Here is a 57,149-nt window from a genome sequence, read left to right as displayed (position 1 = left end):
GAGAAGTATAATTACCTGGAAGAGAAATTTACCTGTGCCTATAAGTGGCTGGCAGAAACAGATATCAATGCACTGCCTGCAGGAAGCTATCCTATTATGGGTGATACAGTAGTAGCCAACATTCAGGAATATACTACAATTCCGGCAGATACAGGTTTTTTTGAAACCCATGAAAAATACTTTGATATTCAGTATGTTGCAAAGGGAAAAGAGCAGTTCGGTATCTGCAAGAGAGATGGCCTTAAAGTAAAGGAACGCATTGAGGAAAATGATCTGATCTTCTATGAGGAGCCGGAGTTAAGCGGAACCGTTCTTTTGGAAGAGGGAGATATGATCATCGTTGCTCCTGAAGATGCTCATAAACCAAGGTGCCAGGCTGGCGGGCCATGCTTTGTTAAAAAGGTTGTCGTAAAAGTCGCACTTTAATAATGGAGGAGAAAAATGAAGGGAATTAAACTGGAAGAACCTAGAAATGTAGATTGTGTAGAGCTGGAAAAGCCTGTTCCGGGACCGGGCGAGGCGCTGATCCGTATTGTTACAGCTGGTATTTGCGGAAGTGATATAGGTGCTTTCCGCGGAACCAATACACTGGTATCCTACCCAAGGATCATTGGACATGAGCTGGCTGGTATCGTAGAGGAAATTCCGGCAGATAATCCTAAGGGATTAAAACCAGGCGATAAAGTTATTGTTGATCCATACATTTACTGCGGAGAGTGCTATCCATGCTCTATCGGACGTACAAACTGCTGTACAAGCCTTAAGGTTTTGGGTGTACATATTGACGGCGGCATGGCAGAGTATTTTTGCCATCCGGCAGATATGCTGGTAAAGATGCCGGAAGATATGGATTGGACAGATGCTGCAATGGCAGAACCTCTTACTATTTCTCTTCACGGAATCCACAGAGGCGGATTAAAGGCAGGGGAGTACTGCGCGATCATCGGAGCAGGACCTATTGGTCTGCTGGCAGGTATGATCGCACAGGCTTACGGTGCACATGCAATTCTTCTGGATCTTGTTCAGGAGCGTCTGGATTTTGCAAAGGAGCTGGGTATTGAGTATGTAATCAATTCCGGAGAAGAAGATGCGGCTGCAAGAGTCAGTGAAATTACAGGCGGAATGATGGCTCAGCAGGTTATGGAGTGCAGCGGATCCAATGCAGCAATTCGCTCCAGCCTTGATCTTGTCAGCAACGCAGGAAGAATTACTCTTACCGGCTGGCCTCCAAGAGAGACCTCAATTCCTACCGATATCATAACGCGTAAGGAAATTGATATTCGCGGAGCACGTACAAGTGCAGGAGAATTTGAAGAGGCGATCGAGCTGATTTACACAAAGAAGGTAGATGTGGCTAAGATTTTGACCAAGACTATTTCTCTGGATGAGGCACCGGAGACGATTCGGGATATTGAAAAGAATCCGGGTAACTACATGAAGGTAGTTGTAAAAGTAGATAAAACCGTATAAAACAGAAACGGGCGTGTGAGAAAACGTAAGTTTTTCACACGCCCGTTTTATTACAGCGTAAAGTAATCAGGATAACGTTTGGTCAGCTCTGCTTTTTCTACTTGAAACCGTGTCAAGTGGCGGGTGATAAGCATTTCCGCCAATTCAGAGTCTTTTTGACGGATGGCATACAGAATATTCTGATGGTCTTTTACTACCCGCGCATCCTGCCAGGATTTTAAAGACAGAATACGGAGACGGTCAAAATGGATCATCTGGGAATAGATAATGTCAAAGGTTCTGGATTTTCCTACAGATTCAAAAAGAAGCTGATGAAAATGATTGTCAAGCTCCAGCTGGACTGAGAAATCCTGTGTATTGGACAGAGAAGATTCCTGTCGGAGATTTTTCTCTAACAGCTCCATATAATAGGATGAGATTCCCTGTTCGCATGCAAGCTTCACAATTGCTGTCTCAAGTACGAGACGCATAAAACGAGATTCTTCAATCAATCCATAATCGATTTTGGAAATAAAACTGCCCCGTTTGGGAAGAATATCTACAAGATCCATGCGGGAAAGCTCGATAAGAGCTTCCCGCACAGGGGTTCGGGATATGTTCATGACAGAAGATACTTCGTTTTCGCTGACGGAACTTCCCGGAGGCAGTTCCAGGGCAGTGATGTTGTAGAGAAGTACGCGTATAGCGTAGGAACGAGCCTTTTCAGAAGGCTGCCGTTCTAAAATTTTCATGATGTATCCCTTCTTTAAATGTGATAATTAGAAATCAAAGGTAAGGGCAATCTTGCGGATGGAAGGATCATGGCTGTCATTAAAGTCAAAGGCTTCCTGAGCGCGGATCAGAGGGAAGGTATGTGACACAGTACCGTTCAGATCAAGCTTGCCTTCGTTGATCAGTTCAATTGCTTTGCCGAACATATGATTCTGAAGTCTGGAACCGCGGACATCCAGTTCCTTGGAGGTGATCAGGAACTGATTTACCTCGGTAGGAGCTACTGAAAAGCCCATGGTAATTACTCTTCCGGCATTTCCGGTTGCCTTTAAAAGAGTAATGAGGGAATCCTTGGTGCAGGCAGAGTCGATGGAAACGGTGCTTCCATGGCCTTCTGTATATTCTTTTATTTTTTCTGTAAGATCCTCTTTCAGCGGATTGATGGTGTATTTAGCACCGTTCTGTCTGGCAAGTTCCAGCTTGTCATCCATGATATCAGCTACGATGATATGGTCGCAGAGAAGACGGGCTACCTTTAAGATCGTGCTGCCCAGTGCTCCGGATCCATAGATCAGAAGCATATCATCTTTTTCCAGCTGAGCCCGTGTACAGGACTGGATCCCGATGGTAGTAGGCTCGATCATAATGGCGTCCGTATCAGAAAGGGAATCGGGTAAAACATAGCAGTCGCTTTCAGGAACAGCTATAAATTCGCGGTAGCCTCCGTCAATATGCACGCCACGGATAGCAAGATTATCGCATACATTTCCGCGTCCTTTGCGGCAGGGATAGCAGTGGCCGCAGCTGGTTACCTGATTGATGATTACACGGTCTCCTACTTTCAGATTTTTGACATTTGATCCAACCTGGTCAACACGGCCTACCATCTCGTGTCCGATGATACGTGGATAGGTTGCTGCAGCATTTGTACCATGGTAGATACCCATGTCAGAACCGCAGATGCCGGCAGCGGTCATTTTTACAAGAACATTGTTTTTTTCGTCAATAACAGGCTTTTCAATGTCGATTACTCTCAGGTCTTCAGGCTTTACGATTTGTACAGCTTTCATTAACACACACTCTCCTTTTGAAACATAGCAGGTTTTATTAAACAACTTACATACTACCTATACTAAAACCCTATGGGATAAAAGTCAATATAAGAGAGGTATAAAAAATAATATGTACAGAATTAATAAACTAAAAGGTTAATTTTTATAAAAAATTACATATTGAACAAATTGAAATTTTATACTACCATACAAGTAAGAGCGTTATCAGGCCCAAAATGATGAAGCAACAAAATTTAACATATGGAGGTAGAACATTATGAACATGACATTACGTTGGTATGGACCAGGCTATGACAGTGTAACTCTGGAGCAGATCCGCCAGATTCCGGGAGTAAAGGGAGTTATCACAACTCTTATGGGAAAGATGCCTGGAGAGGTATGGGAAGAGGCAGAGATCGCAGAGTTAAAGAAGACTGTTGAGGATGCAGGCCTGTCTATTATGGGTATCGAGTCCGTGAACGTTTCCGATGATATTAAGATCGGAACTGAAAAGCGTGACGAGCATATTAAGAACTATATTACAACCCTTGAGAACCTGGGAAAAGCAGGCATTCACATGGTATGCTACAACTTTATGCCTGTATTTGACTGGACCCGTTCTGATCTTGCAAGAAAGAGACCGGATGGCTCTACAGTTCTCGCATATAATCAGGACGTAATTGATCAGATCGATCCTGAGCATATGAGAGAGTCTATTGAAAAGATGTCCAATGGCTTTGTGATGCCAGGCTGGGAGCCAGAGCGTCTTGAAAAGCTGAAAGCATTATTTGATGCATATAAAGATGTAGATTCAGAGAAACTGTTCAACAATCTGGTATACTTCCTGGAGGCAATCGGCCCTGTATGTGAGAAATACGATATCCATATGGGTATTCATCAGGATGATCCCGCATGGCCTATTTTCGGACTTCCAAGAATCGTGAGAAATAAGGAAACCATTGAGCGTCTGTTAAAGGCAGTAGATAAGCCATACAACGGTTTAACTCTGTGTACAGGTTCCCTGGGTTCCAATCCTGAAAATGATATCTGTGAGATTATCCGTATGGCAAAGGGCAGAATCCCATTTGCCCATGTAAGAAATGTAAAGTATAACAGCGACAGAGATTTCGAGGAGGCTGCTCACCTGTCCTCTGACGGCTCTAAGGATATGTATGAGATCATGAAGACCTTATACGACACCGGATTTGACGGCTGCATCCGTCCTGACCACGGAAGAATGATCTGGGGCGAAGTTGCTATGCCGGGATATGGTCTGTATGACAGAGCGCTGGGAGCCTGCTATCTTCAGGGTCTTTGGGAAGCAATTGACAAGAACGCAAAGAGGGGTTAAGAATGAAATTAACATTAAACGGCTTAAAAGAAAAAGAACAGTGGGAGAAAGCGGGAGTCGCTCTTCCTGCATATGACATTGCAGCAGTTGCAGAAGAAACAAAGAAGTCTCCGGTCTGGGTTCATTTTGGAGCCGGAAATATCTTCCGTATCTTTATCGGTGGCATTGCAGATACTTTAATTGCAAATGGCGAAGCTTCAAAGGGAATTACCTGTGTTGAAACTTTCGATTTTGATGTTGTTGACAAGATTTATGCACCCTATGACAATCTGGTTCTGGCCGTTACCTTAAAGGCTGACGGTTCAACTGATAAGAGAGTGCTGGGCTCTCTGACAGAGGCAATCAAGGCACAGTCTAACGACGCATCCCAGTGGAACCGTCTGAAGGAAATTTTTGTAAATCCTGGTCTGCAGATGATTTCATTTACCATTACAGAGAAGGGATATGCTTTAAAGGGAGCAGATGGCTCTTATTTCCCGTTTATTCAGGCAGATATTGACAATGGACCAGACAAAGCCGGTTCTGCTATGGCAGTTGTATGTGCTCTGCTTTATGAGCGCTATAAGGCAGGAAAGTATCCTCTGGCAGTAGTTTCCATGGATAACTGCTCTCATAATGGCGAGAAGCTTCAGAGCTCTATCGTAACCATGGCAAAAGAGTGGAGCAAAAAGTGCTTTGTAGAGGATGATTTTGTAGCCTACATCACAGATGAGGCACAGGTTTCCTTCCCATGGTCTATGATTGATAAGATTACCCCAAGACCTGCTGATTCTGTATGCCAGGAGCTGGAAAAGGCCGGAATTGAGGATATGGCTCCGGTTATTACTTCCAAAAAGACCTACATTGCTCCTTTTGTCAATGCAGAGGGACCCCAGTATCTGGTTATCGAGGATAAATTCCCCAACGGAAGACCTGCTCTTGAGAAGGCCGGCGTATATATGACAGACCGTGATACGGTAAATAAGGTAGAGCGCATGAAGGTAACAACCTGTCTGAATCCGCTCCATACCGCTCTTGCCGTTTATGGCTGCGTACTGGGATATGACCTGATTGCAGATGAGATGAAGGATGAGCAGCTGAATAAGCTTGTACATCAGATCGGTCCTGTAGAGGGTATGCCGGTTGTTACAGATCCGGGCATTCTTTCTCCTGTAGATTTTGTAAATGAAGTAATTCAGGTAAGAATTCCGAATCCATTTATGCCTGATACACCTCAGCGTATCGCAACTGATACATCCCAGAAGGTAGGTATCCGCTATGGCGAGACAATCAAGTCTTATGTAGCGCAGTACGGCGATGCGAAGAAGCTGACTGCAATTCCTCTGGCAATCGCAGGCTGGTGCCGTTACCTTCTGGCAGTAGATGATGAAGGCAAGGCATTTGAGCTGTCTGCTGATCCTATGGTTCCTGAACTGACAAAGCAGCTGGAGGGAATTGTGGTAGGAAAGCCGGAGACCTATACCGGTCAGTTAAAGAGCATTTTATCAAACGCAAATATTTTCGGAATTGATCTTTATGAAGCAGGTATCGGAGAGCGGATCGAAGAGATGTTCTTAGAAGAAATTGCAGGCCCGGGAGCTGTCAGAAACGTTCTGAAGAAGTATCTGGCATAGTTTAAGGTTAATAAAAACAGTCGGAAAGCCGGTACAGGCCGCCAATAAGCGCGGCCTGTACCGGCTTTTGCCATATGAAAAGGCTATACATCAAAATTAACTTATGTTATACTGGTTAAAGCATAAAAAGCAACCAAAGGGGGTATGGCAGATGCTGGTTTTTAAGGATATTCTGGGACATGAGCAGATTAAGGAGCATTTTAAAAATGCAGTGGAAACAGGCAAGGTCTCTCATGCGTATATACTCAGCGGCGAAGCGGGAATGGGGCGAAAATCCCTTGCAAATGCCTTTGCACTGAGCCTTTTGTGTGAAAAGGGAAAGCCGGAGCCCTGTATGCAGTGTCATGCCTGCAGACAGGTGCTTTCGGGTAATCACCCGGATCTGATTTATGTGACTCATGAAAAGCCAGCTAGTATTGGCGTAGATGAGATCCGGGAGCAGATTAATAATACCATTATGATCCGGCCCTACAGCAGCTATTATAAGATCTACATCGTAGATGAAGCGGAAAAAATGACGGTTCAGGCTCAGAATGCCCTTCTTAAGACTATTGAAGAGCCGCCCTCTTATGCGGTAATTCTGCTTCTTACCACGAATCAGGACGCCTTTCTTCCCACTATTCTTTCCAGATGTGTGCAGTTGAAGTTAAAGCCCCTGCGTGATTCGGTGGTAAAAGAATATCTGATCCAGTCGCTGAAGGTGGAAGAAGCACAGGCTGAGATCTATGCTGCATTTGCCAGGGGAAATCTGGGAAAGGCGATTCATCTGGCAGATTCGGAGGATTTTAAGATTATGTATGAGGAAATTCTTCATCTCTTAAAGCATCTGAAGGATATGGATATCTCTGAGCTGTTAAATTATATCCGTAAATTAAAGGATGATAATCTGGATCTTCATGACTGCCTGGATTTTATGCAGATGTGGTACAGGGATATTCTGATGTATAAGACAACTAAGGACATTAACCTTTTGATCTTTAAGGATGAATTTTCTACTGTAAAGCAGGTTGCGGCTTTAAGCGGATATGAGGGTCTGGAACGGATACTGGCAGCCATTGACAAGGCCAGAGTACGTCTGGATGCCAATGTAAATATGGAGCTTGTGATGGAACTGATGCTCCTTACCATGAAAGAGAATTGAGAGTAAGCGTAAATACAGGAGGAATGATGTTGACAGTTATCGGCGTTCGTTTTCGGACTGCGGGCAAAATCTACTATTTTGACCCTGCGGGCCGTGATATAAAGACCGGCGATCATGTGATCGTTGAAACAGCCAGAGGGATTGAGTACGGCTATGTAGTGCTTGGAAACCGTGAGGTGGAGGAAGGAAAGGTTGTGCCTCCGTTAAAACCGGTGATCCGGATGGCTACCGATGAGGACCGGGCAGTGGAAACCCGGAACAAGGAAAAGGAAAAAGAGGCATTTAAGACCTGTCAGGAAAAGATCCGCAAGCACAAGCTGGATATGAAGCTGATTGATGCGGAATATACCTTTGATAATAATAAGGTGCTGTTTTACTTTACAGCAGACGGAAGGATTGATTTCAGAGAACTTGTAAAGGATCTTGCAAGCGTATTTAAGACAAGGATTGAGCTGCGCCAGGTAGGCGTGAGGGATGAAACAAAGATCATGGGCGGAATCGGAATCTGCGGAAGGCCCCTGTGCTGCCATTCTTATCTGTCCGAGTTTATTCCGGTGTCCATCAAGATGGCAAAGGAACAGAATCTTTCCTTAAATCCCACCAAGATTTCCGGCGTCTGCGGCCGCCTTATGTGCTGCCTGAAAAATGAGGAAGAGACATACGAGGTATTAAACAGCAGGCTCCCGGCCATTGGAGACTATGTGACAACGGCAGACGGCTTAAAGGGAGAGGTACACAGCGTCAATGTACTGCGTCAGCTTGTAAAGGTTGTGGTAGTGGTTGACCGGGACGAGAAGGAAATCCGCGAGTACAAGGTAGAGGAGCTGAAGTTTAAGCCCAGAAAGAAAAAGGGCAAAAACGGGGAGCGGCCGTCTAAAGACAGCGCAAATACGGATACAGAGCTGAAAAAACTGGAAGCACTGGAGAAAAAGGAAGGAAAGTCAAAGCTCAATGATAAATAAGGAGCATACCTGGACTGAAACAGGCGGGATCCGTCTGCGGGATGACGAGCGGATTGATGATCTGCAGAGGAATCATTATGGAATTATCCAGAGAAAAGGCGCATTCTGTTTTGGAATGGATGCGGTGCTTCTTTCTGGCTTTGCGGCGGTAAAGAAGGGGGAACGGGCTTTGGACCTGGGAACGGGAACAGGAATCATTCCTATTCTTTTAAGCGCCAAAACAGAGGGAGAACATTTCACAGGACTGGAAATCCAGGAGGAATCCGCTGATATGGCCCGCAGAAGCGTGTCATACAACCATCTGGAGGAACGGGTGGATATTGTAACAGGTGATATAAAGGAGGCCGGGACGCTCTTTGCCCGGGCTTCTTTTGATGTGGTGACCAGCAATCCGCCCTATATGAATGACGCTCACGGCATCAAGAACCCTGGAGATGCCAAGGCCATTGCCCGCCATGAGGTGCTGTGTACCCTGGAGGATGTGGTGCGGGAGGGAACCTGCCTGCTGCGTCCTGGGGGACGTTTTTACATGGTGCACAGGCCAAGACGGCTGATTGAGATCATTCAAACCATGAAAAAACACGGTCTGGAGCCCAAACGGATGAAGTTTGTCCACCCGTACAGGGACAGAGAGGCCAATATGGTGCTGATTGAGGCAGTCCGCGGAGGCGGCGCTCTCTTAAAGGCAGAAGCGCCGGTGATCGTGTTTGACGAAAACGGAGAATATTCCGAAGAAATACGGACTACCTACGGATACTGAAAGGAGCTGTGATCATGGAAGGAATTTTATATTTGTGTGCAACGCCTATTGGAAATCTGGAGGATATCACCTACCGGGTTGTGCGGACGCTGGAAGAGGCGGATCTGATCGCGGCAGAGGATACCCGCCACAGCATTAAGCTGTTAAACCATCTGGGGATAAAGACACCTATGACCAGCTATCACGAATACAATAAGGTAGACAAGGCAAAATATCTGGTGGAAAAGCTGAAAGAAGGGGTAAATATTGCCCTGATTACCGATGCGGGAACACCGGGTATTTCCGATCCGGGAGAAGAGCTGGTACGCCAGTGCTATGAGGCCGGGATTGCAGTGACCTCCCTTCCGGGACCTGCTGCCTGTATTACGGCTCTTACCATGTCGGGGCTTCCCACCCGCCGTTTCTGCTTTGAGGCTTTTCTGCCTGCGGAAAAGAGCGACAAAAAGGAGCGCCAGAGGATTTTGGAAGAACTGAAAAATGAAACCAGAACCATTATCCTGTATGAAGCGCCCCACCATTTAAAGAGTACCCTTAAGGATTTGTACGAGGCAATGGGAGACAGGGATATCACCATCTGCCGAGAGCTGACAAAGCGGTTTGAAAGTGCCTGGAGAACGTCATTTACGGAGGCTTTGGCCGTATATGAGGAGGAAGAACCTAAGGGTGAGTGCGTAATCGTTATCCGGGGGCGTTCTGTTCAGGAAATTCAGGAAGAAGTAAGGCAGTCCTGGGAAGCCCTGACGCTGGAAGAGCATATGGAGCATTATCTGGCTCAGGGGATGGATAAAAAAGAGGCCATGAAGGCGGTTGCAAAGGACCGGGGGATATCGAAAAGGGACGTGTATCAGGGGCTGCTGTAGCCGGAAGCCCAGCTGTCTGAGGATGATATAAAGATGAGCAGAGAAATGATTTTCAGTGAAAATGAGTATGACCGGATGAATTATCTTATGACAGCGATTATGGATGCAGGAGAACTGCTTGCCATGCACGGTGCAGAGGTAAGCCGGGTAGAGGATACGATTACCAGACTGTGCATGGCGTACGGCTTTGTTCGGGCAGATGTATTTACCATTACCTCCAGTATCATTGTCACAGCCATGCTTTCAGATGGAAGGACCATGACCCAGACAAGGCGCATCCGGACGAGAACCACAGATCTTGAAAAAGTGGCAAAGGTAAATGAGTTGTCCCGCAGAATCTGCGCCGATCCGGCAGGACTGAATGAACTGAAGGCAGGACTGGACGAGATAAAAAACGGAAAAAGGATTTCCGTAGGCCTGGAGCTGGCAATGCACATGATGATTGCTTCCTCCCTGTCTGTCTTTTTCGGAGGGACTCTGATGGACGGCATAGCGGCAGCTCTTTCAGGCGCCATTTTGTATGCTACCCTTCACGGAAGTGCAGTTTTAAGGCTGAATACCATTATTCAGAATATGTTCTGCAGTGCAGTAACAGCAATATCGGTACTTCTTTTGGTAAGGGCGGGAATCGGTGTGCAGCCGGATAAAATTATGATTGGCGATATTATGCTGGTAATCCCCGGACTTCAGCTGACCAACTCTCTGAGAGATATGATAAACGGAGATATGATCAGTGGGCTGCTGAATATGAGTGAGGCGCTTTTAAAAGCAGTTGCAGTAGCCATAGGCTTTGCCGGTGTTATCATTTTGGGAGGGGCAATATGAGCTTTTCGGTAATTCAGACCATTATGGGAATGATCGGTTCCGTTGGTTTTGCAGTCCTTTTTGGCGTCCGGGGCAGAAAGCTGGCTGTGATCGCCCTTGGAAGCGGCGCCGGCTGGGCGGTATACCTTGTATGCAGGGCGATGGGGTGCAGTATATTTACCGGTCTTCTGGCAGCCAGCCTTTTTGTGGCGGCCTTAAGTGAGGTTCTTGCCAGAATGCTGCGCACGCCGGTCATTCTTTTGCTTGTGCCCATGCTGATTCCGGAGGTTCCGGGAGAAGCCCTTTACTATACCATGTATTATCTGGTGCAGGGATATCAGGAAGAATTTGGAACTTACTCAGGGCTGGTGCTCACAGAGGCAGGAGCCATTGCTCTGGGGATCATACTTGCTTCCCATATGGCAAGATTTTTTATAAGCCTGAAGAGTCATTTGCGAAGCAGGGGAAATAAAAAAAGAGAATCGAACAGGAGGATTTAGAATTTATGAAATACGTATATGCGTCACGCAGTGGAAATGTAGAGGAACTGGTTCACGTTCTTGGATTAGAGGCGATGAAGATAAAGGATGGTACGGAAACCATGGATCAGGACTTCATTCTTTTTACCTATACGGATGGCAGAGGCGTTGTGCCGCCTGTTGTGACAGCGTTCTTAAAAGAGAATCATTCTTATTTAAAAGGCGTGATCGTATCCGGAAATATGCAGCGTCACGGTGATACCTTCTGCGGAGCGGGCCGGATCATTTCAGAAATGTATGGTGTTCCTGTGATCGCTCAGGTAGATGGAGTGGGAGACTCCTACGACCATAGGGCGATCCGGGGGAAGCTTTCCCTGTAATTAACAAAATATCCCCCTGCATATCGCATTCAGCGTGCACAGGGGGATATTTTTATATAGTTTTGAAAGACTGCAGCTTTCTGTCAGGCTTCTGATACATTCAGCCCGGCCAGCTTCGCCAGAGCTAAAATGGAGCTTCGGGAAACTTTCTTTCCCTCGTATTCCAGCAGATCTTCGGTGCTGCCGGTAAAGATATCTGCGCTTTCCGCTTTTTTAAGGATAATACAGTCATCCTGAACGGTTATCTCAAGTCCATCTTTGACATCCAGGTCAAGACTTCTCCTTAATTCAATAGGGAGCGTGATTCTGCCCAGCTCATCCAGCTTGCGGATTACTCCTGTGGTTTTCATCATATGACCTCCTCGCTTTACAGGTATAATTTATAGACTTCTGTGATTTTAAAGTAACAAAATACAGAAATAAAGTCAATAAATGGAAAAGTGTAAATTGGTAAATTGTGGTATAAAATAGTAAATTTTCGGAATATTCTTTTTGAAGAAATGGGGTAAAATGCGACGATTTAAGGTATGTCATTGGAGAAAATTGCTTGACAAAAAACACGCAATCCTGTAGTATTACTTTGAGATTCAAAGTATTTTGGAAAAGGAAGGTACAGCCCTTAGGCGGCGGAATCATTTGAACCGCTCATTCGGGGCCGGGTAAATAAAAATGACAACCAGAATAATAGGAACCGGCTCGTATGTGCCGGAGCAGATCGTGACAAACGATGATCTGTCAAAGATCGTTGACACAAATGATGAGTGGATCCGTAGCCGTACAGGCATAGGGGAAAGACGGATCGCCACAGAGGACAGTACATCTGATATGGCGGCAAAAGCGGCAGCCAGAGCCATTGAGCAGGCCGGAATTACTCCGGAGGAGATTGACCTGATTCTCTTAGCTACTTCATCACCGGATTCCTGCTTTCCCAATGGGGCCTGTGAGGTACAGGCAAAGATCGGAGCCATTCATGCGGCCTGCTACGATATCAGCGCAGCCTGCACCGGCTTTGTTTTTGCCCTCAGTACAGCCCACGCCTTTATTTCCTCCGGAATATACCGGACTGCCCTTGTGATCGGAGCAGATGTGCTCAGTAAGCTGGTTGACTGGACAGACCGCGGAACCTGCGTCTTGTTCGGAGACGGAGCAGGTGCAGCTGTGGTAAGCGCAGACGAGACAGGCGTTCTGGGATTAAATATGCATTCAAACGGTGCAAAGGGTGAAGTGCTTACCTGCGGCTCCCGTTCCAATGGAAATTTCCTTCTGGGAAGAAAACCGGAGCTTGGATATATGGCTATGGACGGACAGGAGGTCTTTAAGTTCGCGGTAAAGAAGGTTCCGGAGTGCATCAGCCAGGTACTGGAGGACACGGGATATATTACCGGCGATATTGACCATTTCATTATCCATCAGGCCAATTATAGGATTATCGAATCCATTGCAAAACGCCTGAAGGTTGATATCGAAAAGTTCCCTGTGAATATGGAACATTATGGAAATACGTCCGGAGCTTCTGTTCCTATCCTTTTAGACGAGCTGAACCGGGCAGGTAAGTTAAAGCGCGGAGAGCGGATTGTATTATCAGGATTTGGAGCAGGTCTTACTTGGGGAGCTCTGCTTTTGGAGTGGTAAGACGGTAAAAGATCACCAAAATGCTTAAAAAAAGATAAAAAATGTAAAGCCCTGTAAAAAGGGCATGGACATTTCGTGAATATAATGGTAAATATTTAAATTGTAATATAAAACTTATATGTCAGAAGGAGACAAAGATTATGTTAGAGAAGATGAAAGAAATTATTGCAGAGCAGTTAAGTGTAGACGCTGAGTCCGTAACAGAGGCTTCCTCTTTTAAGGAAGATCTGGGCGCTGATTCCCTGGATCTCTTTGAGCTGGTAATGGCTTTAGAGGATGAGTATTCTGTAGAGATCCCGGCAGAGGAGTTAGAGAAGATGTCTACAGTTGGCGATGTTATGGAGTACTTAAAGAACCACGGCGTAGAGGCATAAGATCCTCAAGGTCAGAGTGTAAAATTGCATAAGCAAATGAGAGGGACGGCGTGTGGATGGATTGAAGCACGCTGTTTCCTCTATTGGAAGGAAGACAATGAAAACAAGAATTACAGAAATGTTAGGAATTGAATACCCCATTATCCAGGGCGGTATGGCCTGGGTGGCAGAGCATAACCTGGCAGCAGGCGTGTCCGCAGCAGGCGGCCTGGGGCTGATCGGCGGGGCAAACGCACCGGGAGAGGTGGTTCGTGAGGAAATCCGCAAGGCAAGAGCGCTCACAGACCGCCCTATCGGCGTTAATGTAATGCTTTTAAGTCCTCATGCAGATGACGTGGCAAGAGTTGTAGTGGAGGAAGGCATTAAGGTAGTCACCACCGGAGCCGGAAATCCTGAGAAATATATGCAGATGTGGAAGGAAGCAGGCGTTAAGGTAATCCCAGTGGTAGCTTCTGTGGCACTGGCCCGCCGTATGGAAAAATATGGGGCTGATGCAGTAATTGCAGAGGGAACAGAGTCCGGCGGCCACATCGGTGAGGAGACTACCATGACCCTGGTTCCCCAGGTAGTGGATGCAGTTTCCATCCCTGTCATTGCGGCAGGCGGTATTGGAGACGGAAGAGGCATTGCCGCGGCATTTATGCTGGGAGCAGAGGCGGTTCAGATGGGAACCCGCTTTGTAGTGGCAAAGGAATCGACCGTACATGAAAACTACAAGCAGCGCATCATCAAGGCAAAGGATATTGACTCCGTAGTAACCGGAAGAACCCACGGCCATCCCGTAAGAGGTCTGAGAAATCAGATGACAAGAGAGTATACAAAGTTAGAGCAGGAAGGAAAGTCCTTTGAGGAGCTGGAGTACCTGACGTTAGGAGCTTTGCGCAAGGCCGTACAGGAAGGCGATGTAATGAACGGTACTGTAATGGCAGGCCAGATCGCCGGAATGATCTCCAAAGAGCAGACCTGTAAGGAAATGATCGACGAGATGATGGAGCAGGCAAAGAAACTTTTAAACAGGGAGTAAAAAATGAGCAGGATCGCATTTATTTTCCCAGGTCAGGGCGCACAGACCTGCGGTATGGGAAAGGATTTTTATGAGCAGACAGAGACTGGAAGGAAGGTATTTGACAGAGCCTCAGATCTTTTAGGCTTTTCTGTTCCCGAGCTGTGCTTTGAGCCTAATGACCGTCTGGATATTACCGAATATACCCAGGCAGCTATGGTGACAACCAGTATTGCCATGATGAAGGTGCTGGAGGAAAGAGGGATCCATCCGGATGTGGCGGCAGGCTTAAGCCTGGGAGAATACTGCGCTCTGGCAGCAGCAGGCGTGATGAGCGAGGATGACGCCATCCGCACAGTGCGCCAGAGAGGAATCCTGATGCAGGAGGAGGTTCCGGCAGGAGAAGGCGCTATGGCGGCTGTTCTGGCATTGGATGCCTCTGTGATCGAGGAAATCACTTCTTCTATGGAAGGCGTATGGATTGCCAACTACAACTGTCCGGGCCAGATCGTTATTTCTGGTAAGAAGGCTGCGGTAGAGGAGGCCTGCGAGCGCTTAAAGGCAGCAGGAGCCAAGAGAGCCATTTTACTGAATGTAAGCGGTCCCTTTCACTCCGGTATGCTCACAGGAGCCGGAGAAAAGCTGGGAGAGGTACTTTCAGGAGTAGAGGTAAATGCTCCCAGGATCCCGTATGTTGCCAACGTAACCGCAGAGTATGTGACAGAGGCAGCTCCGGTAAAGGAGCTTCTGACCCGTCAGGTATCTTCTTCTGTAAAATGGCAGCAGAGCGTAGAGGCTATGCTGGCAGATGGCGTGGATACCTTTATCGAGATTGGACCGGGACGTACGCTGACTGGCTTTATGCGTAAGATCAATCGCAGTGTAAAGAGCCTGAATGTAGAAAAATTAGAAGATATTGACAAAGTAATCGAAGCTTTAAAGGAGAACTAGATATGCTGGAAGGAAAGATCGCACTGGTAACGGGCGCAAGCCGCGGAATCGGCCGCCAGATTGCAAAGACACTGGCTGCAAAAGGCGCTACAGTAATCGTAAATTATAACGGCTCTGCTGCAAAGGCAGAGGAAACAGTACAGGAGATCCGGGAGGCCGGAGGCATCGCGGAAGCAGTGCAGTGCAATGTTTCCGATTTTAACAGCAGCAAGGAGATGCTGGACGGGATCGTGGCAAAGTACGGCCGTCTTGACATCCTTGTAAATAACGCGGGCATCACAAGGGACAATCTGGTGATGAAGATGTCCGAGGAGGACTTTGACGCAGTGATCCAGACCAACTTAAAAGGTGTATTTAACTGCATTCATCATATCTCCCGTCAGATGTTAAAGCAGAGATCCGGAAGGATCATCAATATCTCATCCGTATCCGGCGTTCTTGGAAATGCAGGACAGGCCAATTACTGTGCTGCAAAGGCAGGTGTGATCGGAATTACAAAAAGCGTGGCAAGAGAGATGGCAAGCCGCGGGATTACCGTAAATGCTATTGCTCCAGGCTTTATCCGCACAGAGATGACGGATGTGTTAAAGGATGACATTAAAAAAGCTCTGATGGAGCAGATTCCCATGAAGAACTTCGGGGAAGTAGAAGATATTGCCAATACAGTCGCATTCCTGGCATCTGAGGACGCCAGATATATCACAGGCCAGGTCATCAGCGTAGACGGCGGAATGGCTATGTAATTCAAACCGGAAAGAGAAGGAGCGGATCATATGAAGACAAGAGTAGTAGTAACAGGTATGGGAGCCATCACGCCCATCGGAAATGATGTGGAGAGCTTCTGGCAGGCCTTAAAGGATAAGACACTGGGCATTGGCCCCATTACCTATTTTGACACGGCAGATTTTAAATGCAAGCTGGCGGCTGAGGTAAAGGATTTTGACGCTAAGGCGTACATGGATCCAAAGACTGCCCGCCGTATGGAGCCATTTTCCCAGTTTGCGGTAGCTGCGGCAAAGCAGGCCTTAGACCAGTCCGGCATTGACATGGAAAAGGAGGATCCCTTCCGTGTGGGCGTCAGCGTAGGTTCCGGTATCGGTTCCCTCCAGGCCATGGAGCGCAGCGAGAAGAAGCTTCTGGAAAAAGGCCCCAGCCGTGTAGAACCTCTGTTAGTTCCTCTGATGATCTGCAATATGGCTGCCGGAAATGTAGCCATCCAGTTTGGGCTTAAGGGCAAATGCATCAATGTGGTAACTGCCTGTGCAACGGGTACCCACTCCATCGGAGAAGCCTTCCGCGCCATCCAGTACGGCGAGGCAGACGTGATGGTAGCAGGAGGAACCGAGGCCAGCATTACTCCCATCGGCATTGCAGGCTTTACCTCCCTGACTGCATTAAATACAACAGACGATCCAAAACGCGCTTCCATTCCTTTTGATAAGGACAGAAACGGCTTTGTAATGGGCGAAGGCGCCGGCGTTGTTGTATTAGAGTCTTTAGAGCATGCAAAAGCCAGAGGCGCAAATATCCTGGCAGAGGTAGTGGGCTACGGCGCAACCTGTGACGCATACCACATCACCTCCCCTGCTGAGGACGGAAGCGGCGCTGCAAAGGCCATGGAATTTGCCATGAAGGACGCAGAGATCATGCCGGAGCAGGTAGATTATATCAATGCTCACGGCACCAGCACTCATCATAATGACCTCTTTGAGACAAAGGCCATCCGTCTGGCACTGGGCGATCAGGCAGAGAAGGTGAAGATTAATTCTACCAAGTCTATGATCGGTCATCTTCTGGGAGCAGCAGGCGGCGTAGAGTTTATTACCTGTGTAAAATCCATTCAGGACGGTTATGTTCATGCTACTCTTGGTCTTGAGGAGCCGGGCGAGGGCTGCGATCTGGATTACACTCAGGGTGACGGCGTAGAAATGAATGTAAATTATGCTATCAGCAACTCACTGGGCTTTGGCGGACACAATGCCAGCCTGATCGTAAAGAAATTTACAGAGTAAGGAACAGGAGGACATGAACATGAATATCGACGAGATCCTTACACTGGTTCAGGCGGTGTCTGATTCCAGTTTAACCAGCTTTAAGCTGGAACAGGGAGATACGGTTATTTCCCTGAGAAAAGAAAAGGAAGAGGCAAAGATTGTGACCGTAGGCGCTCCCGCAGCCCCGGCTGTATTTGCAGCCTCCGCCCCGGCCCACGTTCTTCCGGCTCCCGAGACAGTGGCCGCTTCCGGCGTACAGGTTCCGGCAGGTGTGCTCGCAGGACAGACATCAGCTCCGGCAGAGGCGAAGGATGCAGGAACGGACATTGGTTCTGATAAAGTAATCACTTCTCCGTTAGTAGGTACTTTCTATAGCTCCTCTTCCCCGGATGCAGAGCCTTATGTTAAAGCAGGCGATACCGTGAAAAAGGGACAGATCCTCGGCATCATCGAAGCAATGAAGCTGATGAATGAAATTGAGAGCGAATATGACGGCGTAGTAGAGGCAGTTCTTGTAAACAACGAGGATGTGGTAGAGTACGGCCAGCCTCTGTTCCGCATTAAATAAAGCATACATCAGGAGGATTACGATATGTTAATGGGTATTAAAGAGATTCAGGAAATCATTCCCCACCGCCATCCATTCCTGCTGGTGGACTGCATTGAGGAGCTGGAGCCCGGCGTCAGAGCCGTAGGCTACAAGGCCATCACCTATGATGAGTCCTTCTTCAGAGGCCATTTCCCACAGGAGCCCGTTATGCCGGGAGTTTTGATGGTAGAGGCGCTGGCTCAGACTGGCGCAGTGGCTATCCTGTCTCAGGAAGGCTTTAAGGGAAAGACCGCTTATTTCGGCGGAATTGACAAGCTGAAATTCAAGCACAAGGTAGTTCCGGGAGACCGTCTGCGCTTAGAGTGCGAGATCATCCGCCAGAAGGGCCCGGTAGGCATCGGAAAGGCCACAGCTACGGTAGACGGAAAGGTAGCTGTTACCGGAGAGCTGACCTTTATGATCGGCTGATAGGGAGAAATAGAATGTTTAACAAGATTTTGATTGCAAACAGAGGTGAGATCGCAGTCCGCATCATCCGCGCCTGCCGTGAGATGGGGATTCAGACGGTAGCTGTGTACTCTGAGGCAGACAGAGACTGCCTTCACACTCTTTTAGCAGACGAAGCCATCTGTATTGGCCCGGCTCCATCTACTCAAAGCTATCTGAACATGGAGCGGATCCTGTCGGCGACTGTAGCCATGAAGGCAGATGCCATTCATCCGGGCTTTGGCTTCCTGTCTGAAAATGCCCGTTTTGCAGAGCTGTGCAGCAAGTGTAATATTACTTTTATCGGCCCCTCCGCAGAGATCATCAACCGGATGGGAAATAAATCCGAGGCAAGAAAGACCATGATCGAGGCCGGAGTTCCGGTGGTTCCCGGAAGCAAGGAGGCTGTATACACAGCAGAAGACGGACTTGCCATGGCAAAGGAAATAGGTTTTCCTGTGATGATCAAGGCATCCTCCGGCGGCGGCGGAAAGGGAATGCGCATTTCCAGAAGCGAAGAGGATTTTACAGAGTTCTTCAATGCTGCCCAGCTGGAGTCTGTAAAGGGCTTTTCCGATGATACTATGTACATTGAAAAATATATTGAAAAGCCCCGCCATGTGGAATTCCAGATTATGGCAGATAAGTTTGGAAATGTGATTCATCTGGGAGAGAGAGACTGCTCCATTCAGAGACGCCACCAGAAGGTTTTAGAGGAAGCACCCTGCAGCGTCATTTCTCCGGAGCTTCGCAGACAGATGGGTGAGACAGCTGTACGGGCTGCAAAGTCTGTTGGCTATGAAAATGCGGGAACCATAGAATTCCTTTTGGATAAGGACAAGAATTTCTATTTTATGGAAATGAACACCCGTATCCAGGTGGAGCATCCTGTAACAGAGATGGTATCCGGCCTTGATCTGATCAAGGAGCAGATCCGCGTTGCAGCGGGAGAACCCTTAAGCGTGACTCAGGATCAGGTAGAGATCCGCGGCCATGCCATTGAGTGCCGTATCAATGCAGAGAACCCCCAGAAGCATTTCATGCCCTGTCCGGGACGGATCCAGACCGTACATCTTCCGGGAGGAAACGGCGTCCGGGTGGATACCCATATTTACAGCGACTACAAGGTTCCGGCAAACTATGATTCCATGCTTATGAAGCTGATCGTATACGATAAAGACCGTGAAGCTGCCATTGCCAAGATGCAGAGCGCCCTTGGCGAGGTGATCATCGAGGGAATTGAGACGAATATCAACTTCCAGTATGAAATTCTGGAAAATGAAGCGTTCCGAAGCGGTGATACAGATACGGGATTTATCGAGAAATATTTTCCGGAGTATGTAAAATAATCAGAGATTAGAAAGGAAGTAGCCTTATGCTGCGTAATATGTTCAAAAAAACGTATACCAAGATCGATACGATCTACAGGCCGAAAGCCGGAGACAGCGAAGAGCCCTCCATTCCTCAGGGATTGTGGCGCAAGTGCAATAAGTGCGGGCAGCCGATCTATGTGGAGGATGTAGTGAACAATTATTACGTCTGTCCGAAATGTGACGGCTATTTCCGCATTCATGCATACCGCCGGATTGAAATGCTCGCCGATGAAGGCACCTTTGAGGAATGGAACCAGGAAATGCCCTTCTCCAATCCCCTGGATTTTCCAAATTATGAGAAAAAGGTGGCTGCTGCCAGAGAAAAGAGTCATTTAAACGAAGCAATCGTCACAGGTAAGGCCATGATTGAGGGAAATCCTGCCGTCATCGGCGTCTGTGACGCCCGGTTTATTATGAGCAGTATGGGCCATGTGGTAGGAGAAAAGATTACCCAGGCAGTAGAACAGGCTACGAAGGAAAAGCTTCCGGTGATCCTCTTTGCCTGTTCCGGAGGAGCCAGAATGCAGGAGGGGATCGTTTCTCTGATGCAGATGGCAAAGACTTCCGCTGCCTTAAAGCGCCACCATGAGGCCGGACAGCTCTTTATCAGCGTACTTACAGATCCAACCACAGGCGGAGTGACTGCAAGCTTTGCCATGCTGGGCGATATTATTATCGCAGAGCCTCATGCCCTGATCGGCTTTGCAGGCCCCAGGGTCATCGAGCAGACCATCGGACAGAAGCTGCCCGAGGGCTTTCAGAGAGCAGAGTTCCTTTTGGAGCACGGTTTTGTAGATATGATACTGGAGAGAAAAGATCAGAAGCGTGTGATCGGCCAGATCCTTTATATGCACAGAAAGCACGGGATGACCGCTGTGAAGCCGGGTATGCTGAGGCAGGAAAGTGAGCCTGAGGCGCAGAAAACTCATGCAGCCGGTTCTGAATCCTTTGGTCATCGTTCAAAAGCAGGAGAACACCATGAAAAAACAGTCTGGGATACGGTTCTTCTCTCCAGAAAAGCCGACCGTCCTACGGCTCTTGACTATATCAACGCTGTATTTGACGAGTTTATCGAATTTCACGGAGACCGTTATTTCAAGGATGACGGGGCGATCGTAGGCGGTATTGCCATGTTCCACGGTATGCCGGTTACGGTAATCGGTCAGCAGAAGGGAAAAAATACCAAAGACAATATTAAACGCAACTTTGGTATGCCTTCCCCGGATGGCTACCGCAAGGCCCTGCGTCTGATGAAGCAGGCAGAAACCTTTGGACGTCCCATTGTGTGCTTTGTGGATACACCCGGAGCCTTCTGTGGCCTAGAGGCAGAGGAGAGAGGACAGGGAGAAGCCATTGCAAGGAATCTCTTTGAAATGTCAGATCTGAAGGTTCCCATTCTTTCCATCGTGATCGGAGAAGGCGGAAGCGGCGGCGCTTTGGCTATGGCTGTGGCAGATGAGGTATGGATGCTGGAAAATGCGATCTACTCCATCCTGTCTCCTGAAGGCTTTGCTTCCATTCTCTATAAGGACAGTAAAAAGGCCCCTGAAGCAGCGGAGGTCATGAAGGTAACAGCGGCAGATTTAAAGAAGCTGGGGCTGATTGAACAGATTATTCCGGAAAAAGATCCCGCAAGTACAGATACCCTGTACCGTATTGCCGGATTTATGGATCAGGCCATGGCAGGATTCTTTGAAACCTATCAGGCTATGACAGAAGAGGAACTGGCAGAACACAGATATCAGAGATTTAGGAGAATGTGATGAGTAATTTCAAACCATTGGTAATTGGTGATCTTAAAATAGAAAAACCGGTGATCCAGGGTGGAATGGGGGTTGGAATCAGCCTCCACCGTCTGGCCGGAGCTGTGGCAAAGGCCGGCGGAATGGGGCTTATCTCCACTGCTCAGATCGGTTTCAGAGAGCCAGATTTTAAAACGAACTTTGTTGAGGCCAATCTGCGTGCGATCCGTAATGAGTTTAAAAAGGCCAGAGAAATTGCTCCTGAGGGAGCAATCGGCTTTAACATCATGGTAGCCACAAAACACTACGATATGTGGGTGAAGGAGGCCGTGAAGGCAGGCGCTGATGCTATTATATCAGGAGCCGGGCTTCCGGTATCTCTGCCGGAGTATGCAGAAGCAGCCTATGAGGAAATGAAAGCCATGGGTAAAAAGTTCCTTCGTCGCACCAAGCTGGCTCCGATCGTATCGACGGCAAAGGCAGCTATGGTAATCTGCAAGATGTGGGACAGAAAGTATCACAGAGTACCGGATTTTGTGGTGGTAGAGGGACCTCTGGCAGGAGGCCATCTGGGCTTTTCCAAGGAGCAGCTGACGCAGTACGGAGCGGACAGTGCAGATGTGGAGAAGACCTATGACCAGGCCGCTTATGATGAGGAAGTAAAGGCAATTATGAAGGTGGTAAAGGGATATGAGGAGAAATACGATACCCATATCCCGGTGGTTACTGCCGGAGGCATTTACACCCATGAGGATGTAAAGCACCAGTTTGAGCTGGGAGCAGAGGGAGTCCAGGTCGCTACCCGCTTTGTGACGACCAGGGAGTGTGATGCGCCGGATGTCTATAAACAGGCGTATATTCAGGCTTCAAAGGAGGATATCGTCATCACTCAGAGCCCGGTAGGTATGCCCGGAAGAGCGATTTTAAATCCCTTCTTAAAGAAGATCAAAGAAGGAGAACGTCCTGCCATCAGAGCCTGCTTCCAGTGTCTGGAGCACTGTGATATTAAGACGATCCCATACTGCATTACCAATGCCCTTGTGAATGCGGCAGAAGGAGCTGAGGATACAGCGCTTCTGTTCTGCGGAAGCAACGCCTTCCGTTCCGAGCGGATCGAAACCGTAGAAGGCGTTATGAATGCACTGCTGATCGGATAGAATGGTATGAAAAGGAGTCGGAAAAGGATCCGGCTCTTTTTATTTGCCCCCCTCCGTTGACCTGCTTCCGATTTGCAGGTAAGATAGAAACGTCAAAAAATGTTAAAACAGCAAGGAAAAGAAAAATGGCAGATAAAAAGAAGGAATATCTCATCGGAGATGTGTCCCGCATCGTTGGATTAAGCCGGGATGCGCTGCGTTTTTATGAAAAAAAGGGCGTGATCCGGGCGAACAAAAAGGAAAATGGATATCGGTATTTTTCAGATGAAGATATCTATCGGCTGATGTGCATTGTTTACCGGAGAAAGATGAATGACAGTCTGGAGGAAATCCGGGAATCGGTTAAGGACAATAGAAGCGTTGCCGGTATGAGGAGGCATTTGGAGAAGAGGATCAAGGAAGAAGAGGAAGAAATCCTCAGGCGCAGGCAGAGTATCGCCAGGATGAGCCTGTCTTTAAAGGATATGGACTGTATCGAGGACTGCATGGGGAAATACAGCCTGAAGAAGTTTCCGCAGGCATATATTCTGGATACCTGCGAGGATATATATGATGGGCTGCGCCAGTGGTTTTCCATGTCCTCCGAGGTCAGCGGCCTGGATATGGCATATTTTTACAATATGTTCTCTGTGGAACATGAGTCTCTGGAAAACAGAGGGACGCAGCTTCTGGTGTACAGGGGACTGGAGCATTTTATCAGTAAAAGCTTTGATCTGTCCAGATATCCGCTTACGGATACGGTACCCTGTATCTATACTATAGAGTCGTCAAAAGAGCTGCTTCCGGATTATGCGGCTGCTGAAAAAATGACAGAGTGGGCAGAAAAACGGGGGATTACGCCTTCCGGGATGCTGTACTCCAACAACATGAGTTCTTTTTTGGGAGAAGAGACGGATACATATTATCTGGAGCTTTATATGCCCGTGATACAGTCCGATCAGACACCATAAAAGGGGGAAGACCCGCCGGGAGAAGCGTTTCTCCCTGGCGGGTCTGCATCATTACTGACAGTGTAAGGATAAAGGATGGAGCTGCTCCAGGGTCAATAGGGTTTATAAAAACGTAAAGAAATGTAAATATTCTTACAGAAACAGGGAAAATTCGTCAAAAATGTGGATAAATATTTAACAATAGAAGCTATTTCCACATAAAAATACATATTTCCCCATGTTTTCCCTTGACTTTCCCCAAGGTATAAACAAGGTTATCCACAAAGTTATCCACATTATCCACCGATAAACACAACATATATGGTGTAAAATCGACAGAACACAACATTTAGGTTGTGGATAACCTGTAATACACAAAATTATACCTCGGCAGCCGTATTTTCCTTAGTTTGTCCAAAACGGGTGATAAAATCAATGAGATACGATGAAATTGTAACCGTGATCAAAGAGTAGATGATCCGTTTTAAGGGGATATAGGACAGGGACAAAATAAGAACCGTAAGATCGGTAAAAAGATAGGCTCTGGAAATCCGCCATCCGGTTATCTTGGAAATTACAAGGGCCAGCGCGTCATCTCCCGCACAGGAAGCGCCCTGGCGGACTACAAGGCCGCAGCCGATTCCGATAAAACAGCCTCCCAGGACTGAAGCGGCAAAAGGGATATCTGCCAGGCTGGGGAGGAGCGGAGGAAAAAGCTCCCATAAACGGAAAAATCCGGCCATACACAATGTGGCAAATATGGAAGTCTTTAAAAATTCTTTTCCAAGATACTTAAATCCCATGAGATAGCTGAGAAAATCAAGTACCGGGGACAGCAGAGAGGAGGACATGCCAAGCCAGAAATTCAGTAAAAGGATCAGTCCCAGGATACCGCCTTCGGTAATATCGGCCTGCTGGTGGACATTATAAAGTCCAAAGGTGGTAATGGCTGTGCCAATGATAATAGAAACCGTAGTTTTGGGAACGAAGGTTTCCTTCAGCTCCCGTTTGACTATGTGTGACAGCCTGTTCAGCTGCAACATATTAAAACATCCTTTCTTGATATGATGCTGTTATTATAGCAGGACAGTGGGGTGAGGTGTCAAGGGGAGGGGGATCTTAAAAGGAATATTTATGGATGTTCGGGCATAGAATATCAGGCAGGATAGAAAAAGGAGAACGCGTATGCTGAATGTCCTCTGGTCAGGAATGATCCTGTCGGGAATTTTGTGGGCGGCGGTCCATGGAAGGCTGGATCAGGTTACTCAGGGAGCGCTGGCCTCGGCAAAAGAGGCGGTATCCTTATGCATTACAATGCTGGGAGTTATGTCGCTGTGGACAGGAATACTGGAGATCGGCCGCGGAGCGGGGCTGATCGAACGTCTTTCCAGAATGATGAGGCCGGTGCTGCATTTTCTTTTTCCGCATCTTTCTCCGGACAGTGAGGCTGCCAGACAGATTTCTATTAACTTTATTGCCAATATCTTAGGACTTGGCTGGGCGGCTACCCCTGCGGGATTAAAGGCCATGGAGGAATTAAAAAAAGAAGGGAGGGTATCAGATAATGGCAGATCCGCCGATGATTCTATTACAGCAACTACGGATATGTGCACCTTTCTGATACTAAATATTTCCTCCCTTCAGTTGATCCCTGTGAATATAATAGCCTACCGGAGCCAGTACGGAAGCCCGTCTCCGGCGGTAATCACCGGTCCATGTCTGGCGGCTACGGCCGCCAGTACAATTGCAGCTGTCATATTTTGTAAGATAATGGGAAGAAAAAAATGACGCCGGTGATGACACGCGGCGTCATTTGAATATGGTTTATTTTTCGTAAGTGTAATTTTCTACCTCCACCTTATCGACTTCCTGATAAGGAGCCAGAGTGGAGATCATTTTAACGGGAACGTCATAATTGTTGATGCAGTAGTGAACCTCAGATGGTTCGATATGGATCAGATCGCCGGCGGAGAGCGTGTTTACTTTTCCGTCTACAACAATGTCGATCTTGCCTTCCAGGATGAAGAAGTTTTCTTCCATTACATTATGGTAATGAGCGGTGAAATCCTGACCGGGCATGAACTGTACAATGGCGAAATTCATACGCGGGCCCTTCATCAGGTATTTGGGACCGCTGTCACCAAAGCGGTATTCTCTCTCATTTTCATTTATAATATACATAGGATCCTCCTTTTGTGCAGCTGCACAGTTTAATTTATCGTGATGAAACAAATATTAAATACCGGGTGCGGTCCACATGGGGGTGGTAAGTCCCTCGTTTACCAGAGCCAGCTGGGCGGCATAGAGCTTTTTCCACTGCAGATACATTTCACAGTATACCTTGTGATTTTCTATATTCGGCAGATAGGTGTGGTCGATCTTTACCAGCTTTTTAGCGGCGGCAGAGATATCCGGGTAAATTCCTGCGCCATAGCCTGCGATCAGGGCTGCTCCCAGAGCGGTGGCCTCCTTGACGGCAGGAACCTTTACCGGGATGCCCAGTACATCCGCCAGGATCTGGCTCCAGAGCGGGCTCTTGGAAGCGCCGGAGGCAAAGATAACCTCAGATGGCATATGTCCGGTAGATTCCTGTACTAGCTCCATGTGTCCCTTTGTAACCAGAGCCGTGTTTTCAAGAATTGCCCGGTAAAAGGTATAGCGGTTAAAATGAGCCGGATCCAGCTGGAAATTTGTAAATGTAGGGGCAGCGTGCTTCCAGTTGATGAAGTTCATTACATCAGAGAAGGTGCACATCATGCCATAGCAGCCGGCAGGGATTTTTTCCGCTTCCCGGTTCATCAGGTCATAGACGTCACAGCCGGAGTTTTCGGCAATCTGTTTTTCCAGCTGGCAGAAGCCGTCCCGGAACCAGCGCATCACCAGACCGGGTTTAAATGCCAGAGCTTCATACTGCCATATGTTCTTTACTGCATGGCAGTTGACGCGGACGCGGCACTGGGGGTCTGTATCAGCACGGTCTGTATTGTATTCGTACTGCCAGAAGCTTCCGCCGAAGATTGCGGCGTCATTGGCGTCTACAGCGCCTACGCCGATGCAGCCCAGCTGGGCATCGCCGCCGCCTACTACAACCAGAGTGCCTTCTGTGAGGCCTGTCTGCAAGGCGGCATCGGCAGTGACGGTTCCGGCAATGGTGCCGGATTCCTGTACCGGAGGGAAGATGCTGCTCTTTAATCCGCAGCGTTCCAGAATCGACGGATCCCAGGTTCTGGTTTTTAAATCCATCAGACCGGTTGTGGAACCATTTGAAGGCTCTACCGCCAGGATACCGGTCAGCTTGTAGATCAGCCAGTCGTTAAACATACCGATACGGTCGATTTTTTCATAAATTTCCGGCAGCTTATTCTTTACCCAGAGAAGCCGAGGAAGGGCGTCCAGCGCGTAGGACTGGCCGGATTCCAGATAGAGTTCTTTTTCCAGGCCCGGATAGGTATGGATCAGTTCGGCTACTTCGTCATTGGCTCTGGCATCTACATTGGCACAGGCCCAGATTTCATTGCCGTCTTTGTCATAGAGAACGATCCCCTCGCGCATACAGGTAGTGGAAACAGCGCCGATTTCGGCTGGATCGATTCCGGTTTCTGAGATCACATCCTGGATGCAACTTCTGGCCAGATCCCAGTTATGTACCCAGTCAAAGTCCATGCTGCCGGGATATCTGGGATCCTCAGCGTGCTCCCATTCCTGCTGGGAACATCCCAGCTGGTTTCCTTCCAGGTCAAAGAGGACAGCGCGGACGCTGCCGGTTCCGGCGTCGATCGCCATTAAATACTTTGCCATAGTTTTATTCTCCTATCAATTTTCTTGCAGTTTCTTCATCTGTGATCAGGGAATCAATGTAACCGCCCTTTAAAGCTGCCTTGATCACAGTAACTTTCTGTTCGCCTCCGGCAATGCCGATGACATTATTCAGCTCTTTTAGAGTGGACAGCGGGGTGCTGATCAGACGGTCTTCAATATTGGTAACAACAGGAGCGCCGTCTTTGTCGATAAAGTGGGTCAGTACGTCTCCTACAGCGCCCTTCATCGTCAGATAGGTAAAGTCATTTTTGCTTAAAATGCCGTTGGAGATGATGGTTGCATCATTATTCATGGCTCCGATTCCTACAATGGAAAAGGAGGAAAGTCCTACCATCCGCCGGATCTCCATCATACTCGGCTCCTGTAAGATCGCCTGGCAGACTTCTTTGGAAGAAAGCAGCAGGGGAGCGGGATATAAATGGAGTCTTGCCTTAAATACATTGGAAGTACTGTTGGGAAGATAGTAGTTGACGCCTCCGGTAAAGGATACGACAGAAACCGGCGTGTCAATGATGGTGGCCAGGTGGTTTAACACCCGTGACGGTGTATCGCCGTATCCCATATTGATAAAGGTGTTTTCCGAGATACGGTCTGCCAGATAGTTGGCGGCAGCCAGAGCCAGGTATTCATTCAGCTGATTTCGGTCATCCGGTGTTGGAATGATGAGAACATCTTTCAGATCCCACTTTTCCCGCAGGGCCTGTTCAACCGGAAGGTGTTTCCCCAAATCAGGAGAGATCCGAAACTGGATTACTCCGGTTTCTCTGGCAACGTCCAGCAGGCGTATTACCTTCATGCGGGAAATCTCCAGCTTGGATGCGATCGCCTGTTGGGTCATGTTTTCAATATAATAATACCAGGCGGCCTTTAAGATCAGTTCATCATCATACTTCATTGTATTTACCCCTTAGTTGAATATTTTATAATTACAGTTAATTATGAACAAATGATATTATACATAACATATGTTCAATATGCAAATAAATATACCATAAAGGGAAAAAGGTGTCAATACAGCTTATATAAATGAGCAAGATAATGAAAACAGCCGTATGATGTATAAAATATATAACAAAAAAATAAAAAAATCAATAGTATTATGCATTTTAAATATTAAAAAATAGAAACAACTTGACAAACATGGGCGATATGATTATACTGAGTATGTGGTAAAAATGTTTGCGAGTCAAACAAAAATACAAAAATCGGAGAGGGGATTGACATGAGCCAGACCGTCCAGAAACAGACAGGACAAGAATTGCTTTCTGTACGCGGGATCACAAAGAGATTTGGTCTGAACGTAGTGCTGAAGGGAATTGATTTAAGTGTTGGAAGAGGAGAGGTTTTGACGCTGATCGGCGGAAACGGAGCCGGAAAATCGACTCTCATGAAGATTATTATGGGAATCTATCAGCCGGATCAGGGCGAGCTTTACATAGACGGAGAACGCATTTCCAGTTTTAAGCCCGTTGTTTCCCTTCAAAAGGGAATTTACATGGTTCCTCAGGAGCCCATGCTGTTTCCTAATATGACAGTAGAGGAAAACATCCTTATCGGTTTTACCGGTGTAAAGTCGGAGCTGCACAGCCGTCTGGTAAAGATTGTGGAAGATATCGGATGGAATCTGGATCTTACCAGAAAAGCATTGAGTTTGTCTATTGCAGAACAGCAGATTGTAGAACTGCTCAGAGGCATGATGAGAAACGCAAAGGTGCTGATTCTGGACGAGCCTACTTCCGCATTGACTTTTGACGAGGTAGAGGCATTATTTAAGGTAGTAACAGATCTTAAAAGCCGCGGAATTGGTATCATTTATATCACACACCGTATGGCTGAGGTATTTACGATCGGAACACATGTAGCGATCATGCGCGACGGCGTGATTACACTGAAAGGCCCGATCGGTGACTTTACAAGAGAGATGCTGGTGAAGGGACTTTTACCGCCCAACATGGAAGATGTAGAGAAGCGGGAAAAGGAAGAAGTTACGATTGATTATACAAATTTAAAACCGGTTTTAAAACTGGAACATTTTTCCGGTTATGGATTTGAAGATATCAATTTTGAAGTTTATCCAGGAGAGATTCTGGGTGTGGCTGGATTGGTCGGAGCGGGCCGGACGGAACTGGCGACTACGATTTTTGGCCGGGAAAAACCACTTTCAGGAAAAGTTCTTTTAGATGGAAAAGATGTAACGGGGCTTTCAACCAGAGATGTGATTGCAGCAGGCATTAACTACGTTCCTGAGGATCGCCGGCAGAATGGTGTGTTCGGAATGAGCAGTGTGGCGGCCAACACCACATCATCACTTCTGTTTAATGTGGCCATGGGAAAAGTATTTCTTAATAAGAAGAAAGAGCAGGAAATCACTCAGAAATATATTGATGATTTCAGGACAAAGGTAACCGGACAGGAGCAGTCCTGCGGCAGCCTTTCGGGTGGAAATCAGCAGAAGGTAGTGATTGGGCGATGCCTTTCCTCTCTTCCTAAGCTGGTAATCTTAGATGAACCGACCCGTGGTATTGACGCAGCAGCCAGAGGTGATGTATATTCGATTATCCTGGAACTGAAGAAAAAAGGCGTGGCGATCATGCTGATTTCTTCGGATATGGAAGAGATTATTGAACTGTCTGACCGGGCGGTTGTCATGTTCCAGGGGCATGTGACAAGAACGCTGTCAAAGTCGGAAATCGATCAGAACACACTGATGAATGCATCGTTTGATGTAAAAGAAGAAGGAGAGGGCTGACATGAATAGAGTAAAGAAAATGATGAAGGCCCGCGAAGCAGGAAGCTTGCTTTTTCTTGCGCTGCTAATCCTGCTGGTAGGCCTTGTGAACAGCGATTTCTGGCAGCCTGCCAGTCTGCTGAATTGTTTGAACGATTCCGTAGTATTCACTCTTCTGGCGGTAGGAATTGCTTTTGTGATTCTGACGGGAGAGATTGACGTATCTATTGGTGCGACTCTGGGTATGAGTGCTGCTGTAGGAGCTACGATCCTCCGCGACGGCGGAAGCGTGGTGACAGCTGTACTGGCAGCCGTTTCTGTTGGAGCAGTGATCGGACTGGTAAATGGTTTCGGAGTATCCATATTAAATGTTCCGTCTCTGATTTTTACACTGGGTGTCAATGGTGTGGTACGAGGACTGATCTATGTATATACAGGCGGTGCGTGGGTAGAGAACCTGCCGGCATCCTTCACTAAAGCTTCCAATATTAAGATCGCAGGAGAGCTTACCCTGTTTTATGCAGTGACAATTGTGCTGGTATTGATTGCCAATTACATTGTGACAAAGACAAGAAAAGGAAGATATTTCACTGCTGTGGGTGACAATATCTCCGGTGCTACGCTGGTAGGTATCCCTACGGTTCAGACTAAGATCCTGGCATATGTGATCTGCGGCATTATGGCAGCTGTAGCGGGTATGGTATATGCTTCCCGTATCGGTTTTATCACACCAACCGCAGGAAACAACTATGAAATGAAGGCGATTGCAGCCTGTGTATTGGGCGGTGTTGCATTGACGGGAGGCCAGGGAAGCCTTTTCGGAGCAGCAATCGGTGCGATCATCATGTCCTCGATCAGCCGTATCCTTGTATTTTTGGGCTTTTCATCTGATTATGACAATACCATTACCGGTATTATGCTGATCGTGATCGTGGTGGTAACGACAGTGGCTCAGAACCATGGGATTGTTAAGAACCGTCATGAGATTTTAAAGGCCAGAACCAATAAGGCAAAAAGTAACGCAGGGCAGAAAGGAGATCAGAAAGTATGAAAACCACTTTTCCTGAAAAGGCAAAAAAGTTTTTTACGAGCTGGGAATTTGTTCTGCTGCTGATTTTGTTTGCTGAAATTGTGATATTTGCGACAAAGAATCCCAAGTTTTTAATGCCAAGAGTACTGTTTGGCAGTTTAAATGACATTATTTCTATCTGTATCATTTCCCTGTTCGTGACCTTTGTTATGATCACAGGCGGAATTGATATCCAGGCAGGTTCCATTGTAGGTTTATCCTCTATTGTTCTGGGTGTGGCATGGCAGGATGGGGGCATGAACATCTGGGCGGCTGTAGCTTTGGCTGTTGTTGTTGCAGGTGTATGCGGCGCTCTTTCCGGCTATTTTGTAGCATACTGCGGCGTGCAGCCGATGGTGGTGACGCTGGGAGGCAGCTTCCTGTTTACAGGTGTGGCGCTTCTGGTATCCAACCTGTCTGCGACTGAGAGCTACAAGGGAATCAGCGGATTTCCGGACAGCTTTCTTCAGCTTTCCAAATTTAAACTGTTTGGAGTGATCCCCTGCCAGGTGATCATCTTCCTGGTACTGGCGGTGATCGCCTATGTGCTTCTTAATAAAACCAAGTACGGACGTATGGTTTTCCTGATCGGCGTGAACAAAGATGCCGCAGAGTTTTCCGGCATCAATACCCGTCTGATCACTATGACTACATACATTTTGTCCGGCATCAGCGCAGCAATCGCGGGAATTATCCTGACTTCCTATATTGGGACGGCTAAATCAGATATCGGTGTGACATTTACTCTTCCGATCATTACAGCCGTAGTTCTGGGAGGTACGCTTTCTACCGGCGGCAAAGGCTCTGTAGTAGGAACTGCTTTGGCAGCTGTGGTGATCGGCGTATTAAAGTTTGGACTTCCCCTTTGCTTTAAGGTTCCGCAGCAGTATCTAGATATTCCGGTTGGCCTGCTTCTTCTGGTAGTTGTAATCGGCCGGTCTCTTTTGACCAATCCAAAGGTAGTAGCTGCCCTTCACCAGAAGGACAAAAAATAGTATCTTAATGGAATGCTCCATTAAAATAAAGACGGCGGTTCTAAAACGTTACAAACAAAGATCATATGCAGCAGATGCATAACAAAAAGGAGGATTTTATTTATGAAGAAGAAACTGATAGCAATGGCACTTGCAGCTTCCATGGTAGCTTCCTTAAGCGCATGCGGCTCCAAGCCGGCAGAAGCACCGGCAGAGACTGAGGCGAAGACAGAAACTGAGGCAAAGGCAGAGACCGAAGCCAAGGAAGAAACGGAAGCAAAAGCAGAAGAGTCTGCTGAATCATCCGGTGATGTAAAATCCGTTGAAGGACTGACCGTTGCATTCGTTCCGAAACTGACTGGAAACGCATTCTTTGAATCCGCTAACAACGGTGCGCAGAAGTATGCTGAGAAGTGGGGCTTTACCGTAGATTATCAGGGTTCCTCTAATGCATCCGTTGCAGATCAGGTTCAGGTAATCAATAATGCCATTGCATCCGGTGTAGACGGAATCTGTATTTCTTCTGTAGATGCTACCGGTTTGGATTCTGCTCTTACAGATGCGACTTCCAGCGGTGTAACCGTAGGAACCTGGGATTCAGATGTTTCCGACACAGCCCGCAGCCTGATGGTATCTCAGGGTACTCCCGAAATTCTGGGCCAGATGCTGGTAGATATGGGCGCAGATTCTCTGACAAAGAGAGGCAAAGATCCTGAGAAGGATACAATTAAATACTGCTGGCACTATTCTCAGGCAACTGTAGCTGACCAGAACTCCTGGCAGGTAGCCGGAGAGGCTTATATTAAAGAAAACTTCCCGAACTGGGAGAATGTTGCTCCAGATAACTACTATTCTGAGCAGGATGCAGAGAAGGCCGTTTCCATCGGAGCATCCATTCTTGAGGCACACAGCGATATTGACCTGATTATCTGCAATGATTCTACTGCTCTTCCGGGACAGTGCAAGGCAGCACAGAACAAGGGCCTGACCAAGAATGATGTAACAATTACCGGTTTTGCATCCCCGATGTCTATCAAGGATTACTGCGAAGCAGATGTAATCGAGCAGTGGGGTCTCTGGGACTGCGGCGTACAGGGCGCTATGGGCTGCTACCTGACCGCTTATCTGGCAGCTGGAAACACTGTAAAAGTCGGCGATAAGATCAACATTCCAGAGATTGGTGAAGTTGAGGTAATGCCAAATGACTGTCTGGTAGAAGGCGTAGAGACTGCACCTGAGAACAATGGTGTTGTGCTGATGCCGGAAAGACTGATTTTCAACAAGGACAACGTAGCTGATTACGATTTCTAAAAAATACGAACCGCCAGTCAGGCCGGATGTCACAGTCCGGTCTGGCATTGCAGATTCAATGGAATCTGGATTGAACCCCAAAAAGACGAACAAAGACAGGAGAGTAATATTATGGCAGATCTTGAAGGTGTAAAAGTTGCAAAAAATTATCATCTGGACGCTCCATTTGCCAACCAGGAAGGATTTTATGTAAAAGGTGCAAATGCGCTGGACTGGGGCATGAAAAAACATATGTCCAATATTTTTGATGCGAAAAGCGGCAATACGGTAATGTTCGCATTTGACCATGGCTATTTTATGGGTTCCACAGCAGGACTGGAGAGACTGGATCTTATCATTCCAAAGCTCATCCCTAATATTGATGTGCTGATGGGTACCAGAGGGGCGCTCAGAAGCTGCGTAGATCCGGCGCTGATTGGCGGAAAGGGTATTGCGCTCAGAGCTACTTCCGGTTCCTCCATGCTCAATGATGATCTTTCCCATGAGGTACTGGCAGTAGACGCTGCAGAAGCCTGCAGAATGAATGCAGACTGTCTGGCGATTCAGACTTTCGTAGGCGCAGACGGACAGCTGTCCAGTCTGGACAACCTTTCCAAAGCGGTAAATCTGGGCCAGCAGTATTCAATCCCTGTGATGGGCGTTGTTGCAGTAGGAAAGCAGATGGAGCGTACCGATCGTTTCTTTAAGCTGGCTACCCGTATAGTTGCTGAGCTGGGAGCAAACATCGTAAAATCTTACTACTGCGATAACTTTGAGGAAGTTGTAGCTGCCTGCCCTGTTCCGATCGTGGTTGCAGGAGGAAAGAAGCTTCCTGAGGATGAAGCTATGACACTGGCTTACAGATCCATTCAGGGAGGAGCAAGAGGTCTTGATATGGGAAGAAATATCTTCCAGTCCAATCATCCGGTAGAGATGAGTGCAGCAATCCGTAAGATCGTTCACGAAGGATTTACCGATAAAGAGGCCTATGAGTTCTACCAGGATGCGATCCACTAAGCGCGCAGCCTGACGTGTTTACTGTTATATTATAAAAAAGCCGCTGCGGAGATTATTTTTCCGGCAGCGGCTCATTTTTTATGCCTTACTCCCTGCGCTTTCTGCGGTCGTGACCCTTGGACTGGTAGTAGGCTCTTTTATTTTCATACATCCGGCTGTCCGCATCTGAAATGTATTTTTCTACATTTTCATCACAGCATGGAAGCCACACGGAGCCGACAGCCATAAAGGACACGCCCTCTATCATATCATTTTTCAGGCAGTTTACTGCGTGTTCAAATTCCATCTGAGACCAGTTCTCACACAGGATCAGAAATTCATCGCCTCCAACGCGAAAGACGGTATTTTTAGGAAAATGCTCCATCAGACAGCGGCAGCATCGAATGAGCGCCTGATCACCGGCCTGATGTCCCTGGGTGTCATTGATCTGTTTTAGGCCCATTACATCGGCGTACAGAATACCCAGGCTTGTCTTGATTGGGAGGACGCTTAAAAACTCGTTCATGGCATGACGGTTTTTGGCGCCGGTGAGCTGATCATAAAAGCTTAGGTTTTCAAGCCGCTCCACCAGATCCCGCCGCTTTAGAATAGAAGAAATAAAATGGCCGAAGAGCTGCAGTGTAAAGGAAATATGGCTCATCAGCTCCAGCGGTGGATTGTCAATTCCATAAAAACCAATCAGCCGGCGTCCATCCATTATGGGACTGACAACCAGAGAGTGTATGTTTTGCGGCTTTAGCAGAGAATAAACATCTGGATCCGCTGTACGGATTGCTTCAATATCTGTAATCAGGACATTTTCATTTCGATTAAAGGCCTGTACCCAACTGTTTAAGTCCTGTTCAGGAATATTTATGAGGATATTTTTCTGAGGCAGCACCTGGTCAGAACACCATTCAAAGGTATTGTCAAAGGAATTCTGGCTGTTCCGCTCAAAGATGTAGGCCCGTTCTCCGCTGAAGCTCTGTCCCATATATTGAAGCAGGATATCAATAGAACGGATCGGTGTTTCTGCGGCTAACGCAAAGCGAAGCCCCTCGTTGATCAGCGCTTCTGTATCGGTTTGATCCTCAATTGTCAGCTTTTCCCGCTGGTGGACGTTCATATCGATCGTAATTTCAATCCGTAATCTTCTGCCGTCCCGGATTACCATGGTATCTTTCAGGATATAAGCTCTTTTTACAATGGGATTATACCGGGACCATTCAAAAAATTCTCCGGGGCAGAGCTTGCTGTTGGTACACATGGCACAGGGAGAAGAACAGCTCTGGAGCAGTTCGTAGCATTTGCGGTTCTGATACTGTTCAGGTGATGTAAGTGCGTATTGTGCCATTGCCCGCCGGTTCATATATACCATATCGTAGGTATCCATATCGGCTACATAAACAAGTTCATCCATATTTTCAAAAAAAATCCCATATATCTGCCATCATACAACTCCCCTCCATTATGATTTTTTGTACATGGAAGAATTTTTCTATATTATATCGGATTTTTCGGTAAAATGGCATCTTTTTTTGATTTTTGTTAAAAACATTGGAGAATAAATATTCCGCTTCAAACGGATCGGTTCACGTATGCCTTGACAAAAGGAATGGTGGGTTCTATAATCCAACCAAATCAGACTGGCACCAAACGATGGAACGCCGAAAAGGAAAGGATGAGGTTTATGGCAGGTATATTAAACGGAATCACGGAGTTGGTGGGAAATACGCCTTTGATGGAGGCCGTAAATCTGGAAAAGAAGGAAGGATTAAAAGCAAGGCTCCTTCTGAAGCTGGAGTATTTAAATCCAGCAGGAAGTGTAAAGGATCGTGTTGCAAAGGCCATGATAGAGGATGCAGAGGCAAAGGGATTATTAAAAGAAGGTTCTGTTATCATTGAACCTACCTCAGGAAATACAGGGATTGGTCTGGCAGCGATTGCGGCTTCAAAGGGATATCAGGTGATCCTAACCATGCCCGATACCATGAGTGAGGAACGCAGAAATATATTAAAGGCATACGGGGCAAAGCTTGTTCTTACGCCAGGCGCCAAGGGAATGAGCGGAGCCATTGAAAAGGCAGAGGAGCTGGCAAAGGAAATTCCTCAAAGTATGATTGCAGGCCAGTTTGTAAACCCTGTAAATCCCAAAGCCCACAGAGAGTCTACGGGGCCTGAGATCTGGAGAGACACAGAGGGACAGGTGGATATTTTTGTGGCCTCTGTAGGAACTGGGGGTACGATTACAGGAACCGGAGGATATTTAAAGGAAAAGAATCCGCACATTCAGGTAATAGCAGTGGAACCGGCTGCTTCACCAGTGCTGTCAGGTGGTGCTGCCGGAGCGCATAAGATTCAGGGGATCGGAGCGGGATTTGTGCCGGAGGTGCTGGATACAGAGGTATATGATGAGATCATTGCCGTGGATAATGAAATTCCCTTTGAAACAGCCCGTATGCTGGCTAAAACAGAGGGGATCCAGACGGGTATTTCTTCCGGCGCAGCGCTGTATGCAGCCTTACAGGCTGCCAAGCGGCCTGAAAATGAAGGAAAAACCATTGTTGTACTGCTGCCGGACAGCGGAGACCGGTATTATTCTACGACGCTTTTTCAGGCAGGTGAATAATACCAGGCATTGGGAGACAGCCGTCATATAACATAATCACCGCCTTACAGGAATAAGCTGTATAAAAGTCCTGTGGGGCGGTTTTTATGTCTTTTCTGCTTTTTCTCTCAGATGCTATGGTGCCTCTTATGATCTTCTATATCGTAGGCTTTGGTATTTTATCCGGACGTCCTGTACTGGATGATTTTATCCGGGGAGTAAAGGATGGGGTGAAAACAGTAGGGGGGATCTTCCCTACACTGATCGGCCTGATGGTATCGGTAGGTATATTGCGTTCCTCCGGCCTTTTGGATGCGTTTGGAGAACTGTTAAAGGCGCCGGCTTCCTTTCTGGGACTGCCTCATGCCGTTATCCCCACAGCGCTGGTACGTCTGGTGTCAAATTCTGCGGCAACAGGCCTGGTTTTGGATCTTTTTAAGGAATACGGCACGGAGTCCAGAGTGGGATTGATGGCTTCTATTCTCATGGGAAGTACGGAAACGGTTCTTTACTGCATGAGTATCTATTTCGGGTCTGTGGGAATTCGGAAGACCCGGTACACGCTTGCCGGGGGGCTTCTGGCGTCCGCTGTCGGTCTGGCAGCCAGCGCCGTTTTGTCAGCCATGATGGTTTAGAGGTTATTTGCAGGGAAATATTCATTGCAAAATAACCGTTTGCACACTATAATTGACCGTGTATACCCCGGATTTCCGCTTGGGACAGGCGGGTTTGATTCCGGAAAACGCTTCTGTTTGTCAGAGGCATACAGCAGAAAGAGGTTTTTATGGAACGATATCAGAAATTTCGGAAGGAATTTCCGCGTTTTTATTATCACGGATATGAGACAGAAGAAACAGAATTTACATATAAGATTACATATGATTTTGAGATAGAGGGATTATCCTCCTTTGCGCCCACCTGGACGTTTCCCAAGACGGTAAATGATGGGAAAATCTGGAAGAAGGACGGTCTGTTCCGGAAAATGATTTTTTCTCTGGGTATGGTCGAGCTGGTAAGCTACTGGAAGATTACCTGCTCACCGGAGGTGATTGTGGAAGCAGGTGTGTTAAATGACCGTCAGATTCTCTGGTGGAAGGATCTGTATTTTAATGGACTGGGAGAGTTTTTCTATGTGAATGATATTTCTGAGGCCAATGCTCAGGATTTTATGGAAATCCACTGCAGGCCATCTGAAACGGAAGACGCATCCGATGTTGTCTGTGATGATCCGGAATTTATTTTTAAACAGGGGCGTCTTTCCTCCGTCAGCGGTTCGGAAAAGGGAGTACTGGTTCCTGTCGGAGGAGGCAAGGATTCCGCAGTGACCCTGGAACTTTTAAAGGGCGCAGGCGTTCCTGTATATGCTTATATTATCAATTCCAGAGGAGCCACAATCCATACCACAGAGGCAGCCGGACTGGATGAGGATCATGTGATTTATGTAAAGCGTACGCTGGATCAGAATATGCTGGAATTAAACCGTCAGGGCTATTTAAACGGCCATACTCCGTTTTCTGCGCTGGTAGCTTTTTCAGGCATTATGGCAGCCAGAATGGCCGGACTTTCCTATGTGGCACTGTCAAATGAATCCAGTGCAAATGAGAGCACCGTAAAGGGAAGTACGGTCAATCATCAGTATTCCAAGAGTTTTAAATTCGAGGAGGATTTTCACCGCTACGAGGCAGAATATCTTCCAGGAAGCGCGTACTATTTCAGTATGCTGCGCCCCTTAAGCGAGTTTCAGATTGCCCGCTTTTTTGCACAGCAGAAGCAGTACCATGCTATTTTCAGGAGCTGCAATGCAGGCAGCAAAACAGACAGCTGGTGCGGACACTGCCCCAAGTGCCTCTTTGTATATCTGATCCTGTCCCCGTTCCTTTCGGAGGAAGAGGTGGAGAAGGTTTTCGGAAGAAATATGCTGCAGGATGAGGAGATGAAGCCTCTTTTGGATCAGCTTACGGGTATTCAGGAGGAAAAGCCCTTTGAGTGTGTGGGAAGCCGGGATGAGATCAATTCTGCCATTGTATTAACGATTGAGCGGATGGAAAAAGAGGGGAAGAAGCTTCCGCTTTTATTTGAACATTATAAAGAAACAGGCCTGTATGAGCGGTATCAGACGGAGAAAAATAAGTTTTCCGCTTATTTTGACAGCAGCAATCTGGTGCCTGAACCCTGGGAAAAATTTGTCAGGGAAAGGTGTACAAAGGAAGCATAGGAGACGAGGAGACGGACTGTGATAGAGAAAATTGATCCCTGGGTACGGGGGAAAAAGATACTTTTGCTGGGCTTTGGAAGAGAGGGGAAATCCACATGGGAGGTGCTGCGGCGTCTGGGAACCTTTCAGTCCGTGGATATCGCGGATCAGTCGGCGCCCGGGGAGCTGCCGGAAGGGATTGGAAAATGGATCAGCGGGCCGGATTACCAGAGCTGTCTGAATGATTATGATGTGGTTTTCAAAAGTCCCGGAGTGGTACTGGAAAAGCCGGTGCAGGATTACAGCTGTCAGATCCTTTCCCAGACAGAGGTGTTTTTCAGGTGCTTCCGCGATCAGATTACCGGTATCACGGGCACCAAGGGAAAGAGTACGATTACCACGCTGCTGTATCATTTGCTCAAACATGCAGGATACGATACGGTTCTGGCAGGAAATATCGGAATTCCCGTGTTCGATCTTATGGAAGAGATCGTACCGGAAACAAAGATTGTGTGTGAGCTTTCCTGCCATCAGCTGGAATACATGACCGTTTCACCCCATATTGCCATTTTATCAAATATCCATGAGGAGCATCTGGATCACTATGGTACGATGGAAAAATATGTACGGGCCAAGGAGCACATTTTCTTAAATCAGACCCCGGAGGATGTGCTGATCTGCAACGTTCAGTGTCTGCCTGAGCCGGGGGAGTGTGTTTCCAGACTGATTACTGCAAAGTCCTCCTTCCCTGAGCCGCCGCTTGAGCGTTTCTGGAAAACAGAGGGGAATCTGGCAGACAGAAAAAAACGGGAAGAAACCCCTGTTTTGTATGTAGAGGAAAAGGATGGCGTTACATCCATCTGCTATGAGGGCCGTCGTTATAAGATCCCGACCGGTCAGATCCGCCTTTTGGGCCAGCATAATTATTTTGATATTGGTATGGCTTATGCAGTGTGCAGCCTGCTGGGAATGGCAGAGGAAACGTTTACGGAAGGCCTTAAGGAGTATGAGCCCCTTCCTCATCGCTTACAATTTCTGGGAGAAATACAGGGCGTTAAATATTATGATGATTCCATTTCTACAATCTGTGAGACAGCAATTCAGGCGTTAAAAACTCTGAAGGACACAGATACCATCTTAATCGGCGGCATGGACAGAGGAATTGATTACCGAGAGCTGATCGAATATCTGTCACAGTCGCAGGTGCCCCATATTATATTGATGGAGGCCACAGGAAAGAGGATTTTTGAGGAAATCGCGGCAGATTATCCTGATTTTGAAAATCCGTCCAGACTGCTGTTGGCAGAGCATCTGAAGGACGCAGTTTGTCTTGCCAAGAAGGTTACAAGGCCTGGCCGCAGCTGTGTTATGTCGCCTGCAGCTGCCAGCTACGGCATATTCCGGAATTTTGAAGAGCGCGGCGAGGAATTTAAACGTCTGGTGCTTGAAAATGAGCAGCAGGACACAGTTTTTTAAGAATTTTATAAGCATTTTAGGACTTGTATGACACAGGAAAATACTGTACAATCAGTAGAGCGTATCTGAGAAGGATACTGAGGAAAGTGAAAGGAAGAGACGTGGAGACTTACGATACACTGAACGATGTATTGGTAAATCTGTTCCGGGATATCAATGATATCGAAGAGAAGGCCATTACCAGCTATGAGAACAAGGATCTGACCAGTAATGATATGCATGTCATCCATGCGATCGGCGTTGGAACGAAGAAAAATATGTCATCCATCGCAAAGGAGCTGTCAGTGACGGTAGGAACACTGACCATCTCTATGAACAGCCTTGTAAAAAAAGGCTATGTGGTGCGGAGCCGCAGCACAGAGGACAGGCGGGTGGTTCATATTTCACTTTCTGAAAAAGGAATCAAGGCATACGAGTACCATAAGTATTTTCATGAACAGATGATACAGGGAGTGATGGACGTTCTCACAGAGGAAGAGATGAACGCTCTTGTAAAAGCGCTGACAAAGCTGACCTCCTGGTTCCGTAGCTTTGAGAAGAATTAAAGGAGGCAGTTTTTAAATGAAAAAATGGTTATTGGGTATGATGGCGGCAGTTATGGCAGTTTCTCTGGCAGCCTGCACGCCTACTACCGAGAAGCAGAAGGAAGAGACAACCACAGTTTCAGCGGAAAATTCGGAACCGGCAGTTGTTCCTACTACCGGCGGGGCTTCAGACAAGGTTCCCGATCCAAATGTAGAACCTGTAGCTGTTATTTCTATTTACCACAAAGGCGACGGAGACAGCCTGGTTCAGGAGATGGATTCTCTTGACGACGACGACCTCAATGCTCAGGCACTGGTAGACAGGATGATCGGATACGGCGTTTTCACCGAGGGAACAGAGGTTATTTCCTTTGATAAAACCGGCGAAGAGGAAAATGCAAAAGGCGTTCTGAACTTAAATCAGGCGAAAAATAACGAAGGTGTTACAGAAACTCAATTTTTGGTAGAAATTGGAAATACATTTATAGAGAATTTTGAGCTTTCCACACTTACAGTCCAGATCAATGGACAGGATATGGAAGGCGCGTCCGCGCTTGAATATTTGACGGCGTTTGAGGATGTGGAGTAAATAAGCTTCAAATAAAACAGATAAAATAAAACTGACAGGAAGCGGCTTTAGATGAACCGTTTTCTGTCAGTTTTTTAGTGCTTTTTAATGATTAAAACTCAGCCATAGCCGCTTCGTCAGCCACTACGATTACATTATTGTGAAGCTGTAAGATAGAAGCGGGAACCTGAGGGGTTACAGGGCCACAGAGAGCTTCGCGGAGGATGCGGGCCTTATCTGCACCGCTGGCAATCAGAAGGATTGTCTTTGCCTGCATGATGGTCTTGATACCCATGGTATAAGCCTGTCTGGGAACATCGTCGATAGAAGCGAAGAAGCGCTTGTTTGCCTCAATGGTGCTCTCTGTTAAATCAACGCAGTGAGTCATTTTTGCAAATTCAGAATCAGGCTCATTGAAACCGATGTGGCCGTTGTGTCCGATTCCTAAAAGCTGCAGATCAATGCCGCCGATATCATCGATCACACGGTTGTAGCGGGCACACTCAATGGCGCTGTCCGGCTCTGTTCCATCAGGAATATTTGTGTTATTTAAGTCAATATTGATATGTTTAAAGAGATTATTATACATAAAATAATAGTAACTCTGATCGTTATCCTTTGTAAGTCCCTTGTACTCGTCCAGGTTTACTGTCTTTACATTGGAGAAATCCAGATCGCCCTTGTTGTACCATTCGATCAGCTGCTTGTAGGTACCGATCGGTGAAGAACCGGTAGCCAGTCCCAGCACGCAATTAGGCTTCATGATTACCTGTGCGGAAATGACATTGGCAGCTTGGCGGCTCATTTCATCATAATTTTTTGCTTTGCAGATTCTCATAATAATATCCACCCTTTCCGTAAAATGAAAATTATTTTTGCAATTTTCTCCATATAGAATAGCATTTTCTCGACATACTTTCAAGGGGAAAAACATATAAATAATGGTAACAGCGGAAACCGGGCTGCCATCTGGGGACAGGCAGACAGGTCTGGGGTGGAGCGATTTGGAAATGGTGCAAGGAGTAGGAAAATGGTGAATTATAGAAGATTGATTTCTTATATTTACGCATATGAAGGAAGCGCAAAGGGGAAAAATATAGGATTTGCCAAGCTGGAAACCAGAAGCGGCCAGTGCAGGTTGAATGTAAATGTAAAAAAGGTTTATTCAGGAGGAAGCGATCTGGGGGTGTATCTGCTGGCGCCTGATAAAGAGATTTTTCTGGGTAATATTTTTATTCACAATGGAGCGGGCGAGTTCAGAGCTGTGATTCCGATGGAAAATATTGGAGGATCTGGCTGTGCTATGGAAATCTGCTATGGCCTTTCCGTCCATGAAAAGGAAGAAGACTGGCGGGTGTATAAGACGATTTGGGAGGATGCAGTTACTCAGGCCGCAGAGGTAGATCTGGCAGAGGTAACGTCTCAGAATGTAGGGGATGAGAGCGAGCAGATCCATAGAAAGCTGACGGAACTGAATCAGGAAATTCAGGCAGAGGAGGAACGTCTGGAGGCGGAGAGAGCGAAATTAGTTTTAGAAGAAAAGGAACGGGAAGCGGCCAGGGAGGAGACGAAAGAGCCGGAGGAAGATGAAATACAGATTGAAAAGGCAGAGATGGCTTTAAAAGATGAAAAGGAAGGATCAGAGGCCCCGCATAGCGAAGAAGATGTGGAAGCAGGCGGTCAGGATCATCCGGAAGATAATCAGAGAATGGGAAGCGGTACCCAAATGCTTTTGCAGAACCTAAATAAAGTAGGAAATATATTGGGAATACTGCCGGCCGGACATGAGAAGCCTGTGGAAGAAAAAGAACAGGCCAGAGAGGAGGCAGCGCAGGAGCCATCAGAGCCATTAGCCTCCCATCCGGCTCGCGTTTCTTTGCCTCAGGAGGAGGAATTTCCTTTAGAAAATCCCGAAAAGCTGGCGCGTCTGGAGCAGGAAGAAAGCGCCGGCAGTCCGGAGCTTTTGTGGGAAGCCTTCCGAAAGCGCTATCCCAAGATACAGGCTTTTGACAGTCCGGGTACCATCGAGATTCTTACCATCCGTCCTCAGGATATCGGCCTTTTACCGAGGGAAAACTGGACGTATGGAAACAACAGCTTTCTGCTTCATGGCTATTATAATTACCGGTATCTGGTATTTGCCCGTGTAGGCGATGAGGCGCGCAAACGGGTACGCTATATTCTGGGGGTTCCGGGCCATTATTACAGCAGCGAAAAATATATGGCTTCCATGTTCGGGTTTCCGCATTTTGTTCTTGCCAAAAAACAGCCGGTTCAAAACGGCCGGTTCGGTTACTGGTATGCAGATGTCAGTATGGAAAATACGGACTGACAGGCCATGCAAGGATCAGTCGATTCCACGGAGCCTGACGATTCCGGCATAGGGGGATACAATCCGGGCAAATTCCTCCATTTCTTCCCGGGAAAAGCTTTTGCAGGAATCGGGGGACAGTACCTGGCCGGACTCCTGATAAGACTGCAGAAAGTATTGTCCGCACCCCTGGATCCATGGCCCGATTTCCTCAAAATCACTTTTATCATGGAGGCCTTTTACAACGGTCGTACGAAATTCAAAGGGGACAGAACCATTTAAAAGAAAACGGATACTTTGGTCGATTCGTTCCAGATTCAGCCCGGTGCGCCCGCTTACATGCGCATAATGGCTTTTTCCTGCTTTGATATCCATAGCTACATAGTCTAAAAGCCCTTTTTCGCAAAGATTAATGAGCACATTCGGCTGGTATCCGTTTGTATCCAGCTTTACTGCCAGCCCAAGACTGCGGACAAACCGTATAAAATCCTCCAGATCTGGCTGCAGAGTTGGTTCTCCTCCGGTGATGCAGACACCCTCCAATATGTTCTTTCGTTTCTCTAAAAATGTCATTACTTCTTCCTGAGAGCAAAGTGCCTCAATATCGCGTCCAAGCAGCTCGCTGTTGTGGCAGAAAGGGCAGGCAAAGCTGCATCCGCCGGTAAAGATCGTGGCAGCTACCTTTCCCGGAAAGTCCAGAAGCGTTGTTTTCTGAAGCCCGCATAATTTCATAGTTTTTTATCCTCCTTTGCAAAATTTATGATTTCATTTATAATTAGGATATCAGGGGCAGAAGTCTTTTGGCCTCAACATATATAAGGAGGTCTGTCTTATGACCGAACAGGAAATAGCTCTGGCAAATGCAAAGGGACTTGAAACCCGCAGACGCCGCTGGGAGCAGAGAAATGAGAAAAAACGTCTGGCTGCCCTTGTGGCAGAGGAGGCTGCAAGAGCGGCCCGCCGGGCAGATGAAGCCTTTATGAAGGAAGCGGTCCGTCAGGCAAAAAAAGCGGCTGCGATTGGAGACGTCCCAATCGGCTGCGTGATTGTAAAAGAGGGCCGTATCATTTCCAGAGGCTACAACCGTCGGAATGCAGATAAAACGGTTCTTTCCCATGCAGAAATTACAGCCATAAAAAGAGCCTGCAAAAAAGAGGGAGACTGGCGGCTGGAGGATTGTACGCTGTATGTCACGCTGGAGCCCTGTCCCATGTGTGCCGGAGCCATTGTACAGGCCAGAATCCCCCGTGTTGTCATTGGTTCCATGAATGCGAAGGCGGGCTGTGCCGGTTCGGTATTAAATATTCTTAAAGAGCCGGGATTTAATCATCAGGTAAAAGTAGAAACAGGTATTCTTGGGGAAGAATGTTCCTGTCTGATGACGGATTTTTTTAAGGAGCTGAGGCGCGGATAAGGATTTGTTTACCGGGAGGCACTGTTTTTCTGCCATATTTTCAGACCCAGATACAGGGAAACTGCGTCCCGGAAGATCCGGGGATCGTATCCGGTTATTTTCGCAATGCGTTTCAGCTTATACTGAAGCGTGTTTTTGTGGAGAAACAGACGTGATCCGGTATTTGTCAGTGACATATTCTCATCATAATACACCTGGAGGAGACGAAAATCATCCTCGTTCAGTCCGGAAACAGTCTTTTGCAGGTAATCTTTCTGACAGTCCGGATTTATGCTGTTTAACAGGATTTCTATATCCAGCTCTTCAAAACAGCAGAAGGGAATTTCTGAAAATTGTGCTGCTCCCAGAGAGGTCAATGCTTCCCGGTAGGAGTGGTATAGATGCGGCAGATTACAGGCAGTTCCCAGACCTGCTGAAAGAATGTCTTTTTGAATGGAAGCAAAATGCATTAATCGTTTTTTGCATTTTTGCTGCTCATCTTCAGGAATAAGGGCAATATATTCTCTGGGGTATTCAAAACAGCTGAATGCAATTCCAACGGATTGAAGAAGCTGTCTTAAATCCCGTTCAAACATGGAGATATTAGCCGGATGATACCGTTCGTTCAGCCGGATGCAGCACACCAGAAAGCGGCTGTCAGCTGAAAGCTGAAATTCTTCCAGACAGTTTTCTAAAAAACTGGGATCTGTTTCTTCGCAGTGGATCAGAGAATGAACCAGATACTGAATTTTCTCCTGTCTGGAACGGGTAGCGGCAGCCAGTTCCTGCTCACGGATTAAGAGATCTGTAATCCGCAGGGCAAGATAGCCGAATTTGCGTACCTCCTCCGGCGGCCCGCTGATCCCGATGACTGCAAGAAGGATTCCCTGATGAAAAATGGGAATATTTACGCCCTTTTGCGTTCCCTGAAAGCTGCCGTCACTTTGTACCTCGATTGTAGTTTTTATTTTGGCGGCTCGCTGCCCGATCTCATGAAATTCTCCGATCCGCTGTTTGTCTGTACTGGCGAAAATAGTGCCTGAAGGGGCGATGAAGTTGATATCTCTGCCGCATACATCCTTTACCGTATCCACAATCTGCTGTGCCAGACGGCGGCTTACTTTTGTGATCATCCATATCCTCCTGTCAGATCTGCTTTTTTACAATCTGGTACTCGTCTCCAAATCGATAGTAAGGACAGTCTTTGAATTCTCCCCGGATAAACCGGACCATTTCATCCTCATCCAAATCCTTTGTACAGATATAGCAGTCGTAATCTTCGTCGTATTCATAATTCATGCAGGATTCGCAGTTTGTTTGTGCCATGGCCGTTCCTTTCTTTGAATGTTTCTGTAATTTCTGCCATATTGTTACTGATAATATATTATAAAGCAAATTATAACATAAAATCAGTATATATAACATATCTATTTCCCTGTTTTACAGCTACAATAGAAGAGAAAACAGAGATTAAAACAGAAAATTCAGGTCCGTAAAGGAGGAAGTTCATATGAAGGTAACAATTGCAATTGATTCATTTAAAGGAAGTCTTTCATCTATGGAGGCGGGAAATGCGATCCGGACAGGAATTCATCGTGTTTATCCTGACGCTCAGGTAGAGGTGCGTCCTCTTGCGGATGGAGGAGAGGGGACTGTAGATGCCCTGGCAGCAGGAATGAATGGGGTGATTCACGAAATTTCCGTAACCGGCCCTTTGGGAGAACCCGTTACAGCACGTTATGGCATGATTGAAAGCACACAGACGGCTATTATGGAGATGTCCCAGGCTGCGGGCATTACATTAGTGCCTCCGGAAAAGAGAAATCCTCTTTATACTACAACCTATGGAGTTGGTGAAATGATACGGGATGCCATGGACAAAGGCTGCCGGCGTTTTATCATGGGAATCGGCGGAAGTGCAACCAATGACGGCGGTGTGGGAATGCTTCAGGCGCTGGGTTATGATTTTCTGGATGAAGAAGGAAAACAGGTACCCTATGGCGCGCGGGGACTGGAGCTTTTAAAAACCGTTTCCGGAGAAAATGTGCTTCCGGAACTTGCAGACTGCCAGTTCTATATTGCCTGCGATGTAACCAATAAGCTTTGCGGTGATCTTGGCTGCAGTGCAGTTTACGGCCCTCAGAAGGGGGCTGATCCGGAGATGATCCGCCAGATGGACCGGTGGCTGGAGCGGTATGCCCTTCTGGCCCGTCAGTCCTTCCCGAAAGCAGATCCCAATCAGCCGGGAACGGGAGCGGCAGGTGGTCTGGGATTTGCATTCCTTTCGTTTACAAATGCAGTGCTGGAATCCGGGATTAAGCTGGTATTAGAGGAAACCCGGCTGGCAGATTATATTAAGGATGCGGATATTGTAATTACAGGAGAGGGGCGCATGGACGCTCAGACTGCTATGGGAAAAGCGCCGGAGGGTGTTGCCCGTCTTGCCAAAACCTTTGGAAAGCCGGTTTTGGCTTTTGCGGGTGCTGTAACCAGAGATGCAGCTGCCTGCAACAGTGCTGGAATTGATGCCTTTTTCCCCATTCTCCGCTCCGTTGTGTCCTTAGAGGAGGCCATGGATCTGGAAACGGCCGCATCCAATATGGCGGATACGGTGGAGCAGGTGTTTCGGGTGATCCGGGCGGCCGGGTTTGTGGGATGAGGCTTAAATCTCCTTGACAAACCCGCCCCCCAACGCTATACTAAATAGGCAATTCATTTATAACCCAGTCATAAGCTTTCCACGCAGCCGGGGAGATAGCGGTGCCCTGAACCTGCAATCCGCTCCAGCAGGGGTGATACCTTGCCTCGGGCAGAACATTGCGGAGCTGCCTTATGTAAGTGGCGTTGACGTTTGGGTCTTACGCAACGGGAATCTGTGAACCGTGTCAGGACAGGAATGTAGCAGCACTAAGCAGAAGCTCTCGTGTGCCGTAAGGCAGCCTGGATCGAGCTAACTGCATGAGTAACGTCCGTGATGCCTGCACAAAGCAAGGTGCGTGGATTTTATAATGAATATATGAGACCTGAGAAAAAGCAGCGCGGATCTGGCGGTGTATTCTCAGGCCTTTTTCGTTTTTATTTTACACTTGCCCCAATATTCCCTTTGCGCTATAATTACAAAATGGGTATAATATAACCATTCCTGCGTATCAGTGCCCACACGGCCGGTATGCAGAGTCTGACACTCTGAAATGGAGGAACGCAATATGAGAAGAATAGGAATCTTAACCAGCGGTGGCGACTGCCAGGCATTAAACGCTACTATGCGCGGTGTGGCAAAATCCTTATATAATATGCTGGATGATGTAGAGATCATTGGTTTTGAGGACGGTTATAAGGGGCTGATGTATGCAGATTACCATATTATGAAGCCATCCGATTTTTCCGGTATTCTCACTCAGGGCGGAACGATCCTGGGAACTTCCCGTCAGCCTTTTAAGCAGATGCGTGTGCCGGATGAGAATGGTCTGGATAAGGTAGAATCTATGAAGCATACCTATAGAAAGCTGAAACTCAGCTGTCTGGTCGTTCTCGGCGGAAACGGAAGCCAGAAAACAGCCAATCTCCTCAGCGAGGAGGGCCTTAACGTGGTTTCCCTGCCCAAAACCATTGATAATGATCTCTGGGGGACGGATATGACCTTCGGATTTCACAGTGCAGTGGAGATTGCGACCAATGCCATTGACTGTATCCATACCACAGCCGCTTCCCATGGCCGTGTATTTATTGTAGAGGTTATGGGGCATAAGGTAGGCTGGCTTACCCTTTATGCAGGCATTTCTGGCGGAGCCGACATTATCCTTCTTCCTGAAATCCCATATGATATCAACGTAGTCTGCGATGCGATCACAAAGCGTTCCAAAGCAGGCAAGCGTTTTTCTATTCTGGCAGTGGCAGAGGGGGCTATTTCAAAAGAAGATGCCGGCATGACGAAAAAGGAATTAAAGGAAAAGAAAAAGAACGGAGTGGTTTATCCGTCGGTTGCCTATGAGATTGGAGCAAGAATCCAGGAGGTGACAGGAAGCGAGGTCCGCGTCACTGTTCCAGGACATATGCAGCGAGGAGGAGAACCCTGTCCTTACGACCGTGTGCTTGCTACCAGACTGGGTGCGGCTGCAGCCAGACTGATTGCAGATGAGGAATATGGCTATATGGTGGCTTTAAAAAATAATGAGATTACCAAGGTGCCTCTCTCTGAGGTGGCAGGTAAATTAAAGACCGTGGATCCTGGATGCTCCATGATAAAGGAGGCAAAAATGGTCGGGATCAGTTTCGGAGACGAATAAGGAGCAGGCCCTATGTCATATATGGCTTTATATCGGAAATGGCGGCCGGTGTCCTTTGAGGATGTTAAGGGCCAGGATCCGGTAGTACAGACACTAAAAAATCAGATTACTTCAGATCGGATCGGTCATGCCTATCTGTTCTGCGGAACCAGAGGTACGGGAAAAACCAGTATTGCAAAAATCTATGCCAGAGCAGTAAACTGTGAGCATCCGATCGATGGAAGTCCATGCAACCAGTGTGCCTCCTGCCGCGCCATTTTAGAGGGAAGCTCTATGAATGTGGTGGAGATTGATGCGGCTTCTAACAATGGCGTGGAAAATATCCGGGATATCAGGGAACAGGTACAGTATCCGCCGACAGAGGGAAAATACAGAGTTTACATCATTGATGAGGTTCACATGCTTTCCATTGGAGCCTTCAATGCTTTGTTAAAAACATTGGAGGAGCCGCCGGCTTATGTGATTTTTATTCTGGCGACTACAGAGGTTCATAAGATTCCTATTACGATTTTATCCCGATGCCAGAGATATGATTTTAAGCGCATTTCTCTGGAAACCATTGCAGACCGGTTAAGAGAGCTGACTCAGGCAGAGCAGATCCAGGCAGAAGATAAGGCGCTAATGTATATTGCAAAGGCCGCTGATGGCTCTTTGCGAGACGGCTTAAGCCTGCTTGATCAGTGTGTTGCCTTCCATTACGGCAAACTTTTGACTTATGAAAATGCCCTTGAGGTTCTGGGTGCAGTGGATTCCAGCGTATTCAGCCGTATGTTCAATGCGGTTGCAGATGGGAGAACCCGCGACTGTATCACAGAACTGGAAGAAATTGTAATTCAGGGCCGGGAGCTGGGACAGTTTGTTACAGATTTCATCTGGTATCTGCGAAATCTTCTTCTGGTTCAGAGTGCAGATGATCCGGAGGGGTTAGTGGATCTGTCGGAAGAGAATCTAAAGCAGCTGAAGGCAGATGCTGTTAAGACAGACGGAAATACCCTTATGCGCTATATACGGGTATTTTCAGATTTGTCCAGCCAGCTGCGCTATGCCAGCCAGAAACGTGTTTTGCTGGAAGTGGCTTTGATCCGTCTGACACACCCGGCTATGGAGCCGGATCTGGATTCTGTTTTACAGAGGATTCATCAGCTGGAGGAACAGTTAGAGGATATAGAGGCCAGAGGAATCAGTGTAGGCCAGGGGACTTATGGAGCGGCAGGCAGTATGGCTGCCTTCGGAACTTGTGGCCTTCCGGGGCAGCCGTCAGCCGGCTCCGATCCTGCAGGCAGTTTGCAGCAGCCCCCTTCCGGTGATTCGGGACAGACGTCTGCCGGAATTTCAATGGGTTCAGCGGCAGAAATCATTTCCCTTCCCAAAGCGCAGCTGGAGGATTTAAATCTCATACGCAATGAATGGGCCAAAATTGTCCGCAACATCGGCGGTGGAGCCAGATCCTATCTGCGGGATACCGTAGTAGAACCCGGAGGGGAAGGCTGTCTTACCATTGTATTTTTAGACCCTATGAGCTATGATATGGGCAAGCGCCCTACGGTGATTGGAGAATTGGAGCGGAAAGTAGAGGCTGCCTACGGCAAATCCATTTATTTTAAAACAAGACTGGCAGGCCGGGGTGAACGTCTGGATACTATTTACGTTACAAAAGAGGATCTGGAAGAAAAGATCCATATGGATATTACTTACGAAGACTGATATATTTTCATATAAAACAGGCCTGTAAAGGCCAGACAGAAAGAGGAGGAACATCACCATGGCAAAACGTGGCGGATTCCCGGGCGGTATGCCGGGAAATATGAATAATCTTATGAAGCAGGCACAGCGTATGCAGCGCCAGATGGAAGAGACAACAAAGGCATTAGAGGAAAAGGAATATACAGCAGCAGCAGGCGGCGGAGCGGTAACAGTAACGGTTTCCGGCAAAAAGGAAGTAGTTTCTGTTAAGCTGGCAGAAGAGGTAGTGGATCCGGATGATATTGAGATGCTTCAGGATCTGATTGTGGCAGCTACCAATGAAGCCTTCCGCCAGATGGAGGCCGACAGTGCAGAGGCCATGTCCAGACTGACCGGAGGACTGGGCGGTGCTTTAGGCGGAGGCTTTCCTTTCTAATGGATTATTACAGCAGTCAGATCAGCAGACTGATCGAAGAATTGTCCAAGCTCCCCGGAGTAGGCGCAAAATCTGCCCAAAGACTTGCGTTTCATATCATAAATATGCCTAAGGAGCAGGTAGAACAGCTGGCAGGAGCCATGACCGGCGCCAGAAATAATGTCCGCTACTGCAAAGAGTGCTTTACGCTCACAGACAAGGAGCTTTGTCCAATCTGCAGCAGTACAAAACGCGACCACAGTACGATTATGGTAGTAGAAAACACCCGCGACCTGGCAGCTTATGAGAAAACCGGCAAATATAACGGAGTCTATCATGTGCTCCATGGAGCGATTTCTCCCATGCTGGGGATTGGCCCTAATGATATTAAGTTGAAGGAGTTAATGCAGCGCCTTCAGTCAGATGTGGAGGAAGTTATTATTGCAACCAATTCCAGTCTGGAAGGCGAAACGACAGCAATGTATATCAGCAAGCTGATCAAGCCGACCGGAATCAGAGTTACACGGATCGCCAGCGGTGTGCCCGTAGGCGGAGATCTGGAATACATCGACGAGGTAACGCTGCTTCGGGCGCTGGAAGGAAGGACCGAGCTTTAAAATGCCGCTTACGGCAGGGAGATGCATAAGATGGATAAATATGAGTTTAATTTAAGGATTGATCAGATTAAGAAGAAAATTGCCTCAGAAGATTTTGAGACAGCGATGAAGATCGCGGATACCATTGACTGGAGAAGAGTCCGCAATATCAATATCCTGTCTATGGTTTCCGGGGTTTATGAAAAAAATGGAGAATATCAGGAAGCAAAGGATATTCTTCTTCTGGCTTTTGAACGGGCCCCTATGGGAAAGCGCCTTCTGTACAAGCTGGCCGAGCTGGCAATTAAAGAAGGAAGTCCGGATGAGGCAGAGGATTATTACCGGGAATTTTGTGAGCTGGCTCCGGAAGACCCCAGACAGTACATTCTGCGCTATTTGATTTTGGGAGCTAAGGGAGCGCCGGTAGAGCAGCTGATCCATACTCTGGAGCAGTACTGCAATGTAGAACTGGATGAGAAATGGCTTTATGAGCTGGCAGAGCTTTATAATGCGGCCCATATGGAGCAGCTTTGTGTGATGACCTGTGACAAGATTATGCTTATGTTTGGGACGGGAAAATATGTAGACAAGGCGATTGACTTAAAGGTTCAGTATGCTCCCCTTACAGACTATCAGATGGATCTGGTGGAAAATAAGGATAAATATGAGGCCCGATTGAAGGCTGTAGAAACAGAATATAATAAGAAAAAGCCTATGGTTCTTCCGATTGATGAGGAAGATGCACAGGCAGAGCAGGAAGCAGAGGATGCTTATGTGTATCAGCAGGAAGCAGCCTATACAAAAGAGCCTGAACCGGAAGAGAAAGTTTTAGAGGAGCAGCCAGAGACGGTGTTTGACGACGAAGAAACAGGGGAAGAAGAAGCCTTTTCCAATGCTGTACAGGAGCCTGAAGAGGAACAGGAGCTGTCCTGTGAGGAAGAAGAATCAGAAGCGGACAGTGAGCCGGAGGTGTCTTCTGAGCCGGAAGTTGTTTCCGGCTCATCAAAAGAAGACGAAACCCTCCGTGCACAGCTTCACGAGGCCGAAGCTCAGGAGGATCTTGCGAAGGAAATGTCCCGGCTGGCAGAGGAGCATGGATACAGCGAGGAAACTCAGGCGGCCCAGACACAGGTGCTGGCGGATATACGTCATTTGAAAAAAGGACCGATGTATAGCGGATCAAATCATCTGATGATTGAGGCAGATGAACCGGAAAAGGGTTTTGAGCTGGCGGTAAAGACATTAAAACGGATTCATCAGGAAACAGGCGCTAAAAATCAGGCTGCAAAGATTACAGGAGCCCGTTTAAATAACAGAGGAATTTTTACTCTGTCAGATAAGCTTACGGGAAAAGACCTGATTATCGAACAGGCCGGAGATATGAATGAGTCGATTCTTCAGGAGCTCAATCAGCTTATGGCAAGAGATGAAACCGGTATGAGTGTGGTGCTGATCGATACCGCAGAGCGTTTGGAGGAGCTCCACAAAACCTATCCGGGACTGGCTAAGAGGTTTGAGTGCATTGGGACCTCTGTGAAGGAGCAGGAGAAAGAAGCAGAGCCGGATAACCGTCCGGTTCGTGCGGTGAGGCTTCATGAAGCTCCTGCATCTGCGGCACCTGTCCGCATGAAAAAGATGGTTGAGCAGGAAGCGATAGAGACGAAGGGAAATGTTCTTCCGTCCCGTCCTGCGTATCAGGCAGCTTTTCATCCTTCTGAAACGGAAGAAGAGAAGAGGCCGGCAGCACCATCCGAAAAAGCTGGAGAAACAAGAGAGGCTGTACAGGCAGCTAAGCCGGCTGCGGCGAAACGCAGACAGGTAATTCCTCTGGTTCCCGAACCTCCGGTACAGACTGAGAAAGAGCCTGTTTTGGAAGAACCTGAGCAGGAAATGGATATTGATGAGTTTGCAAAATATGCCTGTGAATATGCCGGCAGTATTGACTGCAGTATTTCAGGCAAGAGCATGCTGGCTCTTTATGAACGAATCGAAATTATGGAAGAAGATGGAGAAAAGCTGACAAAGGCTGCTGCAGAAGCTCTGATTGAAGAGGCGGCAGACAAAGCAGAAAATCCGTCCCTGTTCAAAAAAATGACGGGGCTGTTCTCTTCTAAATATGACAAAGCAGGACTTCTTATTTTGAAAGAGGAGCATTTTATATGAAAAAACAGATTCGTCTGATTGCCCTGGATCTGGATGGTACGCTTTTAGATGACCAGAAGCGTCTGCCGGAGAATAACATAGAGGCCCTGGCGGAATGTGCCCGCCGGGGCATACAGGTTGTGCCGACTACTGGTCGTCCTGCAGATGGGATTCCAAAGGAGCTGCGCTCTATTCCGGGAGTTCGCTATGCAATAACGACCAATGGAGGCGCAGTGGCAGATCTGAAAACCGGAAAGCGGTTAAGCCAGTGTGTTCTTTCCAATGAACAGGCATTACAGATTTTAGAAATAGTCCGACATTACCATGTGATGTATGATCCGTATGTACAGGGCCGCGGCATTACACAATCCAGCTTCTTTGAACATATGGAAGAATTTGGAATCAGTCCGGCTGTTCAGGAGCTGGTAAGGGCTACCAGAGATGTAGTGCCGGATATTTATCAGTATATGGCTGAAACAAAAAGCTGTGCTGAAAAGATAAACGTTTTTTTGGCAGACCTCTCAGACAAAGAGATTTTGCGGGAGAAGCTGTCTTCTGTCGGAGGCCTTGCAATCAGCTCCTCTATGTATAATAATCTGGAGATAAATGCAGAGGCAGCTACCAAGGGAAATGCACTTTTGTGGCTGGCAGATCATCTTGGCATTGCCAGAGAAGAAACAATGGCGTTTGGAGACGGTGAAAATGATATTTCCATGCTGAAAGCGGCCGGAATCGGGATTGCCATGGGAAATGCTTCTGACCAGGTCAAGGCTGCTGCAGATGAGGTGACGCTTACAAATGAGCAGGCCGGAGTTGCAGCCGCCATCCGAACCTGGATACTTAAATAATAAAGACCGAAAGAAGTACAGGCATGATAATGGAACACTGGCTGCCCATCGCGGCAGCCGTATTTTTGATAGGAATGGTTTTATATGGCCATCACAGAGGATTTTTGAGACAATGCGTTTCTGTGGGAGCGCTGGTACTTACCATTTGTCTTGTAAAGATAGTCACGCCGTCCGTGACAGAATTTATCGAGAGTAATCCTCAGATACACAACCGGGCAGCTGAGATTATTTTGACCGCATCCGGCTGGGATGAATCGGGAGAGGGCGACATACAAGCGCCGGCCTCTCAGAGAACCGTCATTGAAGGATTGAAATTGCCCCAGTTTATAAAGGATATGCTGATAGAAAATAATAACAGCGAGTTTTACAATATTTTGGGAGTGGAGCAGTTTACAGAATATATTACAGCATGTCTGGCTGATATGGCAATCCATGTTGTCTGCAGTGTGCTTATTTTTATTTTAAGTTATGTCCTGATCCGTTTTTTGATTTACTGGCTGGATTTGATTGCGAGACTTCCCATTATATGCGGTTTAAATCAGCTGGCGGGAGCCTTTCTGGGATTGGCTCAGGGGCTTTTGATTTTATGGATTGCAGGCATGGTGCTGAAATTTTTTGAAGCCGCACCCATAGGACTGATTCTTGAACAGCAGATTCGCGCCAGCAGCTGGCTTTCGTTTCTGTATCAATACAATCCCCTGGATTTTCTGTTCAGCGGTTTTATAAGAGGAAATTTTTAATAAAGGCTGTATATTTGTGCGCTGCCGTATATTTACGGAAGCGCATATTTAATATATTCACACAATAATATCTTCAATTTAAATAATTCAAGCGTAAACATCAAATTTATGTTGCGATCGGCTCTGTTTTTTAAATCACTATATATAGGAATGTGTTTGTAAAATGCGCATATATTGTGGTTTGGGCTTGGGCGTAAACTTCCGTTAAAAATTGTTGAAAAAAATGGAACAAATTCCCTTGACATTTAAACGGTAAAATGCTATATTATAGTTCCACTGCGAAAACAGTGGAAATGACTTTGAAAAAAGTTAAAAAAGTTGTTGACAGATACAGTTGCTTATGATAAGATATAAAAGTTGCTGTTGAGAACAACAAAACAACAACGAAAAATAAAATAAAAAAGTTGTTGACAAGCAAAACGACTTATGATAAAATATCAGAGTTGCTTGTGAGCGACGACAAAGAAGTTCCTTGAAAATTGAAGATTAAACAGTATGTAAAACCCTGAAAATTCTAACAATTCAAAAGGTTTGGTTTAGACCTTAGGATTTGAGAAAATTCAGAACAAAAACCAAGTAAAACGGTTTAAGATAACATTAGCCAAGCTAAGTAATCTTGAATAAGAATCAACTTTAAACATGAGAGTTTGATCCTGGCTCAGGATGAACGCTGGCGGCGTGCCTAACACATGCAAGTCGAGCGAAGCGGTTTTAA

57 protein-coding genes, 1 rRNA gene and 1 other RNA gene (1 of these 59 running past the window's edge) are annotated in these 57,149 nt (G+C 47.2%); 47 read left to right on the top strand and 12 right to left on the bottom strand.

What is annotated here, in order from left to right:
* Window positions 1-426: the 3' portion of a YhcH/YjgK/YiaL family protein gene (locus tag BN3656_RS00665; protein ID WP_066543071.1), read on the top strand. The gene continues 27 nt to the left of window position 1, outside the view; the window shows 426 of its 453 coding nt (coding positions 28-453); its start codon lies beyond the left edge, outside the window; it ends in the stop codon at window positions 424-426.
* 15 nt (window positions 427-441) lie between these two features.
* Window positions 442-1,470 (top strand): zinc-binding alcohol dehydrogenase family protein, encoded by a 1,029-nt coding sequence (locus BN3656_RS00660; RefSeq protein ID WP_066543070.1) that lies wholly within the window; start codon window positions 442-444, stop codon window positions 1,468-1,470.
* Window positions 1,471-1,520: 50 nt separating this feature from the next.
* Here BN3656_RS00660 and BN3656_RS00655 read toward each other — a convergent pair whose 3' ends face one another.
* Both BN3656_RS00655 and BN3656_RS00650 read right to left on the bottom strand, forming a co-directional pair.
* Complete coding sequence (locus BN3656_RS00655) at window positions 1,521-2,201, bottom strand: GntR family transcriptional regulator (protein WP_066543067.1); 681 nt, start codon at window positions 2,199-2,201, stop codon at window positions 1,521-1,523.
* Window positions 2,202-2,228: 27 nt separating this feature from the next.
* Complete coding sequence (locus BN3656_RS00650; protein WP_066543065.1) at window positions 2,229-3,251, bottom strand: zinc-binding alcohol dehydrogenase family protein; 1,023 nt, start codon at window positions 3,249-3,251, stop codon at window positions 2,229-2,231.
* A gap of 259 nt (window positions 3,252-3,510) precedes the next feature.
* Between BN3656_RS00650 and uxuA the strand changes: the two genes are divergently transcribed.
* From uxuA to BN3656_RS00605, 9 genes are all read left to right on the top strand, one after another.
* On the top strand, window positions 3,511-4,584 hold the full coding sequence (gene uxuA / locus BN3656_RS00645) for a mannonate dehydratase (RefSeq protein ID WP_066543063.1): 1,074 nt from the start codon (window positions 3,511-3,513) through the stop codon (window positions 4,582-4,584).
* Window positions 4,585-4,586: 2 nt separating this feature from the next.
* Window positions 4,587-6,197, top strand: a complete 1,611-nt coding sequence (locus BN3656_RS00640) for a mannitol dehydrogenase family protein (RefSeq protein WP_066543062.1) — start codon at window positions 4,587-4,589, stop codon at window positions 6,195-6,197.
* A 151-nt stretch (window positions 6,198-6,348) separates the two neighbouring features.
* A complete protein-coding gene (gene holB / locus BN3656_RS00635) occupies window positions 6,349-7,338 on the top strand; it encodes a DNA polymerase III subunit delta' (RefSeq protein ID WP_066543061.1) in 990 nt (329 codons plus the stop codon).
* A gap of 26 nt (window positions 7,339-7,364) precedes the next feature.
* Window positions 7,365-8,300: a stage 0 sporulation family protein gene (locus tag BN3656_RS00630; RefSeq protein WP_066543060.1), complete on the top strand. Its 936-nt coding sequence runs from the start codon at window positions 7,365-7,367 to the stop codon at window positions 8,298-8,300.
* The gene (locus tag BN3656_RS00625; protein WP_066543054.1) at window positions 8,290-9,060 is read left to right on the top strand and encodes a tRNA1(Val) (adenine(37)-N6)-methyltransferase; all 771 of its coding nucleotides are present in this window, start codon (window positions 8,290-8,292) and stop codon (window positions 9,058-9,060) included. Before BN3656_RS00630 ends, BN3656_RS00625 begins: the two co-directional genes overlap by 11 nt.
* Before the next feature lie 14 nt (window positions 9,061-9,074).
* The gene (rsmI, locus tag BN3656_RS00620; RefSeq protein ID WP_066543050.1) at window positions 9,075-9,920 is read left to right on the top strand and encodes a 16S rRNA (cytidine(1402)-2'-O)-methyltransferase; all 846 of its coding nucleotides are present in this window, start codon (window positions 9,075-9,077) and stop codon (window positions 9,918-9,920) included.
* Window positions 9,921-9,953: 33 nt separating this feature from the next.
* Complete coding sequence (locus BN3656_RS00615; RefSeq protein WP_066543048.1) at window positions 9,954-10,745, top strand: threonine/serine exporter family protein; 792 nt, start codon at window positions 9,954-9,956, stop codon at window positions 10,743-10,745.
* Window positions 10,742-11,224, top strand: a complete 483-nt coding sequence (locus BN3656_RS00610; RefSeq protein WP_066543046.1) for a threonine/serine exporter family protein — start codon at window positions 10,742-10,744, stop codon at window positions 11,222-11,224. Before BN3656_RS00615 ends, BN3656_RS00610 begins: the two co-directional genes overlap by 4 nt.
* A 5-nt stretch (window positions 11,225-11,229) precedes the next feature.
* The gene (locus tag BN3656_RS00605; RefSeq protein ID WP_066543044.1) at window positions 11,230-11,583 is read left to right on the top strand and encodes a class Ib ribonucleoside-diphosphate reductase assembly flavoprotein NrdI; all 354 of its coding nucleotides are present in this window, start codon (window positions 11,230-11,232) and stop codon (window positions 11,581-11,583) included.
* A gap of 83 nt (window positions 11,584-11,666) precedes the next feature.
* On the opposite strand, the gene BN3656_RS00600 is transcribed toward BN3656_RS00605, so the two are convergent.
* On the bottom strand, window positions 11,667-11,936 hold the full coding sequence (locus tag BN3656_RS00600; protein WP_331467895.1) for an AbrB/MazE/SpoVT family DNA-binding domain-containing protein: 270 nt from the start codon (window positions 11,934-11,936) through the stop codon (window positions 11,667-11,669).
* 316 nt (window positions 11,937-12,252) lie between these two features.
* Between BN3656_RS00600 and BN3656_RS00595 the strand changes: the two genes are divergently transcribed.
* The 12 genes from BN3656_RS00595 (at window position 12,253) to BN3656_RS00540 (ending at window position 23,795) form a co-directional block, all read left to right on the top strand.
* Entirely contained in the window at window positions 12,253-13,215 is a 963-nt protein-coding gene (locus BN3656_RS00595) for a beta-ketoacyl-ACP synthase III (protein ID WP_066543039.1), read from the top strand.
* Between the two features lie 140 nt (window positions 13,216-13,355).
* A complete protein-coding gene (acpP, locus tag BN3656_RS00590) occupies window positions 13,356-13,589 on the top strand; it encodes an acyl carrier protein (RefSeq protein ID WP_066543036.1) in 234 nt (77 codons plus the stop codon).
* Window positions 13,590-13,686: 97 nt separating this feature from the next.
* Window positions 13,687-14,613 (top strand): enoyl-[acyl-carrier-protein] reductase FabK, encoded by a 927-nt coding sequence (gene fabK, locus BN3656_RS00585; RefSeq protein WP_066543034.1) that lies wholly within the window; start codon window positions 13,687-13,689, stop codon window positions 14,611-14,613.
* Window positions 14,614-14,616: 3 nt separating this feature from the next.
* On the top strand, window positions 14,617-15,543 hold the full coding sequence (fabD, locus tag BN3656_RS00580) for an ACP S-malonyltransferase (RefSeq protein WP_066543033.1): 927 nt from the start codon (window positions 14,617-14,619) through the stop codon (window positions 15,541-15,543).
* Window positions 15,544-15,545: 2 nt separating this feature from the next.
* Complete coding sequence (gene fabG / locus BN3656_RS00575) at window positions 15,546-16,286, top strand: 3-oxoacyl-[acyl-carrier-protein] reductase (protein WP_066543030.1); 741 nt, start codon at window positions 15,546-15,548, stop codon at window positions 16,284-16,286.
* A gap of 30 nt (window positions 16,287-16,316) precedes the next feature.
* Window positions 16,317-17,555 (top strand): beta-ketoacyl-ACP synthase II, encoded by a 1,239-nt coding sequence (gene fabF / locus BN3656_RS00570; RefSeq protein WP_066543028.1) that lies wholly within the window; start codon window positions 16,317-16,319, stop codon window positions 17,553-17,555.
* 19 nt (window positions 17,556-17,574) lie between these two features.
* Window positions 17,575-18,105 (top strand): acetyl-CoA carboxylase biotin carboxyl carrier protein, encoded by a 531-nt coding sequence (gene accB, locus BN3656_RS00565; protein ID WP_066543027.1) that lies wholly within the window; start codon window positions 17,575-17,577, stop codon window positions 18,103-18,105.
* 24 nt (window positions 18,106-18,129) lie between these two features.
* Window positions 18,130-18,555, top strand: a complete 426-nt coding sequence (gene fabZ / locus BN3656_RS00560; protein WP_066543024.1) for a 3-hydroxyacyl-ACP dehydratase FabZ — start codon at window positions 18,130-18,132, stop codon at window positions 18,553-18,555.
* Between the two features lie 14 nt (window positions 18,556-18,569).
* On the top strand, window positions 18,570-19,922 hold the full coding sequence (locus BN3656_RS00555; RefSeq protein WP_066543022.1) for an acetyl-CoA carboxylase biotin carboxylase subunit: 1,353 nt from the start codon (window positions 18,570-18,572) through the stop codon (window positions 19,920-19,922).
* A 26-nt stretch (window positions 19,923-19,948) separates the two neighbouring features.
* Window positions 19,949-21,709 carry an acetyl-CoA carboxylase carboxyltransferase subunit alpha gene (locus BN3656_RS00550; RefSeq protein WP_066543020.1) on the top strand — a complete coding sequence of 587 codons (1,761 nt, stop codon included), beginning with the start codon at window positions 19,949-19,951 and terminating at the stop codon, window positions 21,707-21,709.
* Window positions 21,709-22,845, top strand: coding sequence for a nitronate monooxygenase family protein (locus tag BN3656_RS00545; RefSeq protein ID WP_066543015.1), 1,137 nt, complete (start codon window positions 21,709-21,711; stop codon window positions 22,843-22,845). The genes BN3656_RS00550 and BN3656_RS00545 overlap by 1 nt, the downstream gene beginning before the upstream one ends.
* 125 nt (window positions 22,846-22,970) lie before the next feature.
* On the top strand, window positions 22,971-23,795 hold the full coding sequence (locus BN3656_RS00540; RefSeq protein ID WP_066543013.1) for a MerR family transcriptional regulator: 825 nt from the start codon (window positions 22,971-22,973) through the stop codon (window positions 23,793-23,795).
* Window positions 23,796-24,154: 359 nt separating this feature from the next.
* On the opposite strand, the gene BN3656_RS00535 is transcribed toward BN3656_RS00540, so the two are convergent.
* Window positions 24,155-24,817, bottom strand: a complete 663-nt coding sequence (locus BN3656_RS00535) for a YitT family protein (protein ID WP_066543011.1) — start codon at window positions 24,815-24,817, stop codon at window positions 24,155-24,157.
* 142 nt (window positions 24,818-24,959) lie between these two features.
* Here BN3656_RS00535 and BN3656_RS00530 point away from each other — a divergent pair, with 142 nt between their 5' ends.
* On the top strand, window positions 24,960-25,562 hold the full coding sequence (locus BN3656_RS00530; protein ID WP_066543010.1) for a nucleoside recognition protein: 603 nt from the start codon (window positions 24,960-24,962) through the stop codon (window positions 25,560-25,562).
* A 36-nt stretch (window positions 25,563-25,598) separates the two neighbouring features.
* Here the strand turns inward: BN3656_RS00530 and BN3656_RS00525 are convergent, their stop codons facing one another.
* From BN3656_RS00525 to BN3656_RS00515, 3 genes are read right to left on the bottom strand one after another with little or no spacing between them, the layout of a single operon-like run.
* Window positions 25,599-25,955 (bottom strand): cupin domain-containing protein, encoded by a 357-nt coding sequence (locus BN3656_RS00525; protein ID WP_066543009.1) that lies wholly within the window; start codon window positions 25,953-25,955, stop codon window positions 25,599-25,601.
* A 54-nt stretch (window positions 25,956-26,009) separates the two neighbouring features.
* Window positions 26,010-27,572 (bottom strand): autoinducer-2 kinase, encoded by a 1,563-nt coding sequence (gene lsrK / locus BN3656_RS00520; protein WP_066543007.1) that lies wholly within the window; start codon window positions 27,570-27,572, stop codon window positions 26,010-26,012.
* 4 nt (window positions 27,573-27,576) lie between these two features.
* Entirely contained in the window at window positions 27,577-28,488 is a 912-nt protein-coding gene (locus BN3656_RS00515; protein ID WP_066543005.1) for a sugar-binding domain-containing protein, read from the bottom strand.
* Window positions 28,489-28,815: 327 nt separating this feature from the next.
* Here BN3656_RS00515 and BN3656_RS00510 point away from each other — a divergent pair, with 327 nt between their 5' ends.
* The 5 genes from BN3656_RS00510 to lsrF all read left to right on the top strand — a co-directional run bounded on the left by BN3656_RS00510 (window position 28,816) and on the right by lsrF (window position 34,671).
* On the top strand, window positions 28,816-30,342 hold the full coding sequence (locus BN3656_RS00510; RefSeq protein WP_066543004.1) for a sugar ABC transporter ATP-binding protein: 1,527 nt from the start codon (window positions 28,816-28,818) through the stop codon (window positions 30,340-30,342).
* A gap of 1 nt (window position 30,343) precedes the next feature.
* Entirely contained in the window at window positions 30,344-31,372 is a 1,029-nt protein-coding gene (locus BN3656_RS00505) for an ABC transporter permease (RefSeq protein WP_066543003.1), read from the top strand.
* Window positions 31,369-32,385, top strand: a complete 1,017-nt coding sequence (locus tag BN3656_RS00500) for an ABC transporter permease (RefSeq protein WP_066543002.1) — start codon at window positions 31,369-31,371, stop codon at window positions 32,383-32,385. The genes BN3656_RS00505 and BN3656_RS00500 overlap by 4 nt, the downstream gene beginning before the upstream one ends.
* Window positions 32,386-32,487: 102 nt before the next feature.
* On the top strand, window positions 32,488-33,675 hold the full coding sequence (locus tag BN3656_RS00495; protein WP_066543000.1) for a substrate-binding domain-containing protein: 1,188 nt from the start codon (window positions 32,488-32,490) through the stop codon (window positions 33,673-33,675).
* Between the two features lie 111 nt (window positions 33,676-33,786).
* The gene (gene lsrF, locus BN3656_RS00490; protein WP_066542998.1) at window positions 33,787-34,671 is read left to right on the top strand and encodes a 3-hydroxy-5-phosphonooxypentane-2,4-dione thiolase; all 885 of its coding nucleotides are present in this window, start codon (window positions 33,787-33,789) and stop codon (window positions 34,669-34,671) included.
* Between the two features lie 85 nt (window positions 34,672-34,756).
* Here lsrF and BN3656_RS00485 read toward each other — a convergent pair whose 3' ends face one another.
* The gene (locus BN3656_RS00485; protein WP_066542996.1) at window positions 34,757-36,070 is read right to left on the bottom strand and encodes a sensor domain-containing diguanylate cyclase; all 1,314 of its coding nucleotides are present in this window, start codon (window positions 36,068-36,070) and stop codon (window positions 34,757-34,759) included.
* A 270-nt stretch (window positions 36,071-36,340) separates the two neighbouring features.
* Here BN3656_RS00485 and cysK point away from each other — a divergent pair, with 270 nt between their 5' ends.
* From cysK to BN3656_RS00455, 6 genes are all read left to right on the top strand, one after another.
* Window positions 36,341-37,279, top strand: coding sequence for a cysteine synthase A (gene cysK / locus BN3656_RS00480; protein WP_066542995.1), 939 nt, complete (start codon window positions 36,341-36,343; stop codon window positions 37,277-37,279).
* Window positions 37,280-37,365: 86 nt separating this feature from the next.
* Window positions 37,366-37,893, top strand: coding sequence for a nucleoside recognition domain-containing protein (locus BN3656_RS00475; RefSeq protein ID WP_066542994.1), 528 nt, complete (start codon window positions 37,366-37,368; stop codon window positions 37,891-37,893).
* Between the two features lie 149 nt (window positions 37,894-38,042).
* Window positions 38,043-39,473: a hypothetical protein gene (locus BN3656_RS00470; protein WP_066542993.1), complete on the top strand. Its 1,431-nt coding sequence runs from the start codon at window positions 38,043-38,045 to the stop codon at window positions 39,471-39,473.
* 18 nt (window positions 39,474-39,491) lie between these two features.
* Entirely contained in the window at window positions 39,492-40,928 is a 1,437-nt protein-coding gene (gene murD, locus BN3656_RS00465; protein ID WP_066542991.1) for a UDP-N-acetylmuramoyl-L-alanine--D-glutamate ligase, read from the top strand.
* An 86-nt stretch (window positions 40,929-41,014) separates the two neighbouring features.
* Window positions 41,015-41,473 carry a MarR family transcriptional regulator gene (locus BN3656_RS00460; RefSeq protein ID WP_331467896.1) on the top strand — a complete coding sequence of 153 codons (459 nt, stop codon included), beginning with the start codon at window positions 41,015-41,017 and terminating at the stop codon, window positions 41,471-41,473.
* Window positions 41,474-41,489: 16 nt separating this feature from the next.
* Window positions 41,490-42,041 carry a hypothetical protein gene (locus BN3656_RS00455; protein ID WP_066542989.1) on the top strand — a complete coding sequence of 184 codons (552 nt, stop codon included), beginning with the start codon at window positions 41,490-41,492 and terminating at the stop codon, window positions 42,039-42,041.
* Between the two features lie 91 nt (window positions 42,042-42,132).
* On the opposite strand, the gene nagB is transcribed toward BN3656_RS00455, so the two are convergent.
* Window positions 42,133-42,858, bottom strand: coding sequence for a glucosamine-6-phosphate deaminase (nagB, locus tag BN3656_RS00450; RefSeq protein ID WP_066542987.1), 726 nt, complete (start codon window positions 42,856-42,858; stop codon window positions 42,133-42,135).
* 192 nt (window positions 42,859-43,050) lie between these two features.
* Here nagB and BN3656_RS00445 point away from each other — a divergent pair, with 192 nt between their 5' ends.
* Window positions 43,051-44,352: a DUF6128 domain-containing protein gene (locus tag BN3656_RS00445; protein ID WP_081422789.1), complete on the top strand. Its 1,302-nt coding sequence runs from the start codon at window positions 43,051-43,053 to the stop codon at window positions 44,350-44,352.
* A gap of 15 nt (window positions 44,353-44,367) precedes the next feature.
* Here BN3656_RS00445 and BN3656_RS00440 read toward each other — a convergent pair whose 3' ends face one another.
* On the bottom strand, window positions 44,368-45,063 hold the full coding sequence (locus BN3656_RS00440; protein WP_066542985.1) for an anaerobic ribonucleoside-triphosphate reductase activating protein: 696 nt from the start codon (window positions 45,061-45,063) through the stop codon (window positions 44,368-44,370).
* Window positions 45,064-45,262: 199 nt separating this feature from the next.
* On the opposite strand from BN3656_RS00440, the gene tadA reads away from it, so the two are divergent.
* Window positions 45,263-45,745, top strand: a complete 483-nt coding sequence (gene tadA / locus BN3656_RS00435; RefSeq protein ID WP_347460575.1) for a tRNA adenosine(34) deaminase TadA — start codon at window positions 45,263-45,265, stop codon at window positions 45,743-45,745.
* An 8-nt stretch (window positions 45,746-45,753) separates the two neighbouring features.
* On the opposite strand, the gene BN3656_RS00430 is transcribed toward tadA, so the two are convergent.
* Entirely contained in the window at window positions 45,754-46,857 is a 1,104-nt protein-coding gene (locus BN3656_RS00430) for a sugar diacid recognition domain-containing protein (protein ID WP_066542980.1), read from the bottom strand.
* A 13-nt stretch (window positions 46,858-46,870) separates the two neighbouring features.
* Entirely contained in the window at window positions 46,871-47,050 is a 180-nt protein-coding gene (locus tag BN3656_RS00425) for a DUF6472 family protein (protein WP_096807377.1), read from the bottom strand.
* Window positions 47,051-47,234: 184 nt separating this feature from the next.
* On the opposite strand from BN3656_RS00425, the gene BN3656_RS00420 reads away from it, so the two are divergent.
* The 10 genes from BN3656_RS00420 to BN3656_RS00375 all read left to right on the top strand — a co-directional run.
* Window positions 47,235-48,383, top strand: coding sequence for a glycerate kinase (locus BN3656_RS00420; RefSeq protein WP_066542979.1), 1,149 nt, complete (start codon window positions 47,235-47,237; stop codon window positions 48,381-48,383).
* Window positions 48,384-48,462: 79 nt separating this feature from the next.
* Window positions 48,463-48,724, top strand: an RNA gene (gene ffs / locus BN3656_RS00415) — signal recognition particle sRNA large type.
* A gap of 206 nt (window positions 48,725-48,930) precedes the next feature.
* Complete coding sequence (locus BN3656_RS00410; RefSeq protein ID WP_066542978.1) at window positions 48,931-50,010, top strand: ATP-dependent 6-phosphofructokinase; 1,080 nt, start codon at window positions 48,931-48,933, stop codon at window positions 50,008-50,010.
* A 12-nt stretch (window positions 50,011-50,022) separates the two neighbouring features.
* The gene (gene dnaX, locus BN3656_RS00405; protein ID WP_066542973.1) at window positions 50,023-51,714 is read left to right on the top strand and encodes a DNA polymerase III subunit gamma/tau; all 1,692 of its coding nucleotides are present in this window, start codon (window positions 50,023-50,025) and stop codon (window positions 51,712-51,714) included.
* A gap of 58 nt (window positions 51,715-51,772) precedes the next feature.
* Window positions 51,773-52,129: a YbaB/EbfC family nucleoid-associated protein gene (locus BN3656_RS00400; RefSeq protein WP_066542972.1), complete on the top strand. Its 357-nt coding sequence runs from the start codon at window positions 51,773-51,775 to the stop codon at window positions 52,127-52,129.
* Entirely contained in the window at window positions 52,129-52,725 is a 597-nt protein-coding gene (gene recR / locus BN3656_RS00395) for a recombination mediator RecR (protein WP_066542971.1), read from the top strand. Before BN3656_RS00400 ends, recR begins: the two co-directional genes overlap by 1 nt.
* A 30-nt stretch (window positions 52,726-52,755) precedes the next feature.
* Window positions 52,756-54,867 carry a tetratricopeptide repeat protein gene (locus tag BN3656_RS00390; protein ID WP_066542969.1) on the top strand — a complete coding sequence of 704 codons (2,112 nt, stop codon included), beginning with the start codon at window positions 52,756-52,758 and terminating at the stop codon, window positions 54,865-54,867.
* Complete coding sequence (locus BN3656_RS00385; protein ID WP_066542967.1) at window positions 54,864-55,694, top strand: Cof-type HAD-IIB family hydrolase; 831 nt, start codon at window positions 54,864-54,866, stop codon at window positions 55,692-55,694. The genes BN3656_RS00390 and BN3656_RS00385 overlap by 4 nt, the downstream gene beginning before the upstream one ends.
* A 23-nt stretch (window positions 55,695-55,717) precedes the next feature.
* A complete protein-coding gene (locus BN3656_RS00380) occupies window positions 55,718-56,434 on the top strand; it encodes a CvpA family protein (RefSeq protein WP_066542966.1) in 717 nt (238 codons plus the stop codon).
* Window positions 56,435-57,069: 635 nt separating this feature from the next.
* Window positions 57,070-57,149 (top strand): 16S ribosomal RNA (locus BN3656_RS00375); the annotation flags it as partial.

It is taken from the genome of Clostridium sp. AT4, assembly GCF_001517625.2.
Classification (GTDB): domain Bacteria; phylum Bacillota; class Clostridia; order Lachnospirales; family Lachnospiraceae; genus Enterocloster.
The sequence above is the reverse complement of the archived record's forward strand: the minus strand, read 5'-3'. Positions and strand labels throughout refer to the sequence as shown.

Coding starts and splice junctions, on each gene's coding strand:
- accB (WP_066543027.1), top strand. CDS start 17,575: ATGAATATCGACGAGATCCTTACACTGGTTCAGGCGGTGTCTGATTCC.
- fabZ (WP_066543024.1), top strand. CDS start 18,130: ATGTTAATGGGTATTAAAGAGATTCAGGAAATCATTCCCCACCGCCAT.
- BN3656_RS00605 (WP_066543044.1), top strand. CDS start 11,230: ATGAAATACGTATATGCGTCACGCAGTGGAAATGTAGAGGAACTGGTT.
- BN3656_RS00650 (WP_066543065.1), bottom strand. CDS start 3,251: ATGAAAGCTGTACAAATCGTAAAGCCTGAAGACCTGAGAGTAATCGAC.
- BN3656_RS00640 (WP_066543062.1), top strand. CDS start 4,587: ATGAAATTAACATTAAACGGCTTAAAAGAAAAAGAACAGTGGGAGAAA.
- BN3656_RS00470 (WP_066542993.1), top strand. CDS start 38,043: ATGGAACGATATCAGAAATTTCGGAAGGAATTTCCGCGTTTTTATTAT.
- BN3656_RS00390 (WP_066542969.1), top strand. CDS start 52,756: ATGGATAAATATGAGTTTAATTTAAGGATTGATCAGATTAAGAAGAAA.
- BN3656_RS00485 (WP_066542996.1), bottom strand. CDS start 36,070: ATGGATGAACTTGTTTATGTAGCCGATATGGATACCTACGATATGGTA.
- BN3656_RS00515 (WP_066543005.1), bottom strand. CDS start 28,488: ATGAAGTATGATGATGAACTGATCTTAAAGGCCGCCTGGTATTATTAT.
- BN3656_RS00510 (WP_066543004.1), top strand. CDS start 28,816: ATGAGCCAGACCGTCCAGAAACAGACAGGACAAGAATTGCTTTCTGTA.
- dnaX (WP_066542973.1), top strand. CDS start 50,023: ATGTCATATATGGCTTTATATCGGAAATGGCGGCCGGTGTCCTTTGAG.
- BN3656_RS00440 (WP_066542985.1), bottom strand. CDS start 45,063: ATGAAATTATGCGGGCTTCAGAAAACAACGCTTCTGGACTTTCCGGGA.
- BN3656_RS00385 (WP_066542967.1), top strand. CDS start 54,864: ATGAAAAAACAGATTCGTCTGATTGCCCTGGATCTGGATGGTACGCTT.
- BN3656_RS00425 (WP_096807377.1), bottom strand. CDS start 47,050: ATGGCACAAACAAACTGCGAATCCTGCATGAATTATGAATACGACGAA.
- nagB (WP_066542987.1), bottom strand. CDS start 42,858: ATGAGAATCTGCAAAGCAAAAAATTATGATGAAATGAGCCGCCAAGCT.
- fabK (WP_066543034.1), top strand. CDS start 13,687: ATGAAAACAAGAATTACAGAAATGTTAGGAATTGAATACCCCATTATC.
- uxuA (WP_066543063.1), top strand. CDS start 3,511: ATGAACATGACATTACGTTGGTATGGACCAGGCTATGACAGTGTAACT.
- BN3656_RS00615 (WP_066543048.1), top strand. CDS start 9,954: ATGAGCAGAGAAATGATTTTCAGTGAAAATGAGTATGACCGGATGAAT.
- BN3656_RS00555 (WP_066543022.1), top strand. CDS start 18,570: ATGTTTAACAAGATTTTGATTGCAAACAGAGGTGAGATCGCAGTCCGC.
- BN3656_RS00610 (WP_066543046.1), top strand. CDS start 10,742: ATGAGCTTTTCGGTAATTCAGACCATTATGGGAATGATCGGTTCCGTT.
- fabG (WP_066543030.1), top strand. CDS start 15,546: ATGCTGGAAGGAAAGATCGCACTGGTAACGGGCGCAAGCCGCGGAATC.
- BN3656_RS00475 (WP_066542994.1), top strand. CDS start 37,366: ATGTCTTTTCTGCTTTTTCTCTCAGATGCTATGGTGCCTCTTATGATC.
- BN3656_RS00630 (WP_066543060.1), top strand. CDS start 7,365: ATGTTGACAGTTATCGGCGTTCGTTTTCGGACTGCGGGCAAAATCTAC.
- fabF (WP_066543028.1), top strand. CDS start 16,317: ATGAAGACAAGAGTAGTAGTAACAGGTATGGGAGCCATCACGCCCATC.
- BN3656_RS00530 (WP_066543010.1), top strand. CDS start 24,960: ATGCTGAATGTCCTCTGGTCAGGAATGATCCTGTCGGGAATTTTGTGG.
- BN3656_RS00600 (WP_331467895.1), bottom strand. CDS start 11,936: ATGATGAAAACCACAGGAGTAATCCGCAAGCTGGATGAGCTGGGCAGA.
- BN3656_RS00380 (WP_066542966.1), top strand. CDS start 55,718: ATGATAATGGAACACTGGCTGCCCATCGCGGCAGCCGTATTTTTGATA.
- BN3656_RS00545 (WP_066543015.1), top strand. CDS start 21,709: ATGAGTAATTTCAAACCATTGGTAATTGGTGATCTTAAAATAGAAAAA.
- acpP (WP_066543036.1), top strand. CDS start 13,356: ATGTTAGAGAAGATGAAAGAAATTATTGCAGAGCAGTTAAGTGTAGAC.
- BN3656_RS00445 (WP_081422789.1), top strand. CDS start 43,051: ATGGTGAATTATAGAAGATTGATTTCTTATATTTACGCATATGAAGGA.
- lsrK (WP_066543007.1), bottom strand. CDS start 27,572: ATGGCAAAGTATTTAATGGCGATCGACGCCGGAACCGGCAGCGTCCGC.
- BN3656_RS00455 (WP_066542989.1), top strand. CDS start 41,490: ATGAAAAAATGGTTATTGGGTATGATGGCGGCAGTTATGGCAGTTTCT.
- fabD (WP_066543033.1), top strand. CDS start 14,617: ATGAGCAGGATCGCATTTATTTTCCCAGGTCAGGGCGCACAGACCTGC.
- BN3656_RS00420 (WP_066542979.1), top strand. CDS start 47,235: ATGAAGGTAACAATTGCAATTGATTCATTTAAAGGAAGTCTTTCATCT.
- BN3656_RS00500 (WP_066543002.1), top strand. CDS start 31,369: ATGAAAACCACTTTTCCTGAAAAGGCAAAAAAGTTTTTTACGAGCTGG.
- BN3656_RS00655 (WP_066543067.1), bottom strand. CDS start 2,201: ATGAAAATTTTAGAACGGCAGCCTTCTGAAAAGGCTCGTTCCTACGCT.
- BN3656_RS00535 (WP_066543011.1), bottom strand. CDS start 24,817: ATGTTGCAGCTGAACAGGCTGTCACACATAGTCAAACGGGAGCTGAAG.
- BN3656_RS00400 (WP_066542972.1), top strand. CDS start 51,773: ATGGCAAAACGTGGCGGATTCCCGGGCGGTATGCCGGGAAATATGAAT.
- rsmI (WP_066543050.1), top strand. CDS start 9,075: ATGGAAGGAATTTTATATTTGTGTGCAACGCCTATTGGAAATCTGGAG.
- BN3656_RS00410 (WP_066542978.1), top strand. CDS start 48,931: ATGAGAAGAATAGGAATCTTAACCAGCGGTGGCGACTGCCAGGCATTA.
- BN3656_RS00595 (WP_066543039.1), top strand. CDS start 12,253: ATGACAACCAGAATAATAGGAACCGGCTCGTATGTGCCGGAGCAGATC.
- BN3656_RS00525 (WP_066543009.1), bottom strand. CDS start 25,955: ATGTATATTATAAATGAAAATGAGAGAGAATACCGCTTTGGTGACAGC.
- holB (WP_066543061.1), top strand. CDS start 6,349: ATGCTGGTTTTTAAGGATATTCTGGGACATGAGCAGATTAAGGAGCAT.
- BN3656_RS00540 (WP_066543013.1), top strand. CDS start 22,971: ATGGCAGATAAAAAGAAGGAATATCTCATCGGAGATGTGTCCCGCATC.
- BN3656_RS00550 (WP_066543020.1), top strand. CDS start 19,949: ATGCTGCGTAATATGTTCAAAAAAACGTATACCAAGATCGATACGATC.
- BN3656_RS00625 (WP_066543054.1), top strand. CDS start 8,290: ATGATAAATAAGGAGCATACCTGGACTGAAACAGGCGGGATCCGTCTG.
- BN3656_RS00495 (WP_066543000.1), top strand. CDS start 32,488: ATGAAGAAGAAACTGATAGCAATGGCACTTGCAGCTTCCATGGTAGCT.
- cysK (WP_066542995.1), top strand. CDS start 36,341: ATGGCAGGTATATTAAACGGAATCACGGAGTTGGTGGGAAATACGCCT.
- BN3656_RS00660 (WP_066543070.1), top strand. CDS start 442: ATGAAGGGAATTAAACTGGAAGAACCTAGAAATGTAGATTGTGTAGAG.
- lsrF (WP_066542998.1), top strand. CDS start 33,787: ATGGCAGATCTTGAAGGTGTAAAAGTTGCAAAAAATTATCATCTGGAC.
- BN3656_RS00505 (WP_066543003.1), top strand. CDS start 30,344: ATGAATAGAGTAAAGAAAATGATGAAGGCCCGCGAAGCAGGAAGCTTG.
- recR (WP_066542971.1), top strand. CDS start 52,129: ATGGATTATTACAGCAGTCAGATCAGCAGACTGATCGAAGAATTGTCC.
- BN3656_RS00430 (WP_066542980.1), bottom strand. CDS start 46,857: ATGATCACAAAAGTAAGCCGCCGTCTGGCACAGCAGATTGTGGATACG.